We start from the raw sequence: 56,517 nt of genomic DNA, 5'->3' as shown, positions 1-56,517 counted from the left end.
AGGTGACGTACCGGATAGAGCTCGAAATGCACGGCCTGGCCAAACTGGCCACGCCGGTGATCAAAATGGAGTTCGAGAAGCTGGGCACGGCCGGCGCGAACGCGCTGACCGAAGCGCTCAACGAGCTCTCCCCCGGCGCCCGCGCCGCCGAGCTGCACTTCCCCTCCGACGTCCCGCATCCCGCCGCGCTGCCGACCCGGAGTCAGGAAGCGCAGGCCTGAGACCTTTGTGGAGCGTACGGCCCGGCCTCCCCCTCCGAGGCCGGGCGCCGTCACGTCAGGCCCGGGTGGCGACGATCCGCAGATAGGCGGACGGGATGCGGGCCGTGCCGTCGGTGGCGGTGTTGTAGCGGCCGACCAGGGCCACCAAATCGTCGTAAAGCGGCTTGCCGCCGTCGGCGCCGAGAGCCTCGAAGGCCTTGAGGGTCGGGCCGTAGTGCTGCCGGAAATAGTCGGCGAAGCGCTCCGGCGAGGTGAAGCGGAAGACGAAGTCGCGCCGTTCGACGCGCACGTCGCCGACCCGATCACCGAAGAGCTCGCGTACCCGGTCCTCGCTGCCCCACTCGACCGGGCCGCGGATGCCGGGCGGCGGCGGGACCCGCCGGCCGACGGTCCGGAACATCTCACCGATGAAGCCGTCGGGCGTCCAGTTCGCCATGGCGATGGTGCCGCCGCCGCGGCACACCCGGGTCAGCTCGGCGGCGGTGCGCTCCTGATCCGGGGCGAACATGGCACCGACCACCGACACCACCGCGTCGAAGCGGCCGTCCGGGTAGGGCAGGTTCTCGGCGTCGGCGATCTCGGTGGTGATGGGCAGGTGCTCGGCGTCGGCGCGTTCGCGGGCCCGGGCGAGCAGGCCCGGTACGTAGTCGGTGGCCGTCACCCGGCAGCCGCAGCGCGCCGCGGCGATCGAGGCGTTGCCGGTGCCGGCCGCGACGTCGAGCACCTCGGCCCCGGCTGACAGGTCGGCCGCTTGGACGGTGTCCTCGGCCATCGGATGGATCAAAGCGGCCACGGCGCCGTAGTCGCCGCTGGCCCAGGTTTTCTGTTGTTTGGCTTTCAGGCCTTCGAGTTCCAGTTCGCTCATGTCTTCGACGGTAGGGAATTCGCAGGTCGCGGCACATGGGGAGAGCTCCCTATGTTGGCCGGCTCCGTTGCCGGGCGGTCTGGGGCGGCCCGCGCGGCGGAACGGGCGTGGCTTGGGCCCGGCTGGGCCGCGCGGGACCGGCGGGCCGCTCAGTTGCCCAACCCGCGGGCGAAGCGGCGGCGTAGTGGTGGGGTGGCGGCGGTCAGGCGGAGTGCGGTGCGGAAGAGGGCGCGGCCGGCGGCGGTGGAGTGCGCTGCCTGCCGGGCGTTGCGCAACGACAGGCGTACGGCGGCGAAGCCGTAGGTGAGCATCTCGCGTTCGTACCGTTCGATCGCGGTGAGCAGCGGCGTCTCGCCCCGGAAGGCGGCGGCGAGCTCACGGTTGAGGAGGGCGGCGTCGCGGAGTGCGGTGTTCGCGCCGACGCCGGCCATGGGCGTCATGCTGTGGACGGCGTCGCCGAGCAGGGTGACGCGGCCTGTGGACAACTCGACGTTCTTGTCGGAGGCGGCGGGTAACTTGAAGCCCCACCCAGACGGGTGGGGTGGCACCACGACGGTGGCGCTCTTGACCCGGAATGCGTTGACTGTGGCGGGATCGCTGCGACTCACCAGGGTGCGGAACTCGGGCGCCCAGTCGCGCAGGCGCTCGTCCACGATCCGCGTCAGCGCCTCCGCGTCGAGCCGCTCCACACCGGCCGGGAAGGTCGCGGTCGCGTCCGAGAATCCCCAAAGGACCTGCTCACCGACGCTCGGCACCGAGTCCCCGGTTGAGGCGGCCACTCCGTCAGCAGGGGCGGCTGACCTGCTGGCCCGGGCGGCTGAGCCGCTGCTGGGGGCGACTGACCTGCCGCTGAGGACGGCTGGTCCGCCGGTCGAGACGGCTGGTCCGCCGGTCGAGTCGGCTGGTCCGCCGGTCGAGTCGGCTGGTCCGCCGGTCGAGTCGGCTGGTCCGCCGGTCGAGTCGGCTGGTCCGTCGGTCGAGTCGGCTGGTCCGCCACTCGGGGCAGCGGGTCTGCTACTCGGGGCGGCTGTCACCTCGCTCGGCCGGGCGGTGCCATCAGTGCCCCACGCCGCGGTGAACAGGGAGCCCCGCCCGCGCGGGATCACGACGTTGGCCCGGCTGGTCAGCATCGGGGGGAGTCCGTCGAGTGACCGGCAGCGGCCGGCGATCGTGAGGACTCCGGTGTCCACCCGGCCCGCGGCGGCCGGCAGCAGCTGGGCGCGGACGCGGGAGTTCGCGCCGTCGGCTCCGACCAGGGCGGCGCCGCGAGCGGTCGAGCCGTCGGCGAGGTGGGCGATCACCTGCTCGCCGTCCACCTCGTACGAAATGAGCTCGCACCCCGTCTCGAGCACGTCGCCCAGGCCGTCGAGCAGGGCCTCGCGCAGCTGGATGCGGCCGATGCCGTAGTGCCGGTCGGGCGCCCCGGCCCCCGGCGCGTTGATCTCGTCGTCGGCCAGTCCGAGCAGGTCGGTGCCGCGGTCGGTGAGGAAGCCGAACCCGCCGCCGGGCGAGGCGGCCCGGAGGAAGGCCGCCCAGCCGCTCGGTGGGAGCAGGTCGTGCAGGGCTCGGGCGCCGGCCGGGTTGATGTGGATGCGGTAGCCCTGGAGCCAGTCGGTGCGCTCGCGGGTTCGTTCGAGGACGCGGACCGGGACGCCGGCTCGCCGTAGCCCGTGGGCGAGGGCCAGACCGCCGATGCCGCCACCGATCACCAGCACTGAGGTTTCCATGCGCCGAGTGTCAGACGTACGGATGATTCTGTCAACCAAATGTTTGATTGATACGCTCGGCGACATGTCCGACCAGCCCCGGCCCCGCCGATCGCCCTCCGGCGGGGAGCGCCAGCGTGATCCCGACCGCACGAAAGAGCGGATTCTCGACGCGGCGCTGGTGGAGTTCGGCGAGCACGGCTTCGCCGGGGCCCGGATCGGGGCGATCGCCCGGCGGGCCGGGGCCAACCAGCAGCTGATCTCGTACTACTTCGACGGCAAGGCCGGGCTCTACCGGGCCCTGCTCGAGCGGTGGCGGCAGCTCAGCGCGGGCCTCAACCGGCCCGGCGCGCCGCTCGACGAGGTGGTCGCCGCGTTCACCCACGTCGGGGAGTCGCAGCGACACTGGGTCCGCCTGCTGATCTGGCAGGCACTCTCGGGCGAGCGCGAGGAGGGCGACACCGACTATCGGCAGGCGATGGTCGCCGACCTGCGGCGGCGCCAGACCCAGGGCGAGATCGCCGGGGACCTCGACCCGGCCTATCTGCAGCTCGCGCTGTTCGGCGCGGCGCTGGCGCCGACGCTGCTGGCCGGGTTCGCCGAGGACTTCACCGGGCTGCCCGCCGACTCCCCCGAGTTTCTGGACACCTACCGCGAACAGCTCAAACGCCTGATCGGCCACCTGAGCGGCGAGCCGCAGGCCACCTGAGCGGCGAGCCGCAGGCCACTGAGCGGCGAGCGGCAGCCCTCAGAGCAGGACCACCTGGCCGCGAGCGGTGAGGTCTCAGATCAGGCCGCGGTCCCGGGCCTCGGCGGCGGCCCGGCCGCGGGACGAGACGCCGAGCTTGGCCAGGACGGCCGAGACGTGGTGGTCGACGGTCTTGGCCGAGAGGGTGAGGCGGGCCGCGATGTCGGCGTTGCTCAGGCCCTCGGCGACCAGCACCAGCACCTCCTGCTGACGGCCGGTCAGGCCGGTCGGGTCGGCGGCCGTCGACGGGCGCGGGCCGCGCGGCACCCGCAGGCCGCGTTCGCGCAGGTCGGCCCGGAGCCGGCGGGCCGGGGCCAGCGCGCCCAGCCGGTCGAAGACGCGCAGCGCCTCGGCCGCCGCCGCGGCGTCGCCGTGGGACAGACAACAGGCCGCCAGGTAGGTGCAGCCCATCGCGGACCAGGCCGCCGCCGCGGCTCGCCAGTCGCCGTCGATCACCAGGCGGAACGGCTCGGCCGCGGTGGCCGGGGCCGGGGACTCGTCGCCACTGCGCCACTTCCAGAAGGCCAGCTCGCCGACGAACCACCGCTGATCGGCCCGCAGCGCCACTTGCAGACCGCGTTCGGCCTCCCGCGCGGCCCGGGCCGGATCGCCGGCCAGCCAGTACGCCTCGGCGAGGGCGACCGCCGCCGGGCAGAGGAACTGCGCCTCCTCGGTGGGGTAGCCGCGCTTCCCCGCGTCCAGCGCGTCGTCCAGGGCTCCGGGCTCGTCCCGCCGGGCCCGCAGCATGGCCAGGGCGGTCACCGCCGGCACCAGACCACCGCCGTGCATGGTCGGTCCGGCCAGGGCCTGCACCGCGTCGTCCTCGGCGGCCCGCCAGTCGCCGCGGGCCAGGAACATCCGGGCGCGGTGGCCCTGCAGGTGGCGGTAGTAACCGTCCAGGTCCCGGGCGACCAGGAACGGCATGATCCGGTCGAAGGTCACCTCGGCCTCGTCCAGGTCGTACCGGTCGACCGCGCTGCTGGCCAGGTTGGTCAGGGCGCGGCCCGCGTGGTCGTCGAACCCGCCCGCCGCCACGGCCAGGTCGTGCGCGCGCCGCAGCACGGCCGCGCCTTCCCGGTCCCCCAGGTGCAGCCGGGCCGATCCCATGTTGATCAGTGCGTGCAGCTCGGTGTCGAGGTCACCGAGGGCCCGGGCCAGCTCGCTCGCGCGCTGACCCCAGCCGATCGCCCGCTCGTCCTCGTCGCCCAGCATGAACAACTGGGACAGGTTGCTGTAGGCCGCCGCCAGCTCGGGCCCGGGCGGCTGCGTCTCGAGCACCTCGACGGCCCGGAACCCGCAGTCACGGGCCTCGTCGGGGCGGCCGTTCCACCAGCTCAGCCGGGACATCCAGCGCAGCCCGGCGCCGATCGCCAGGGGGTCACCGAGCTCGGTGCGCAGGGCGAGCGCGGCCCGGCGGGCGTCGAGCGCCTCGGCCAGCCCGCCGTGGTAGGCGGCGACGGAGTATTCCTCGAGCAGCTCGGCGCGCTCGGCGGCGGGCCGGTCGGCGGTCAGCGGCAGCGCCCGCGCGTAGTGGACGGTGGCCTGGTTGTAGGCGCCGAGCGAGGCCGCCTTGCGCGCGGCGACCGGCGTCCACCGCAGGACGGCCGCGGAGTCACCGGCGTGATGGGCGTGATGCACGAGGCGGGCGGGGTCGGCCTTCACGTCCTCGAGCGCGGTCAGGATCTCGGCGTGCAGGGCCTGACGGCGTACGGGGGAAAGGCTCTCCTCGACGGCGCGGCGCAGCAGCTCGTGGCGGAAGGCCACGCCGTCGCCGCTGGCCGTGAGGACGCCGCGGGCCAGGCACTCGTCGACCTCGGCGAGCCGGTCACCGAGCAGTTCCGGCCCGGTCCGCGACGGCACCACCGCCACCAGGTGCGCGACCTCGCGGGCGGGTGGCGTGAGCGTGGACAGACGGCTGAGGACCAGATCTCGTACGGTCGGGGGAACGCCCACCTCGGGAGCGGCCAGCACCTCGGTGACCAGCAGCGGGTTGCCGCCGGTGACCGCGTGCACGCCGGGGCCGTCGCGTCCCGCACGCCGGGCCAGCTCGGCCACCGCGGCCGGGCTGAGCGGCGGCAGGCCCACCCGGCGGATCAGCCCGCGCGGGATCCCGGCCAGGACGGTCCGCAGGCGGTGGTCGGGCCCCACCTCGTCCTCGCGATAGGTGATCAGCAGCAACGCCCGGCAGAGCGCGAGCCGCCGGCCGAGGAACGCCACCATGTCGAGCGTCGCCTCGTCGGCCCAGTGCAGATCCTCGAGCACGACAACCGGGCGCGCGGCCTGCGGCGGCCGGTCGAGCGCCTCCAGCAACAGGTCGAAGACCTCACCGCGCGGGCCGTCACCGATGCGCTCGCGCAACCGCCCGCCGAGCCGCCGGGCGATGTCGTGCAGCGGCCCGAGCGCCCGCGGCGTCAGCAGCGGATCGCAGGCGCCCCAGAGCATCTGCACGCGCGGCCCGGCCGCCTCGGCGAACGCGGCGGCCAGAGTGGACTTGCCGGCGCCCGCCTCGCCGCTGATCACGGCCACCCGTCCACCGGCCGCACTGCCGGCGAGCAGGCCGTCGAGCGCGGCGAGCTCAGCCGTGCGCTCCAGCAGCACCGTCACGCGCTCAGGCTAGGCACCCCCGTCGGCCCTGCCTAGCGACTATCGGACAGCTTTGGCACCGTAGGGGTAGAGGCCGTCGACGGTCACCGGGAGGCGGCCCGGCGCGCGGGCCTCGCCCCGCAGCACGGCGGCCAGCGCGGCCAGTGATGGCGGCTGATATCCGTAGGCCACGACGTAGGTCTTCGCCTCCGGGAAGGAGGCCAGGTCGTAGGGCGTGCCGACGGCGGCGACCACGATCGGCCGGCCGGTGGCCAGCAACGCGGTCACCAGCTTCTGCTGGGCGGTGTCGCCCCACGCGTTGAAGGTGGTCACCACCGTCACGTCGGCTTGGCGGGCGGCCTCGACGGCCTGGGCGATCAGCGCGTCGGACGGCGATCCGGTGTAGAGGCGGGTCGCGCCGAGGGCGGTCGCCAGTGTCGTCGTCGTGCCCACACCCCAGCCGGTGACCAGCACCTTCTGCTCGGGGCGCAGCGGCAGGGCGGCGGCCCGGAGCGTGGTGATCGACCGCTGGGCGATGCGGGCCATGGTCGCCACGGCGGAGGGCGTGCCGACGGTGGGCGGCTCGGAGACGTACGGATGGGTGGTCTTGGTCTCGAGGATGCGGCGCACGGACTGATCGATGCGACGCTCGCTGAGCTGCCCGGAAGCGACCGCGTCGAGGAGGATGCGGATGGCGCCGGGAACGCTGCGGGGCATCAGCAGCTGGTCGACGCCGGCTCGGACGGCACCCAGGATGACCTGTTCGTCGGTGTAGTCCTCGAGTGCCGCCGCCTCGAGCGCGTCGGTCACCACGACTCCCCGGAAGCCCAGCCGCTCGCGCAGCAGGCCGGTGATGATCGGCTTCGAGAGGCTGGCGGGCACGCCGGTCGGATCGAGCGAGGGTGCGACGATGTGGGCCGCCATGATGCTCGGCGCGCCGGCCGCGATGACCGCCCGGAACGGCGGGACGTGCGTGCGCAGGATCTCGGCGCGGCTCTCGTCGGTGACCGCGACGCCGTTGTCGGTGTTGACGGTGGTGTCGCCGAGACCCGGGAAATGCTTGGCGCTGGTGCCGATGCCGGCCGCGCGGTAACCGCGCTCGGCCGCGGCGCCGAAGGCCGCGACATGAGCCGTCCGGTCGCTGAACGCCCGCACCCCGTCGGCCGAGTTGCGGGGGTTCGTGTTCACGTCGACGACCGGCGCGTGCGTGACCGTGATGCCCAGCGCCCGCAGTTCGGTCCCGCTCACCCGGGCCGCGTCATACGCCGTACGCGGGTCGAAGGTCGCACCGATGGCCATGCTGCCCGGCGAGATCGCCAGGGGTGCCCCGATCCGGTTGACCGTGCCACCCTCCTGATCGGTGCTGATCTGCAGGGGGATGCCGGTGTCGGCCATCGCCGCGCGCTGCAGGCCGTTGGAGAGGGCGGCGATCTGCGGCGGGCTGACCAGGTTGCCGCTCCAGGTGAAGTAGATGACCCCGCCCAGGTGATATTTCGCCACCGCCTGGGCCGCCGTGGCCGTGCCGGCGCCGAACATCGCCTCGTTGGCCGCGGACGCGGTGGTCGCGGTGTCGCCGTAGGCGTACGAGACGATCATCTGCCCGACCTTCTCGGGCAGGGTCATGGCCGCGATGCGCCGGCCGAGCTCGTCGTGGGCCGTGGCCGGCGTGGCCAGGCCGGTCACGGCCATCAGCACCACCAGGGCGAGCGTGAGGATGCGGCGAGTCATGCCCTCATCGAAGCGCGACTATCCATCCGGGTCAATCCGAAGACGTCCTCGACCAGGTCCAGGGCCTTGATCCAGGGGAACGGGGCGTCGCTGCCGGGTACCCAGCCGTCGACCGGGCCGAACAGGACGCGGACGCCCTCGGCGCGCAGCTCGTCGAGGGAGCGCCGGAAGGGTCGGCGGGCGGCCAGCGGCTCGTTGACCGCGGGCACCAGGACCGTGGGCACGCCCCGGCCGATCACGTCGGCCATCGAGCTCAGCGGGTAGGTGTCGGCGATGCCGTTGGCCAGCTTGTTGATCGTGTTGAAGGTCGCCGGGGCCACGATCATCGCGTCGGCCGGGGGTGAGATGCGGGTGCCGTCGGCCGCGAACCGGTAGGTCGTGCGGATCGGCCGTCCGGTGGTGCGGGCCACCTCCGACGGGTCCATGAACTCCAGGGCGTTCTTCGTCGCCGTGACGTCGACCGTCCAGCCGCGCTCACCGGCCGTGCGGATCAGGTCGAGCACTCCCCCGGCGGCCGAGCCGCCGCAGACCACCACCCGTAAATCACCCATGGTTCAGGATTCTCCTGGATTGTCGGGGCCCGCCGCTGACTTACCGGCAGGTTCTTCGGCCGGCGACTCCGGCGGTTTCCTGATCGCCGTGTTGTAGGAGCGATAGGTGAGCCACAGCGCGACCACCGCGGCCACCGCCGCGGCCACACTGGACAGCTGGTCGGCCCGGGTCGGCCCGAGCGCGGCCACGAACACGGTCACGGTCAGCAGCACCAGCACACCGAACCCGGCGGTGCGCACCCGCTGCGACGGCGGGCCGAGACCCCGGTAGCGCAGGAACACGTTGAACCCGGCCTCGACCAGCACGATCGCGGCGGTGACGAGGATCGGGACCTGCCAGGCGTCGAGCCCCACACTGTTCATCGCAGCGCCCCCTGCAGATCCTCGATGAACCGTTGGGTCAGCTGCTCACCCTCGTACAGGTAGCGGCGCATGTGGTCGGCGAAGTACAGGGAGAAGTCCGCGTACCGCTTGTGCACCGGCCGGGGACGGGCGGCCTGCACCGCGAGCCGGATGTCGGAGAGGTGCGGGAGCGCCTCGCCCAGGCCGGCGTCGATGTAGGCGTTGAGTCCGGTCGGCGCGAAACCGTACTTGGCCAGGTGCAGTTGCGAGGACACGCTGGTGAGGAAGTGGATCGCGTCCTCGGCCGCCGCGCGATGCTCACTGCTCGCCGAGATGGCCAGGCTCTGCCCGCCGATGATCCCGTTGGGCAGGCCGCCGATCCGGATCTCCGCGGTGTCCTTCTTCAGGCGCTCGGCCCGGTCGATCGCCGGGTACGACACCGGCCAGTTGCGCATGTAGCGCAGCCCGGACCGCTGGAACGTGCGGGTGGTGTCGTCCTCGCCGGCCTCGACCCGGACCCGCCGCGCCCGGATCGCCGCGGCGAGCGGCTCGACCGCCTCGCGCCACTGGCCCAGGCTGAACGAGAGCGTGCCGTCGGCGGCGAGGATGGCCTCGTCCCGGGCGAGCGCGTGCTCCAGCACATTGACCACGAACGCCTCGTCGGTCTGCGGGCCGACCGTCCGCAACTGTCCCACGAACGAACCGGGCGAGCGGGCCAGCACGTCGGTCAGCTCGGGCTTGTCGTCGGCGGCGGCCTTGTCGGTGATCCGCCGGTAGAGCATGCCGACGTCGGTGTTGAACGGCATCGCCCAGAAGTCGTCGGTGTCCTTGCGCTCGCTGAGCCGGCGCACCATCGGCAGCAGCTGCAGCTCGCCGCGCGGGGTGATCGGGACGATGCGCTTGTCCTCGGCGAAGCGCGGGATGTGGATCACGTCGAGGTTGAAGATGTCGGCGTTGGTGCCCAGGAATGTCTCGTACTGGTCGCGGGTCGAGCTGTTGACCTCTTTGAGCTCGATCCGCGCGTCCGGGTTCAGCTCGTTCCACATCGTCACCAGCAGCCGCCGGCCGCCGGTCGGGTCCACTCCGGACGCCAGGGTGAGCTGCACCGATTCCCGGCGGGTCAGCACATACCCGGCGGCGGCCGACAAGGTGCCCGCCGTGAGCACGCCGGCCAAGAACGACCGTCGTGAGTAGAGCTCCGTCATCCACACCTCCGTTCGCGCCTACCGACGGTACCCGGTTGATCGCTGCCGCGTGATCCCGGTCACCCGTCGGAAATCTGGCCGAACGACGCCCGCCATTTATCGATGCCAATGCAAATTTGCAGAAACGGCCTCTTGATGGGCGGGAAACGGTAGCGACATCGGTCACTTCGAAACTGGCCCTACCCCATCGCACGACCAGCGAGGAGGCTTCATTGTTCAAAAACCGCGTGGCGACCGCTCTTGTTGCCCTCAGTGCCGTTACCGCCCTGACCGCCTGCGGCGCCAAGACCGCCGACACCGCGGGCTCGGCGCCCGCCGGTGGCGGAGCCGCCGTCGACACCTCCGGACCCACCGTCAAGGTCGGGCTCCTCAACTCACTCTCCGGCACCATGGCGATCAGCGAGGTCACCGTCCGCGACGCGATCCAGCTGGCGGTCGAGGAGATCAACACCGCCGGTGGCGTACTCGGCAAACAGCTCACCGCGGTCAGCGAGGACGGCGCCTCGGACTGGCCGACCTTCGCCGAGAAGGCACAGAAGCTGATCAGCCAGGACAAGGTCGCGGCGGTCTTCGGCTGCTGGACGTCGTCGAGCCGTAAAGCGGTCAAGCCGGTCTTCGAGAAGAACAAGGCGCTGCTGTTCTACCCCGTGCAGTACGAGGGGCTCGAGCAGTCGCCGTACATCTTCTACACCGGCGCCACGACCAATCAGCAGATCGTGCCCGCGCTCGACTACCTCAAATCGACCGGGAAGACGTCGGTCTACCTGGTCGGCAGCGACTACGTGTTCCCGCGTACGGCCAACAAGATCATCAAGGCGTACGCCGCCGCGAACGGGATGAAGGTGCTGGGTGAGGACTACGCACCGCTGGGCTCGACCGAGTTCTCGACGATCGTCAACAAGGTGAAGGCGTCCGGCGCGAGCGCGGTCTTCAACACCCTCAACGGCGACAGCAACGTGGCCTTCTTCAAGGAGTACAAGTCGGCCGGGCTGACCGCCGAGTCGATGCCGGTGGTCTCCGTCTCGATCGCCGAGGAGGAGGTCAAGAGCATCGGTACGCAGTACCTGGCCGGCCAGTTGACGGCGTGGAACTACTACCAGACCACCGAGGGCGCGGCCAACGAGAGGTTCGTCAAGGCGTACAAGGCCAAGTACGGCGCGGACAAGCCGACCAGTGACCCGATGGAGGCCGCGTACACCTCGGTCTACCTGTGGAAGGCGATGGCCGAGAAGGCCGGCTCCTTCGACATCGAGAAGGTGAAGGCGGCGGCCAACGCGGGCGGCATCACCTACGAGGCACCCGAAGGCCTGGTCACGGTGGACGGTGCCACGCAGCACGTCTTCAAGACGGCCCGGATCGGCAAGATCGGCTCGGACGGGCTGATCGAGGAGGTCTGGAACTCGGGTGAACCGGTGAAGCCGGACCCCTATCTGAAGAGCTACAGCTGGGCCACCGGCCTCTCCTGATGATCGCCGGGGTGGGGGCCGCGGCCCTCACCCCGTACCCAAGAAGGGGTCTGCCTGTGTCGGTGATCGTCAGTCAACTCTTCACCGGGGTGAGCATCGGAGCGGTTCTGCTGCTCATCGCCCTCGGCCTGGCCCTGACCTTCGGCCAGATGAACGTGATCAACATGGCGCACGGCGAGTTCATCATGGCCGGCGCGTACACCGTCTATGTCCTGCAGCAGAGCATCTCGAGTGCCGGGGCGTCGCTGCTGATCGCCCTGCCGGTGTCGTTCGCGGTGACCGGTCTGATGGGCGTGATCCTCGAAGTCCTGCTGATCCGCCGCCTCTACGCCCGGCCGCTGGACACTCTGCTGGTCACCTGGGGCGTCTCGCTGATCCTGCAACAGGCCGCGCGCGACATCTTCGGGGCCCCGAACGTGCAGACCAGCGCGCCCTCCTTCCTGACCGGCAGCGTGCAGATCACCGATGACATCGTGATCGCCAGCAGCCGGCTGTTCATCCTCGGTCTGGCGCTGGCCGCCGTGGCCGCGCTGATGATCGTGCTGAAGACGACGTCGCTCGGCCGCCGGATCCGCGCGGTCGTGCAGAACCGCGATCTGGCCGCCGTCTCGGGCCTGGCCACCGGCCGGGTCGACCGGCTCACCTTCTTCATCGGCTCGGGCCTGGCCGGCATCGCCGGGGTCGCGCTCACGCTGATCGGCCCGATCGGCCCCGCGATGGGCACCAACATCATCGTCAACGCGTTCCTGGTCGTCGTCGTGGGCGGCATCGGCCAGCTGAAGGGAACGGTGATCGTGGCCTTCGTTCTCGGCATCCTGCAGTCCATGGTGGAATACGCCACCACGGTCAGCGTGGCCAGCGTGATCGTCTTCGTGGCGATCGTGGCCTTCCTGCAGTGGCGTCCCCAGGGCCTGTTCACCCTGCGGACGAGGAGCCTGGCATGAGCCCGCGGCTGCGCACGTTCGCCGGCTTCGGCATCACCGCGCTGCTGCTGTTCGCGGTCGCGCCCCTGGTGCTGGGCGACTTCCGGCTGGGCCTGCTGGCCAAATACCTGTGCTTCGCCATCGTGGCGGTCGGCATCGGGCTCGCCTGGGGCCGGGGCGGCATGCTCGCGCTCGGCCAGGGCGTGTTCTTCGGGCTCGGCGGCTACGCGATGGCCATGCACCTCAAGCTGGCCGACGCGGGGCCGGGCGAGCTGCCCGACTTCATGACCCTCTACGGCCAGCTCGACGCGTTGCCGTGGTGGTGGGCGCCGTTCGCCAACCCGGTCTTCGCGCTGCTGGCCACCGTTCTGCTGCCGATGCTGGTCGCGCTGCTGCTCGGCCTGCTCATCTTCCGGCGACGGGTGCGCGGGGCGTATTTCGCGATCCTGTCGCAGGCGCTGGCCGCCGCGTTCGCCATCCTGCTGATCGGCCAGCAGGGCACCACCGGCGGCACCAACGGGCTCACCGACATCCAGGGCTTCTTCGGATACGACCTGAACGACCCGGTCAACCGCCGGATGATCTACTTCATCATCGCCACCGCCCTGCTGCTCATGCTGCTCGCGGCGTGGCAGCTGATGCGCAGCCGCTACGGCGAACTGCTCGTGGCGGTGCGCGACGCCGAGGAACGGGTGCGGTTCCTCGGCTACGACCCGGCGAACGTCAAACTCGTCGCCTACGTGGTCGCGGCCGGGATGGCCGGGCTGGCCGGCGCGCTGTTCGTGCCGGCCGTGGGCATCATCTCGCCGGCGTTGATCGGGGTGGTGCCGTCCATCGAGTTCGTCATCGGGGTCGCGGTCGGCGGGCGGGCCAGCCTGGCCGGTCCGGCGATCGGCGCGATCGCGGTGGCCTGGGCCAAGACGGCGCTGTCGGAGCGGGTGCCGTCGGCCTGGACGTACTTCGAGGGTCTGCTCTTCGTGCTGCCGATCGTCTTCCTGCCCGGCGGGATCGCTTCCCTGGTGCGGCTTCGACGCCGTCGCACCGCCGAGGCACCCGCCGCGCCGGCCCTCGAGAAGGTGCCGTCGTGACCGGCCTGAGCGTGCGCGACCTGCGGGTCGTCTTCGACGGCTTCGTCGCCCTGGACGGCGTCGACCTGGAGGTGCCCGAGGGCGACGTCCGTTTCGTCATCGGGCCCAACGGCGCCGGGAAGACGACGATGATCGACGCGATCACCGGCCTGGTCAAGGCGACCGGGCACGTCGGCTTCGACGGGCAGGACCTGCTCGGCCGGAAGGTGCACCGGATCGCCCGGCTCGGCATCGGGCGGACCTTCCAGACCGCGGCCGTCTTCGAGGAGCTGACGGTGCTGCAGAACCTCGACATCGCCGCGGGCTGGGGACGCCGTGCGGTCAGCCTGCTGCGGGCCCGCCGGGGGGTCCCGCCCGAGGTCGGGAAGGCCCTGGAGACCGTACGGCTGAGCGCCGTGCGCGACCAGCCGGCCGGGACCCTGGCCCACGGGCAGAAGCAGTGGCTCGAGATCGGGATGCTGCTCGTGCAGGACGCCCGCCTGCTGCTGCTCGACGAGCCGGTGGCCGGCATGAGCCACGACGAGCGGGACGCGACCGGCGAGCTGCTGGGCGTGCTGAGCCGCGACCGCACGGTCCTGGTGATCGAGCACGACATGGACTTCCTGCGCCGCTACGCGCGGACGGTCACCGTCATGCACGCCGGGAAGGTGCTCTCGGAAGGCTCGGTGGCCGAGGTCCAGGCCGATCCGCGGGTGCAGGAGGTCTATCTGGGACGGGGGGCGTCGTGATCGCGTTCGAGGAGGTCCACGTCGGCTACGGCCGCAGCGTGGTGCTGCACGGAGTGTCGCTGGCCGTCCCGGAGAACGGCGTGGCCGCCGTGCTGGGCCACAACGGCGCCGGCAAGAGCACCCTGCTGCGGGCGGCCGTCGGCCTGCTCAAGCCGCGCCGGGGCGCGATCTTCCTGGACGGCGAGAACATCACCCGGCTGGCCCCGCACCAGCGGGTGGCCCGCGGCATGGCCTACGTCCCGCAGGGTCAGCAGAGCTTCCAGCACCTGACCACGGCCGAGAATCTGCAACTGGTCGCCGACGGGCGCAAGGACGGCCGGACCGCGATGGCTGAGGCGCTCGATCTGTTCCCCGCGCTGAAACCGTTGCTGAGCCGGCGGGCCGGTCTGCTCTCGGGCGGCCAGCGTCAGCAACTGGCGATCGCCCGGGCGCTGATCACCCGCCCGCGCCTGCTGCTGCTCGACGAGCCGACCGAGGGCATCCAGCCCTCGGTGGTGACCGAGATCGAGCAGACCATCCTGGCCGTGGCCGGCCGGGGCGGCATGTCGGTCCTGCTGGTCGAGCAGCACGTGGGCTTCGCCCTGGAGGCGGCGCAGCGCTACTACGTGCTCGAGGCGGGCCGGGTGACGTCGTCGGGTGACGGCGGCGCGGGCGCGGAGTCGGCCGTCCGGCAGGCCCTCACGGTTTAGGCACCCTGCGAGCCCTCGGCCGGACAGTCCGGCCGGGGGCTCCGGTGCTCGAAATGGGATAGCGGCGGGACGGCCCGGTCGGCCAGGGTGTCAGCCATGACGAGTTTCAACGGGATGTGGGCGGCGCCCGGCGACGACCCGAGACAGCTGGACGTGAGCCCCGTCGGCGAGCTGGCCACGATTCGCGAATACCTCACGAACTATCGCCTCACCCTGGGCATGAAGTGCGACGGCCTGACCCCCGAGCAGCTGGCCACCCGGTCGGTACCCCCGTCGACGATGAGCCTGCTCGGCCTCATCCGGCACATGGCCCGGGTCGAGCACCACTGGTTCTACCGTGTGCTCCAGGCGCATCCCGGCGTCCCGCGCATCTATTGGTCGCCCGACGACAACGACGTGGACTTCCATGGCGCCACGGCGGATCAGGCGGTGGTCGACGACGCGTACGCGAACTGGCGCGACCAGATCGCCGCGGCCGACAAATGGCTGGACGAGGTGACCGACCTGAGCGCGATGGCCACCCTGTCGCGCAGCGACGACGAGGCGAGCGTGCGCGACATCCTCATCCACATGGTGGAGGAGTACGCCCGGCACTGCGGCCACGCCGACCTGCTGCGCGAGTGCATCGACGGCCGCACCGGTCAGTAACCACGTCCCGAAGGGCTTCTGCTACTGGCGCGACCGCCTCCAGGTGGAACCCCTCGACCAGCCGCACGATGAGCTCGACCAGTCACTCGACGCCCTCGCCCGGTCGGCGGCCGTTGCCGATTCGGTCGAGCAGATCGAGAAGTGCTTCGACCTCCATCCGGAGCTGAAGCCGCCGGCCGGCGCCGTCGCGCGATAAACGGCTGGGCGCTGTTTCGTATTGTCGCCGGTATGGAATCGTCGCTCGGGGCGCGGGCTGTGCGGGTGCTCGAGCAGGCGTACGTCACGGCCGCCCGCCGAAATGGCGAAACGGTCACCACGCTCGACGTGCTGGCGTGGGTCGCGGCCCACGACAACCGGATCTTCCCCGGCGCCACCTGGACCGATCTGAAATACCTGGCGACCAAGCCGACCGGCATTCGGGACGCCCCGGAACCGGCGCCCGGCCCGTTCCATGCCGACGTGCCGGCCATTCTCCGCGAGGTCGAGTGGCGGGCCCACCGGTTGCCCCGGATGTCATTGCCGGCCAGTCCGGATTGGACACCGGCGGTCCGGTTCGTGCTGACCGGCGCGCTGAACTCGGCCCGGGTCCCCTTCGTGGGCCTGCCGAATCTGGCGCTGGAAATGCTCCGGCTCCCAGACTGCTCCGGCACCAAGGCCCTTTTCCCGTACGAATACGCGCGCGCCGCCGCGGTCGAGCGACTGGCCACCGATCCCGCATTGCGTTACCCCGACAAGCCCCATCCCACCGTCGACGACGTACGCGTGATGGTGACGACCGGCCGCCGGCCGCTGCTCGACCGGCTGTTCCTGCGGATGTCCCGGTTCGCCCGGGTCAGCCCGCTGCTCACCGAGACGACACTCGAGGCAAGACGTCAGGCCGTACGACTCGGACATGGCGTGATCAGCCCCGAGCACCTGCTGCTGGCGTTGCTCACCCTCGACGACGTGCTCGCGGCGGCCGGCATCGCGATTCCGCCCGGCCACAACCAGGGCGCCGCCTTGCTGCGCGCTCACGGCCTGGCGGCGGCCGATCTGACGTACGGGATCTCGCTGCGCCCGGCCCCGGCCGAGCCGCCGGCCGAGGACCTGACCGCCCAGCTGGACCGCCTGCGCCCCGGCGACCCGTTCGACGCCACCGCGAGCGTCCAGGCCCAGGCGATGGAGATCTCCCTGACCCGCCACCATCCCGACACCGGCACCAGCCACCTGCTGCTGGCCCTGCTCGACACCAGCGCGGCCGGCCTCGTCACCGACCCGGACGCCCTCCGATCCCAGGCGACCCGAGACCTCGACGCCGTCCCCGCCGCCTGGCCCTGACGACGACTACACCTGCAAAGCCTGCGCAAACATCACCACAAGCTTGCCCACCGCAACCACCCCGATCACCACAGCCGCGAACGGCCACACTCCAGGCCTGCCCATCGTCGGCCCCCCCCTTCGAACACCTCCTCCCACTGAACCGCGCCACCGCCCCCACGCCAGTGGCCACAACCCACACCGTCCCGCTGCCTGAACAGGTGGAATTGCTCGACGCCGGTCAGTCCGTGACCGGCTCGACCTGACCAGGTGTCAGCGGCACTTGCGCCACCGTCCGGCCGTTCTCATCGGTGAACTCGACCTCGTACGCGAGGTCCGGTTGCTCGAACACGTGAACCACGGCGCCGATGGCCCCCGCCTGAACACCCTCGGCGGGTAGGTCGACCAGCAATCGGACAGTGTCATAGAGCTCCACGGCGCCCTCACTACGGGAAAGAAATGGTTACCAGCCTGGGGACGGTCGACCCCGCGTCGAGTATCCAGGCGGTGCGTACGACGATCGTGCCCCGAGGCCCGCTCAGCGGCACGTCGACCGCCCACCGCTGACCGTACTGGTCGGCCCGGCCCATGATCGGTTGTCCCCGGCCAACGCCGTCACGGATCTGCTGATCGATGTGCCCGGCGTCAACGGGTTCCAACCCGGTAGCGCTGTTGATGACCCGGTATTTGTGGCCGCCGACCGGATGTTCCGGATTCATCGCATACGCCGTGATCTTGTTGGGGTCGATCTCGACCTCAGCGAAGTCGGGCGCCGAGGGGCCGCTACCCCCGCTCAATTCGTGGTCGCCGGATGTTTTCGGACGCCCCGTCACTGCAGCCTGTTCAAGGTCCTCCTGGGCTTCCCGGATCGTCCCGGGGTCGCCTCGCGGCGGGGGCGACCCGTCTTCACCGTTGCGGTCACGCGGCGGCGGGTCGCCGCCGTCATCCTCTCCACCCGGTGCACGCGGCCGGCCCGTCACGGCAGCGCTCGCCCAGCGGCCCCATCCATGTGACCGAAGCTAACAACTGACGTCCATCAATATCCAGCACCCGCGGAGCAATCAGGCGTGGAGGTTGCGGCGCAGGAACTCGAAGATGAGGGTCCACATGGTGGCGGCCTGGGCGTTGTCGGCGGCGCCGCCGTGGCCGCCTTCCACGTTCTCGTAGTAGGTGGCGTTGTGGCCCTGTTCGCGCAGTAGCGCCATCATTTTCCGGGCGTGAGCGGGATGGACCCGGTCGTCGCGGGTCGAGGTCAGGAGGAAGGTCGGCGGGTACGTCCGGTCGGGGTCGACGTTCTGGTAGGGCGAGAACTCCCGCAGGTAGGCCCAATCGGCTTCCACGTCGGGATCTCCGTATTCGGCGATCCACGATTTGCCCGCGAGCAGCTTGGTGTAGCGGCGCATGTCGAGAATGGGCACCCGGGCCACCACCGCACCGAACAACTCGGGGTAGCGGGTCAGCATGGCTCCCATCAGCAGGCCGCCGTTGCTGCCGCCGATGATGCCGAGCTGGGCCGGCGTGGTGATGCCCCGCTCCACCAGATCGGTGGCGACGGCGGCGAAGTCCTCGAACGCCTTCACCCGATTCTCGCGCAGGGCGGCCCGGTGCCAGTCGGGACCGTATTCGCCGCCGCCGCGAATGTTGGCGACCACGTAGGTGCCGCCGCGGGCCAGCCAGCCCCGGCCGATCACCCCGCTGTAGCTCGGCAGCATCGGGATCTCGAAACCGCCGTACCCGTTGAGAACGGTCGGTCCGCCGGCCGCGCCACCGACGACGAAATAGGGAACGCGGGTGCCGTCGGCCGAGACGGCGAAGAATTGCCGCACGGTCATGCCGTCCGCGCGGAAGAACTCGGGCTGCCGTTTGAGGACCTCGGTGCCGAGGCTCAGCGTCGCCGGCTGCAGGAAGCCCTCGGACGAGATCAGGTAGGCGTCGCTGTGGTCGGGATCGGTGTCGACGATCCAGGTGTGGTCGAACTCCCCGGCGCCGGCCAGCGGCTCACGAGACCATTCCCCGGTGCCCGGAGTCAAGGCGTACGCCTCGGTCCTGACATCGGTCATCGTGACGAGGATCAGGCGGTCGCGGGTCCACGAATACGACCGCAGCGACGTGTGCTCATCCGGCTCGAACAGCATCGTCAGATCCCGATCGCCGCCCAGGAAGCGCTCGAAATCGGCCGCGAGCAACGCACCGGCCGGAAAGCCCAGCCACGGCGACCGCAGCCGGATCAGGAGCCAGTTCCGATGCGCGTCGGGGCTCGCATCGTCCGGGACCTCGATCCGTACGAGATCTCCGCTCGACGTCCGCAGGAACTGCTCGCTGTGATAGAAGTCGACATATCGGCCGACGAAGTCGCGCTCGAATCCCGGCGTCGGATCATGGTGGGCGCGGACCGAGACATCGTCGGCCTGCCCCTCGAAGATCAGCTCGGCCTGGCCGAGCGACGTGCCCCGCCGCCACCGCTTGACGACCCGCGGATATCCCGACGACGTCAGCGATCCGGGCCCGAAATCGGTGCCGACGAAGAGGTGATCGGCGTCGATCCAGCCGACGTCGCTCTTGGCCTCGGGCAGAACGAACCCGTCGGCGACGAACCCGCGGCCGGCCAGGTCGAACTCCCGCACGACCACGGCGTCGGCACCGCCCCGGGACAGCTGGATCAGGCAGCGGTCGTAGCCCGGCCGGAGCACCGTCACACCGGCCCAGGTCCAGTTCTCGCCTTCGGCCTGGTTGAGCGCGTCGACGTCCAGCAGCACGTCCCACTCGGGTTCGTCGTGCCGGAACTGCTCCGGGGTGGTCCGCCGCCACAACCCGCGCGGGTGATCGGCGTCCCGCCAGAAGTCGTAGTAGAAGCCGTCCCCGCGCCACCCCGGATACGGGATCCGCTCCTTGCTGTCGAGCACCTCCCGGATCGCGTCCCGCGTCCGTTCGAAGCTCTCCCCACCCAGCGCGGTCAGCGCCTCGGCGTTGCGCTCGGCCACCCACCGTACGGCGTCGGGTGCGTCCAGAGCTTCGAGCCAGAGATAAGAGTCGTCGGCGTCCAGCGTTGCCACCCCCACCATCGTCAACTTGCTCGACGATCGCACCATCGCGCCCTCGTTGCCAACCACCCGGCGTAACCTGCGTGTCCATGCAGCCTGCCTCGAAGCTGGAACGCCGGGTGGTGCACGCCGCCGAGCAGGCACTGGAACGCCACAGTCACGTGAGCCCGCTCGACGTGCTGATCGGGCTGGGCTGGGCGCCGCCCGGACTGGTCACCGACTGGAAGCAGGGCCGGGCACCACACCTGGAGGCGATCGCGGCGGTGCCGGCCGACCGGCTGACCGACGCGCTGGAGATCTTCCGGCGCTGGGTGGCCGGTCGCGGCCTGCGCCCCAGTGAGGTCGAATACCTGGCCGCCACCCGCGACCGGCACCCGCTGCGCTTCACCGCGTCGAACGACCCCGAGCGGGAACGGGCCTACCGCACCCATTGGATGCCGGCCGACCTGCCGGAGAGTCAGCGCGAGCGCCTGACCGCCCAGCAGAGCAAGCCCCCGGATCTCGTGGTGATGCAAGCGGTACGCCCGTTCACGTGCACCGGCTGCGGGCAGACGGAGGCCGAGCTGCTGACCATGGAGAGCGACGGACCGATCTGCCTCGTCTGCGCCGACCTGGACCACCTGATCTTCCTGCCGGCCGGTGACGCGGCGCTGACCCGCCGGGCCAAGAAGGCCAGCCGCCTCTCGGCCGTGGTGGTGCGGTTCAACCGTTCCCGCAAACGTCACGAGCGACAGGGCCTACTGGTCGAGCAGGCCGCGATCGAACAGGCCGAGCAGGAATGCCTGTCCGACGAGGACGCCCGCGCCCGCCGCCGGGACCGCGACCGCGAGCGGCGGGAGGCGGCGGACGAGACGTTCCAGCAAAGACTGGCCGAACAGATCACGGCGATGTACCCCGGTTGCCCACCCACCCGCGCGGCCGCGATCAGCGAGCACACCGGCACCCGCGGCAGCGGCCGGGTGGGCCGCAGCGCCGCCGGCCGAGCTCTCGACCCGGACGCCGTCCGCCGGGCGGTGGTCGCCTCGGTCCGCCACGAGGACACCCCGTACGACGAATTGCTCATGGCCGGCGTGCCCCGGGACGAGGCCCGCACCCAGATCCGCGACGACATCGACCGCGTCCTCGAGCTATGGCAGCGCCGACGTCCATGAGCGCGGTGCGGGCCTCCAGACACTCACCGCAGTGCCGTTCAACAGAGGATTCAGGAATGGCCCGACTACGGTAAGCGCATCGACGAGTTCCAACGCCGCCAGGCCAACCGTCCGGCGGGCCTCCGCACGGTAACCAAGAGTCCATAGATGATGGTCCGGGGCATCGAACACCTCCGGAAGTTTCAGTCCTCGTCGCTGAGCCTCTCCATGGAGAGCCGACAATTGGGGCTCAGCCACAATCTCCACACGCTCGACGATCGCGACGAGATCGATCAGGTCCTTGTATCTCGTGGATGGGCGTCCGCCATGCCGTTCGAGGATCGCGCATACCTTGTCGGCGACATGGTCAACCAAAGGGTAGGCACGCCAGGGGAGCTTCTCCCGATCGATGGCAGATGCTGAAGTCAGCGGTGAGACTGGTTCGGGCTCGCCACTCATCTGAATACCGTCGGCCACAATGTCGACCTGGAATCCGGACCACACCCTCGTTCCAGCACGCGCTTGGATCTTCACTCGTGATGCCTGCGCGCCGGCCGCCTGGATCCGGACCGTGGTTCCGACCTCGAATCGCATCCAATCACCGATATCGAGTTGAGCAGCCTTCCGCAGCAGTCGTTCGACGTCGCCGATTGCTCCTGCGCGATAGATGTCGATATCAACCGTGTGGCGCACAGACAGGCGTCGGGCCAGGAGAGCTGTGGCGCCTTTGATCACCCATCCGTCATCGGTGCGATAGAGCCGTTCGACGAGTTGGTCGTAGGCGTATTGACGCTGCATGTCAGCCAACGGCCACGGGCTGTTCGCCGCTTCGATCCGAAGCTTGTCGGTCACAGCCCGACGGGCGGCGTCCGGGGTCTTGTATCGGGGCCTGGGTGATGTCATGCGCGATCCGCGTCTCCCGTGTTGGTCTCTGCTGCTTCGGCTGCCCATCTCTCGCGATCGGAATCTCCGGTCAGTTCGAGCAGCCAGAGAAGGAGTCCGATTCCGTCGCCACGCGGCAATCCATGGGCGGCCGCGTAAGGTGCGATCGCCGAGGCGACCGATCCCGGGTCATCGAAGGCGGGCCGCAAGGCGTCGATGATCACCTGAGCGACGGCGCCCGGGTCCTCACGGTCTGCCAGCAGGTCTGCGGCGATGCGGCTCGGCCGAGTGACTGGGAGCCCTCGCAGGTTGACGCAGGCATCTCCCACCTCACCTCGGTGCAGCCGCACGTCCTTTCGTCGTGTCTGTCGCCTGGCCGCAAGCGTGAACTCGTGGGTGTCGGCTGGCAGGTGCCCAACTCCGTAGAGTGCCGCCGCGGACCGGTGCGACACGACTCCGGTGGCGGCGGTCCGATCCCAAGCCGGCGTACGGGGATCGAGCTGCAGCCAGGCAGCACGGAGGTCGACGTGATCGGGCTCGCCACCCCCGCGTACCCGGTAGACCCCGTGGGCTACTCGTTCCAGAGAATCCTGTGCTGTGCGGCGCGCCAGAGTGCTCCAGGCAACCCCGGTCATGTCGACCTGCTGCTTGGTAACCAGCCCCCATTGCTCGTCGGCGATCGCCAGAACCTCCGACCACCCACTCCCCATTACTGCATTCTATAGCGTTAGCGCTATAGAATGCAGCATTATTGTGGAACAATGGCACGGCACGCCAGCACGAGGGCGATCACCGACCCTGACCTCACCTGTCGCTCGTCCATGTCGCAAGACTATAGGCGTACGACGAGCCTGCGCGACGACGGCTCCCGCCCTTTTCCGGACGGGGAACTCGGTCGCCCCCCGGCTCGAATCACCTGGACCCGCCGCGTCCGTCCGAGTTGTCGTATGACTATAGTCGCGTGATGGACACTCAGGACCTCTGTCTGGTCGGTGCGCACGAGATCCGCGACCTCCTCGGCGTGAGCCGGCAACGGGTCTACCAGCTGGCCGGCCGGTCCGATTTCCCCAAGCCCGTGGCCGAGCTGACCCAGGGCAAGATCTGGTCGCTGAATGACATCGAGACCTGGATCGAGACTCATCGGAGCGCCGGACGACAGCGGTGAGCCTCAGAGCTGCCGGCCGACGATCTGCCGCGCAGCCTGCTGCCCGGCCAGCAGGCGGGACACGCCCTCGGCGGTCATCGGCTCGGCCAGGTGGAAGCCCTGACCGAGGGTGTAGCCGAGCTCGCGCAGCGCGGCCACCTGCTCGGGGCTCTCGATTCCCTCGGCCACCGTGTCCAGGCCCAGCGCGTGAGCGAGCTGGATCACCGCCCGGGCCACCGCCTTCCGGGCGTCGGCGGCAGCCGGGTGGCCGTCGTCGATCTCGATGCCGTCCACAAACGACTTGTCCAGCTTGACGATCGCGGCCGGGAAGGCTCGCAGCAGGCTCAGCGACGACTCGCCGGTGCCGAAGTCGTCCAGGGCCAGACGGATACCCATGCCGTCCAGTTCGTACAGTGCCCGGGAGACCTGCTGGCCGCGCAGGACCGCCGACTCGGTCACCTCGAGGACCAGCCGCTCACAGGGCAGCCCGGTGTCGGCGAGCACGCGGGCCACGTCGGCCACGAAGTCGGGGTCGTGCAGCTGCCGCGCGGACACGTTCAGCCCGGCCTCCTTCAGCGCGTCCGGCCCGAACTCGGCCAGCCAGGCCGCCGCCTGCCGGCACGTCTCGCGCAGCACGAACCGGCCCAGCGGCACGATCAGCCCGGTCCGCTCGGCCGCCGGGATGAACTCGCCCGGGCCGACCACGCCCCGCGTCGGGTGATGCCACCGGACCAGCGCCTCGACCCCGATCAGCTGGTGCCCGTCCAGCCGCATGATCGGCTGGTAGACCACGCGGAACTCGTCGTTGTCGAGCGCGCGGCGCAGCTCGCCACCTAGTTGCATGTGCGCCAGAACGGGCTCGCCCATGCCGTCGGTGTAGCGGACGAAACCCGCCTTGCCCTGCTGCTTGGCGGTGTACATCGCGACGTCGGCGTCCCGCAGGATCGAGTCGGCGGTGGCGCCGGGCCCGGCTACGGCGATGCCGATGCTGGCCTGCACCAGCAGGCGGTGCTCACTGATCGGCTGCGACAGCGCGGCCAGCAGCCGCCCGGACAGTTCATCGGGGTCGGTGCCGGTCCCGGTCAGCACCACCGCGAACTCGTCCCCGCCCACCCGCACCGGCAGGCCCCGGTCCCCCACCTCGGCTCGCAGCAACCGCGCCACCGAGACGAGCAGCCGGTCACCCACCCCATGTCCGAGCAGGTCGTTCACGGTCTTGAAGTCGTCCAGGTCGAGGAGCAGCACCGTCACCGGGCCGGTCGTGGCCAGCGCGGCCGTGAGCCGCTCGCGGAACAGCGCCCGGTTGGCCAGCCCGGTCAGACCGTCGTGGCTGACCTCGTACTGCAACCGTTCCTCCTGGGTGCGCGCGGTCCGCAGCAGGCGGTCGTTCTCCCGGTAGGCCAGGTATTGCCGGATCATCACCAGCGCGGTCACCACGACCGCGGCGATCAGGACCACCCGGACCGGCCACCGCAACGGTGCTCCGAAGGCAACGGCGATCAGCGGTACGTCGACCAGGACCATGGCCAGATAGGGCAGCAGCACACCTCCGCGGGCCGGTGGGCGGCGCCGCCCGTCATCGGCGCGGCTCTGCGCCAGCACCCCCAGCGTGATCAGCACCGGCGCCAGCGGCATGACGATCGCCTGCGCCGGAACGGTGGCGACATAACCGAACTGCACCACGAGCACGGCCACGCCCCCGGCCGGGACACCACCGGCCGCCGCGATGAACCGGATGGCCACGCGGTCGACCGGGCCGCCGGCGATGTACGACACCTTGGTCGCGGCGCCCACCGCGACCAGCAGGCCGAGCCCGATCAGCAGGGTCGCCTGCCGGCTCAGCGGTTCCCGGGCCGACAGCATCGGGGCCGGCCCGAGCGACCACAGGACGGCCGCGCACCCGACGAACGCGATCAGCCGGTCCAGCACCATGCGCCACCGCTCGACGCCGCCGGCCGCGACGACCGGCACCCGGGCCAGTGCCCAGATGGCGATCAGGAAGCCCAGTGCGGCGCAGGCCGCGGCCGGTGCCGGCATGTCCCGGGTGCGAATCTGGTCGGTGTGGCCGAACATGTCCACGGCCAGCCAGGCGTAACCGACGGTCAGGAAACCGAGGGCGATCAGGGCCGCCCGCCAGAACCGCCCGGCCACGGGGTCGAGGCCGGGATTCCGGCGGATCAGGTCATGGACGGACGCGGCCGCGAGCGCGGTGCCGATCGGGACGAAGACGTAGGCCACCGCCTCCGTGCCGGCGCCCGCCCCCAGGTAGGCCACACACCAGACGGCGCCGATCAGGGCGACCACGGCGGTGGCCTGCACATACCGCCGAGCGGTCACGCCGGCCGCCGCCCCGGCCACGTCGGCGCGGCGAGTCGTCCATCGAAGCGCTTCCCGCGTCACGGCCCGACCCTAACGGCCGCACTGTGAAGCTGATCTCCCCCGAACGTTCGACCTTCACCGATCATCGGAAGGCGGGCACCCGATCTGCACCCACTCGATTCCCGGCTGCGCACCCGCACCGGCCGAACCGGTGGATGTGAAGATCCGCATCGCTGCCCGCCTCGCCGGGATCGCCCTCACTGCCGCCACGGTCCTGGCCACCACGCTGTCCGGACCCGCTGTCCCGGCTGCGGCCGACCCGGCGTACACCTCGCTCAAGGTCATGCCCCTGGGCGACTCGATCACCTGGGGCAGCGGCTCGGCGGACTCGCGCATCGGCAATCGGACCGGCGCCATCACGGCCAGCGGCTACCGCATCGACCTGCGCAAGCGGCTCGAGGCCGCGGGCCTGGACGTGGACTTCGTCGGCTCCCAGCAGGCCGGCCCGCGCGGGTCGGACCGCGACAACGAAGGCCACCCCGGCTGGCGCATCGACCAGATCGCCGCGAAGGTCGACGGCTGGCTGGCCACCTATCAGCCGGACGTGATCCTGCTGCACCTCGGCACCAACGACATGGCCCAGAACAAGAACGTCGACGCCTCGGCCGCCCGGCTGTCCGCGCTGATCGACCAGATCCGCGCCGCCCGCCCGGAAGCCGACATCTTTGTGCAGCAACTCGTCCAGGGCCACGTCGAGCCCTACAAGAGCCGGATCGCGGCCTACAACCAGCGGATCCCCGGCATCCTGGCCGGCAAGGACGCGAAGGTCTACCTGGTCGATCAGTCGTCGATCGGGGGCCGGTCGGAGTTCGACAACCTGCACCCCAACGACGACGGCTACGCCAAGATGGCCTACAACCTCTACCAGGCCATGGCCTCGGTCTACAGTGGCGGCGCCAGGTGGCCTGAGGGCACCAACCCGTACGCCGCCACCAGCACCACCTTGTGCTTCCGGATCAACAAGACCGTGGCCGGCAAGCAGACCTGGCACGTCCAGTGCAACCCCTGGACCCTGCGCACCGTATGGCAGCGGCCCGGCACCATCACCAAGCCCTACGTGGTCCACGTCAAGGCGCACTACACCGCCAAGAAGGTCACCGGCACCGCCCGGGTCTGGGTCAAGGACCAGTACGTGACCAAGACCATCAAGGGCCGGACCATCCGCGTACGGGTAAAGGCTCACTACCAGACCCGGAAGATCACCAAGACGGTGAAAGTCCTGGTCAAGGCGCACTACGAGACGCGCACCCGCGCCGTGCCCACGTGGCTGTCCGACGACCCGTACGTCACCAACGTCGCCAAATAGGATCAGGCCGGCTCGATCGTCTTCACCATGACGCAGTTCTTCAGCCCTTTGGGCCGGTCGTAGGTGAAGCCGAGCCGCTCGTAGAGCCGACGGGTGCCGTTGTAGAGGAACGATGCCGACATCTTCTTGGTCTGGCCGGTCAGGTCGTGGGGATAGCTCTCGACCCGCCCGCCGCCGGCCCGCGCGATCAGGTCGAGCGCGCCGGTGATCGCCAGCTCCGTCACGCCCCGGCGCCGGTGGCGCTTGTCGACGAAGACACAGGTGATCCGGTAGTCAGGATCCGCGGTCTTGGTGGCGTCGTATTGCTTACGGTGGTGCAGCGTGGGCAACTCGGCCGGGGTGCCGTACTCAGCCCACGCGATGGCCTCGTCGCCGTCCATCACCAACGCGGCGTGCGCCTTGCCCTGCTCGACGTAGGCCTTCTTCAGCGCCCGGTTGGCCTCCGCACCCTGACCGCGCTCGGGGCCGTCCGGGTGGAACCAGATGCACCAGCAGCCGCCGAAGATGCCGTTGTGCCGTTGCACCAGCGCATCGAAGGCGGGCCAGGTATCAGTGCTGAGAGGCGCGATGGTGTACGCCATGACTCACCTCAACCGTCCTGCCTGGCCGCGGCCACGTCGACGCACACGATCCCCTTGTTGCCGTCCGGGTCGGCGATCACGGTGACCGCCGGCGCATTGCTGTCGTCGACGACAGTCCCGCCCGCGGCGAGGGCGTCAGCGATCCGTTGGCCGGCCACCTCGGGTGCCACATAGACCTCGACGTGGAACCGCTGACGCGGAGCCTCGTGCTCCTCGGCGTCCCCGAACCACAGGTTGGGAACCCGTACCGTGGCGTCCCGGATCTCGTCGCTGGGCGACCCACGACCCCGCGACGCGGCGCTCCCGGTCAGCAGGGCGGCCCACATCGGGGCGATGGCCGCGGAGTGCGCCGTGTCGAGGCCGAGCTCGAGCTCACTGACCGAGCCCGGATCAGCGACGAGCCCGTGATCGGCGGCGAGCTCGGTGATCCGTCGCGCGAGATCGACGTCCTGCTGGGTCACCCACTCGACGACGTGCTCGGTGCCGTCGTCCTCGCGGTAGACGGCGTCGTCACTGACCAGCTCGAGGTCGACACAGCCCTTGCCGATCGACACCCGAGGATGGTGGCCGAGCGCGTCCCCGGCCTCGCCCACCGCGACGACGAACCGCGCCCCCACGCCGAAGTCGTCCACCAGGTAGCGGGTATGCAGTCCCTGGGCCAGCTTGCGCCAGTCGGTCAGGCCGGCCTCGGCGATCAGCGCGCTTCGCAGCATGTCCATGGAAGCGGACCTTATCCCTGATACCTCCGCGACGTGACCCACCTCGCATCACTTGCCTCTGACGTCAACGTGAGGTTTTAAGGTGGCCGTATGCAGATCAACGGCACAAAAGCTCTCGTCACCGGCGCCAACCGCGGACTCGGCAAAGCCTTCGCCGAGGCTCTGGTCGCCCGCGGCGCCACCACCGTCTACGCCACCGCCCGGCGCCCCGACAGCATCACCGTCCCCGGCGTCGTCCCCCTCCGGTTGGACATCACCGACCAGGCGTCCATCGAGGCCGCCGCGGCCGAGGTGGGTGACCTCGACATCCTGATCAACAACGCCGGCATCTCCACCGAGGCCCCGCTGCTGGGCCCGTCCACGGACAACATCCGCCGCGAGTTCGAGACCAACTTCTGGGGCACTCTCAACGTCACCCGCGCCTTCGCCCCCCAGCTGGCCGGCGGGGCCATCCTCAACGTCATCTCGGCACTGAGCTGGTACGCCTTCGCCCCGTCGAGCAACGGCTACGCCGCCTCCAAGGCCGCCGAATGGTCACTCACCAACGGCATCCGGCTCGAGCTGGCCGACCAGAAGACCCAGGTCACCGCCCTCGCGCTGGCGATTGCCGACACCGACATGATGGCCGGCTACGACATCGAAAAACTTCCGCCCCTGGACGTGGTGACCATGGCCCTGGACGGTCTGGAAGCGGGCCAGCTCGAAGTGATCGCCGACTCCCCCACCGCCAACGTCAAGGCCTCTCTCTCCCGCGACCCCGCCCTGTTCTACGCCGACATTCCCGCCGCCCTTTTCGGCTGACACCGGTCACCGGCGAACCCCAGTCGGTTCGCCGGCCGGCCTCCCGCTGTCAGTGGGCACGGCAACGGTGCCGGCTCTCATCAGGGCGACACCGAGCGCGGCGAAGATCGCGAACCAGACGCCGATGGCGATGCGGCCCAGCACCATCGGCCCGAACACAGCCGGGAACAGCGGCACGAAGACATAGATGCCGAGCACCAGCGGTATCCACCGCCCCCACCCGGGGAACACGGGCCGGCGAACCAGGCCCACCCCAGCGAGCACCATCCCGGCGCCGATCAAAATCATCGGAGCCCCGTACGCGTTGTCGACCGCATCCGCGGCCGGCGTGCCCACCTGAGCCTTCGCCGCCGTGATGGCGAAGAGCTCGCAGACCATGAGCAGGACCATCCCCACGGCCGCGATGACCAGGCCGGCCTTCGTCGAGCGACTCGCGCGCGGCCAGGCCAGTCGCGCGAGGCCATACAGGCCCACGAGGATGCCGATGTGGTGCAGGGCGAAGAAGGACTGGGCGACGGCGTAGCCGGTGGCATCGAAGGGATAGCTGTACCAATCAGTGCCGACCTGTGGCGGCCAGGCCAGAACGGCGACCGCGCAGGCGGCGCCGATCAGACTCGCGATCACGGTGATCAGTCCCAGCGTCCGCAGCCGGACCGCCGCCGTACCCGTCCAGTTCTCAGTCATGGGTGTGACGCTACGAATCACCCGGCCGTGACCACATCCGTGGAACCACTCAACCCCTTGTCCCTAAAGTGACCTCATGAACGCGGCGGAGCTGCTGGAACGGGCCCGAGCGCTGTACCGCGCCGGCGAGGTCGCGGAGGCCTCGATCCTCTGTGTCAGCCTGGCCGACCTCAGTCGCGCGGCCGGCGACGTAGCCACCCTCGCCGATGCCGCGGTGCTGATCCGGCGTCCGCTCGACCCGGCCGTCCGCGCGCGGGTGCATGCCCTCGCGGCCGAGGCGCTGGCCGCGCTGGGTGACGCGGACCCGGTCCGATCCTCCCGGGTACGCGCCCAGCTCGACGCGACCCGCGACTCCTTCCAGGCCGATCAGCCCCCGGCCGCCCACTCCGGTGAGGACGATCCGGAAACCGTCTTCCTCGGCCTGCAGGCCCGCGTCGGTGCCCTGCTGAACGCCGCGCACGCCGAGGAGCGTCTCGCCCTGGCTCAGCGGGCGATCGATCTGGGGCGCCGCACAGCCGAACTGGAGTACGAGGCGTGGGGCCGCCGCTGGCGGATGGATGCCTGGGCGACGCTGGGCCGGTTCGCCGAACTGCACGACGAGATCGCGTTGGCCGGAGCCCTCGCGGAACGGCTCGGCCCGGACTGGCGCTCGCTGCTCCTGCTGACCCGCGCTTCGGAAGACCTCCGGCGGGGCCGCTACGCCGAGGCGTCACTCCTGGCCGACGAGGCCCGCGCGGTCGGCCGGCCCGGCGGCGAGGCGAGCTACCTGCATCTGGTCTTCGAGTTCGACGCCGCCAGGGAAACCGGTGCGCGCATCGAGGAGGTGACCCTTGCCGTACGCGAAGTGGTCGGCCACCTTCCCTTCCAGGCCCGCGGCTGGCTCTGTGCCGCACTGGTCGCCGCCGGTCGTTCCGAGGAGGCGGCCGAACTGTGGCACGCGCTCGCGCCGTACGTGACGCGGATGCCGGCCCACACACCGGAGTTCCTGATCGCCGCGGTCGGCAATGCCGATGTCTGCCTGTCGTTGCGAGACACCACGACCGCGCAGAAGCTCTACGAGATCCTCCTGCCCTACGACGGCCTCCATGCGATTGCCCACGCCTACGGCCCGTACGGAGGCCCGGTCGCCCTCGCCCTGGGCAAGCTGGCCCGGCTGCTGGGTCGCGCAGACGCCGCGAAGCAGCACCTCACTGACGCTCTCGAAGCGGCGCAACGGGCCGAGTCACCCCCGAAGGCCGCAGCCGCCCGCGCCGAGCTGGCCCAGCTGCTCGGACCCCGCACCCGAGCCGGCCGCGACCACGCCGACCTGGCGATGGGCCTGGCGCGACGGCTCGGCATGACGCCGCTGGCCCGCGACATCGAAACGTGGCTGAGCCCGGCAAACCGAAACCCAGCCCTGACTTCCCGCGAGAACGAGATCGCCGCCCTGGTAGCCGAGGGCCTGACGAACGCGACCATAGCCGCACGACTGACCCTCTCCGAGCGAACAGTCGAAAATCATGTCAGCCGCATCCTGCACAAACTCCTGCTGACCTCACGCACCGCACTCGCCGTCTGGTATCGCGACCCCGATGACAGAACCGAGGGCCGCTGAGGTGCGGGCGCCGGTATGTCGAAAACTGGCCGCCTCCTTCGACCTGGGTGTGAATCCGACACGAGGAGGCAGTCTTGTCCACACCACCGATCACCGATCGCGAAACCTGGCAGAAGCAGCTCGACGAACTCCGGGTGCGGGAGAAGGCACACACCCGTGACGGCGATGCCATTGCCGCGGCGCGGCGGCGGCTGCCGATGGTCGAGGTCGACCCGTCGACGCCGCTGACCGGGGTGGACGGGCCGGTTCCACTGATCGACGTCTTCGAGGGCCGGACGCAGCTGTTCGCGTCGTACCACATGTGGCACACCGGCCGGTCCGCCGCCGATCAGTGCGAGGGCTGCACCTTCTTCAACGGCCAGGTTCTCGAGTTGTCCTACCTGCACTCGCGGGACGTCACGTTCGCCGTTCTCGGCCAGGGGCCGATCGAGGAGAGCAGGCGCTACCGGGACTTCATGGGCTGGCCGGCGCCCTGGTACTCGGTGCCCACGGAATCGGTCGGTCCGCTGCTGGCCGGCCGGGAGTTCGGCATGAAGGCGTGCTACCTGCGCGACGGCGACCAGGTCTTCGAGACCTACTGGACCACCGGCCGCGGCGTCGAGCCGATGGCACCCACGTACGGGATGCTCGACATGACTGTGCACGGCCGCCAGGAGCAGTGGGAGGACTCGCCGGAAGGCTGGCCCCGACGCTTCCGTGTTGACGGCGACCAGTTCCGCCTCGACGGGCGACCCACGTCGCAGTGGGCGCGCCTGGCCGCCGGCCGGGACGACGATCTCGGCACGACCGAGGCCGGCGGCGGCGAGCACCACTGCCACTGAGCCTGCGGGCACCACAAGGGCGACAGCTCTAATACTGGCCTCAGGTTGATCAGGGAGAGTGAGCGGCAAAGTATCGACGGGAAGGGGGCGGGCCGGCGTGCGGATCATGATCGCGGATGACGAGGCGGCCATCCGGGAGTCGCTGGAGCGGGTGCTGCAGGTCGAGGGTTATGACACCAGCAGCGTCGCCAGCGGTCTCGCTGTGCTCGACGGGGTCGAGGGGGCCGGCGGTGACGCGCTCGATCTGTTGATCCTCGACGTGATGATGCCCCGCCTCGGCGGGTTGGAGACCTGCCGGCGGTTGCGGGCCGCGGGCCGGGATCTGCCGGTGCTGATGCTGACCGCGCGTGACCAGGTCTCCGACCGGGTCGCGGGGCTGGACGCGGGCGCCGACGACTACCTGCCCAAGCCGTTCGCCACCGAGGAGTTGCTGGCCCGGGTGCGGGCCCTGCTGCGCCGGCGCGCGCCGGGCGACGCGGAGTCGCCGATCCTGTCGTTCGCCGACGTCCGGCTCGATCCCGACCGGTTCGAGGCGTGGCGGGGCGGGCGGCCGCTGCGCCTGACCCGGACCGAGTTCTCCCTGCTGCAGGTCCTCGTGCGCAACGCGACCCGGGTGTTGACCCGCGACGCGCTGTTCGAGGCGATCTGGGGATTCGACATGAGCGCCACCGCCAACAACCTCCAGGTGTACGTGAGCTACCTGCGCCGCAAGATGGAGGCCGAGGGTGAGCCGCGATTGATCTACACGCTGCGCGGCCTGGGATACACGTTGCGGGAGACTCCTCCGTGAGCCGGGGCGCTGCCGGCCGGGGTTCGCGCCGGCTGACCCGTTGGTGGCGCCGGCGGTCCCTGCGGACCAGGCTGACGGTGATCGCGGCGACGGCCATCGCGGTCAGCGTGTTCGTGGCCTTCCAGGTGGCCAGTGAACTGATGGACCGGAAGCTGCGGGAGACCGCCGACAATCAGCTGCGCGCCGACTCCCATGTCCTGGCGACGAACGCGGAGCGCGCCGGTCCGGCGCAGGTCGAGCTACCGCCGTATCCCGGATCCGGTCGGCTGGTGCGGGTCATCCTGTCGGATGGCTCGATCCGCACGCCGGCCGGCCAACCCGCGCTGCCCCGTGTCAGCGAGCACGCCGGGCGCGTGGCACAGGGCGCGTCGACCGACCTGCTGGAGTCGACCGACTGGGACGACGGCTACATCATCTACACGCTCCGGGCGGGCGACGGCGCGGTCCAAGTGGCCCGCCTCGCCGACGACAGCCCGATCAACCAGTTCGGGTTCGGCATGCTGCTGATCGGGTTGTTCTGCGTGGTCGGCGGCGCCTTTGTCGGGCGAACCGTGGCGCGGACCGCGCTGGCACCGATCGACCGGCTGACCGCCGCCGCGGTCCGGGTCGCGCGCACCCGGGATCTCGACGCCGACATCCCGAACGAGGGCGGCGGCGAGATCCGGCGGCTGATCCAATCGATCAACGACATGCTCGCCGCGCTCCGGGACTCCCGGCGGGCCCAGCGGCTGCTCGCCGAGGACGCCGCCCATGAGCTCAAGACGCCCCTCACCAGCCTGCGCCTCAACGTGGAGCTGCTGATCCGGCTCGATCGGCGCGGCACCCTGGACAGCGCACTGCCGGCGGAGAGCCGGACCCGGCTGCTCAACGATCTCGGTGCCCAGGTGGCTGAGTTGAGCACCCTGGCCGCCGAGCTGACCGACCTGGCGCGCGGTGACGTCAGCGACGAGAACACCGAGGTGCTCGACCTCGCCGACGTGGTGGTGACGGCCGCGATCCAGGCGCGTTCCCGCGTGCCCGACATCGAGGTCGCGCTCGACGTGACCTCCGTGTGGGTGAGCGGGCGTCCCGCCGCGCTCCAACGGGCGGTGCTCAACCTCATCGACAACGCCGGCAAGTGGTCCCCCGCGGACCAGCCGGTCCAGGTCCGGCTCCGTGCCGAGGACGCGTCGGCGGTGCTCGAGGTCGACGACGCCGGGCCGGGCATCGACGCCGCGGACGTACCGCGGGTGTTCGACCGGTTCTACCGTGCCGACAGCGCCCGGGCGTTGCCGGGATCCGGTCTGGGGCTGTCGATCGTACGGCGGGTCGTCGACGCCCACGGCGGCCAGGCCACCGTCGCCCGTTCCGCACGCGGTGGCGCGCTGCTTCGGCTCGACCTTCCGGCCGCGGCCCCGCCCACCCCGAGCGCCCGGCTCACCGCCGGGGAGGACACCGCGGTGAGCTGATCCCGCCCCGGTGGGGCGGCGGCCTTCGGCCATGGAGAAAATCCGGGACGGGTCTGGCCCCGTCCCGGATCTCGTACGTGCCGCCGCGCTCACCGTTGCAGCGCGGGCTCCTTATCGTCCACGAGCGGCCGTCGACGGTCCGGCAGTTCCTCCGGTCGGGACAGCCGGCTCGGCCACCAGATCCGCCGGCCGATCAGCAGGGTGAGGGCGGGCACCAGGACCGATCGCACCAGCAGGGCGTCGAGCAGCACGCCGAAGGCGACCAGGAACCCGACCTCGATCAGCATCACCAGCGGAAGCGTGGCTAGGACCGCGAACGTGGCCGCCAGGACCAGGCCGGCCGAGGTGATGACGCCACCGGTGGCGGAGAGGGCTTTGAGCATGCCGTCTCTGGTGCCGAGACGCACGGTTTCCTCGCGGGCCCGGCTGGCCAGGAAAATGTTGTAGTCGACGCCGAGCGCCACCAGGAACAGGAAGGCCAGCAGCGGCACCGAATAGTCGACACCCTTGAACCCGAGGATCGTGTCGAAGACGAACACGCTGCCGCCGAAGGCCGCGGCGAACGAGACGATCACGGTGGCCATCAGGACCAGCGGGGCCACGATCGCGCGCAGCAACAACCCGAGGATGATCAGGACGACGGCGAGCACCAGCGGGATCACCAGCTTCTCGTCACGGCTGGTGGTCACCTCGGTGTCGAGGTTCTCCGCACTCGGCCCGCCGACGATCGCCTCCGCCCCGTTCACCGCGTGCACGGCGGTGCGCACCCGCTTGATGGTGTCGTACTCAGCAGCGGTGTCCGGCGCGTCCGTCGGGAAGACGGAGAGGTCGGCCCAGCCTCCGCTGGTCTGGCCCGGAACGGCCACTGCCACGCCGGGAGTGCCCTTGACGATGTCGAGCACCCGCTCCTGGTACGCCGGTCGCGTGAAGATCGTCATCGGCTGGCCGCCGAGCTCCGGGAAGTGCTGGCGCAGAACGGTGAAGCCGGTGACCGACTCCGGCGCGTCCAGGAACTGGTCCTGCGCCCGCAGGGCGCCGGTGTTGCCCGCCAGCCCGACGGCGAGCACGCCGAGGATTCCGAGCGAGCCGAGCGTCGCCACCCACCGGCGGCGGCTGATGGCGGTGCCGAGCCGTCCCCACAGCCCCGGCTTCTCCTCCACGACCGTGCTGAACCGCGGGATGGCCGGCCAGAAGATCCGCCGGCCGAGCACCACGAGCATCGCCGGGAACAGCGTCAGCATGGCCACCAGCGCGCACAGGATGCCGGCCGCCCCGATCGGGCCCAAACCGCTGGTGCTGTTCAGGTCCGCGACGAGCAGGCAGAGCAGGCCGGCGACCACGGTGGCCGCGGACGCGACGATGGCCGGCGCCGCGCCACGTAGCGCGTGGACCATCGCGACCCGGACGTTCTCGTGGTGGTGCAGTGCCTCCCGATATCGAGCGATGAGCAACAGCGCGTAATCCGTGCCGACGCCGAACACCAGGATCGTCAGCAGCGCCGAGTTCTGGTCGTTGACCACGATGCCGAAAGCCTTGACGAGCAGGTAGACGGTCGCCATCGCGGTCAGTGCGGCCGCGCCCACGGCCATGAGCGGGATGAACCACAACACCGGGCTGCGGTAGGTGAGGATGAGCAGGAGCGTGACGACGATGACGGTGGTGAGGAAGACCTGCAGGTCGATGCCGTCGAAGACGGCGTCCAGGTCGCCGTCGATCGCGGCGGGGCCGGTCACCTCGAGTTCCAGCCCGGCGGGGCGGTCCTTGGCGGCGTCACGCAACGGACCGACGATGTCCTCCGGGCCGCCGTAGGTCATGCTCACCTCGAGGGTGAACATCATCGCCTTGCCGTCGGTGGACCGACTCGTCGGTGAGCCGTCGTCGTCCTCGCCGGCCGTCTTCGGCGGGTACCGCTTGGCCAAGGTGTTGTAGTGGCGCTCGACCGTCGCGCGGTCGGCGTCGGTCAAAGCGCCGGCGCGGTGGTACACGAAGACGAACGTGTTGTCCTCGCCGCCGGGGCGACTGTCCTCCAACACCGCCACCTTGGTGGACTCGGCACTGGCCGGGAGGGTGTCCACGGCTTTGTCGGTGGTGACCGAGCTCAGCTTTCCGCTCAACGGCACCATGACCGCCGCCAGCACCAGCCACAAGCCGATCACCAGCCACGGCACCCACCGGCCGGGTGGCGCTTCCCTGGACGGCGCTGCGTTCACTGACATCAATAGCCTCCTGACGCGTTGCATCACTTGTCTGAGGCCGAATTCGTACCGAGCGAATCTGAGACGACTGTTAATCCGGTGATCAGGAAGTAGTACCGCGGTGCCGCCTCCTCCCGACGACGCCGACAGTGCGGCGCGGGCGGGTCGTCAGCTCCACCGCAGCCGCTGCGCGCCGGCGAGCGGTTCCTGGACCTGAAGATGGCCGAGGCCTACACGCCCATGCCGCCGGAGCGCTCGCCGAGTTCCCGGCCAGCGCCTCCCGGAACCGTGGCCGGCAGACGCCGAGCAGCTCGCTGGTGCGGTGCGCGAGGGGCTCGCGATACTCCTCAGCGCCGGGGGTCGGTCAGCGTGCCGAAGTAGCCGAAGATCACCGCGCGCATGGCCCACACACGGACGCGCCGGAGACCCCCCGTGGTGCGAGGGCCTCCGGCGAGGCGGTTCCGTGCGGTGGATCAGGATCCGCGAAGGATCAGGTTGCCATTGTCCGCGGCGCCGCTCTGCGAGCCGCTTGTTTCGCTGGCGCGTTTTACGGCGCCGCATTCCCTGCGGCTTTATCCCGCTGGCGTCTCGTTCACACCCAGACCACGCAGGACGTCATCGCGGTTCGCGTTCGCGCGCAGCGCGGTCAACGAATTCAAGCGGCCCAGCAAAGTCGTGGAAGATGCGGGGCATTTCAAGTCTTGAATCGCCGACAAGGTCTTTTCAAAACGCTGGATGCGACTTTCCAGGTCCGTCCCACTCGGAAGGTTCGCATTCTTGAGCGCTACCTGCGCGTTCACTTGGGCTTGAGTGGGCGGGCAGCGACCGGGAACATTTACCCCGGTGGGGCCCACGCGGTCGGCCGTCGCATTCGGATTGCCCGGGCTGAAACCCAGCGCCGGCACCAAAGCGTCGATGTTACCGGAGCCGGCTCCGGCGTTCCCCGTCGCTCCACCCGCGGCCGCGTCACCGGATCCTGTGGCGGCGGCTTTATCCGCTGGCGTCTCGTTCACACCCAAGCCACGCAGGACGTCATCGCGGTTCGCGTTCGCGCGCAGCGCGGTCAACGAATTCAAGCGGCCCAGCAAAGTCGTGGAAGATGCGGGGCATTTCAAGTCTTGAATCGCCGACAAGGTCTTTTCAAAGCGCTGGATGCGGCTTTCCAGGTCCGTCCCACTCGGAAGGTTCGCATTCTTGAGCGCTACCTGCGCGTTCACTTGGGCTTGAGTGGGTGGGCAGCGACCGGGAACATTTACCCCGGTGGGGCCCACGCGGTCGGCCGTCGCATTCGGATTGCCCGGGCTGAAACCGAGCGCCGGCACCAAAGCGTTGATGTTACCGGAGCCGGCTCCGGCGTTGCCCTGCTCGGCGGCCTGGCTCATCCCCGTGCCGACCGCGAGAGCCGAGCCGAGCAGCGCTGCGGCGGCACCTCCAATCACCAGCTTGCGCGTCCGGCTACTGACTCGGCGTCGATAGCTGCTGACTCCGCCTCGATACATGCACCGCTCCCTCTTCGTCCCGTACTGCTTGTGCCGAGAGATACGAGCAACGATGTGCAGCAGTTCATGACGCTGAGCGAGCCTTCCTTAAAGTTTCTTTAACGCTACGCCCGGGGCGGGCGACCGCCGGCATCGTCGCGCCCACGTCCGCGGGTCAGCAGCGAGCCCGCCGCCATCACCGTGAACGCGAGCGGCCCCGTCCACCCGGCCGGCTGCGCGAGCGGCTCGATCTGCCAGCCGATCCGCGAGGGCCCGACCACCGCGGCCTGGCATGGCGGGCGGGACTCGAACCCGCGACCGAGGGATTATGAGAGCGCCCATGCGAGTGGTCCGCAGCCTCTACCTGCAGCTCCTCTTACGAGACGGTCACCTAAGCCCGCATATTTCCAGGACATGCCTACGGTTCGCGTCACAAGTCGTGTCACGCCGACATCGGCCCGATAGCTGCGTCTACCCGATGCGCGACCCAGAAGGGGGCCCGACGATGGCTGTATCTGGCCGTCTTCCAGTACCTTCATGACCATATTGGGCCGACTCGCTCGGGAGAGTGGTGAATCTATGAATGAAAGCTTTAGTGAAGTGGCACAGCGCCATCTCGGAAACCCAGTTCGCCGTTCAGTCGTTATCAGGAAGCGGGCGGGGGTTCAGGGTTTGCCCTACCGACAGCACTTCGTCCCACATCGCCACGGCCGGGCTCGTTCTACTGCCTGGATCAGGTCGGTGTCGTTTTAACAGAATCGGCGTTCCGCCCAACGCACTCAACTCGGACGGACGAATGTGCCTCGCTGCAGGACGGTGTAGACCAAGTCCCGTTCGCGTAGAAGGTTGACCGGCCGGTCTTGATGTTGCCTTCGATGTAGTCGGCGATCTGAACGTAGACAGGTACGCGGCCGTCGGGGTGTACCCGGTCGCCTGCTTACGTGCGCCAAGTTACGAAGCGTGCCCCACCGCTGACCACCCTGTGGACTAGTCGTGCGGCGGAGGACCGGAGGAGGCCGCGACCTTGCGATGGCGCGACCATCTCACCCAGAGCGACCACCGCACCGTGGGGTCTGGGGGTCGCCCCCAGGCAAGATGAGTGGGGCGGGCGGGACTCGAACCCGCGACCGAGGGATTATGAGTCCCCTGCTCTAACCCACTGAGCTACCGCCCCTTACCGGCGGCGATCCTAACCCGTGCCGCATACCCACAGCCAGCGATCTCCCCGGCTCAGACGCCGACCCGCGCGCCCAGCCAGGAAAGCACGGCCCCGGCCGTCCGCCATCCGCCGGCCAGCGCGCCCTGGATCGACGGGCTGTCGCGGTGGTCGCCGGCCACGAACAGGCCGTCGCCCAGGTCGACCGGCTTGCGCAGCTGGGCCTGGGGGACGCGGGCCGCGGGCAGCGCCTCCGGGATGCTGATCATCTCGAGCATCTCCCAGTCGTCGGTCGGCACGCCGTACAGGCGGGACAGCTCGACCCGGATGACCGTCTCGGACGCTGAGGACGGGGCTGAGACACCGACCACCGACGCCGCGATCAGGGACTTTCCGTTCGGGGCGTACTCGGGGGCGGCGTTGCTGACCACCGCGGTGTTGGCGATGATCTCGCGGCGGTCGCCGTCCAGGAGCAGGGTGGGCTCGTCGATGGGGGCCTGGTCGGCGCCGAAGTAGAACGTCGTCAGGCCGTGCATGTCGGGGCGGGGCACCTGCGGCAGCAGCTCGGAGGCCGCGCTCGGACCGGTTGCCACGATCACCGCCCGGCAGTTGATCTGGCCGCCGTCGGTGACCACCACGCCGGGGCTGACCTCGAGGGTGCGGGCGCCGATCAGCAGCTGGGGGTAGGGCAGCGGGCCGGCGATCGCGGCCGGCAGGGCCTGCATACCGGCCGCCGGTACGCCGATCTTGCCGCGGGCGAAGGACCGGAGCACCATCGCGAAGACGTGGCTGGAGGTCTCGAGCGAGCGGTCGGCGAACACCCCGGAGAAGAAGGGACGCAGCACTTCCTCGATCATGCGGTGCGACAAGCCGGCCTTGCGCAGCATCTCCTGGGCGGTCGTCTCGCGGGCTTCGAGCAGCCGGGACGCGGGCAGCGTCGCGCAGCGGGCGGCCAGCGCCGCGAACTTCAGCCGGTCGCTGAGCGTGCCGACGTGCGCGTTCAGGGTCTGCGCGGCCGACAGCGGCTCGCGCAGCGGGTTTTCCAGCCGGTGCAACTCGCCACCGCGGCGCACCAGGGCCCCGGACTTGAAGTAGCGCATGTCGAGCGCGTCGATGTCGACCAGCGCGGGCACCCGTGGGTAGGCCGTGTTGAGCACCTGGAACCCGCGGTCGAAGTGCCAGCCGTCCACGACGTCGGTGGCGACGCGGCCACCGATCCGGTCGGAGCCCTCGACCAGCAGCCACTCCACCCCGGCGCGGTCAAGACGGCGGGCAGCGGACAGTCCGGCGAGACCGCCGCCGACGATGACGACGTCCACCTCAACAGGTTGCGACACGTGCACCTCACAAGGGGACGAACCAGGCAGCCCCAAGACTAACCGCGCTCGCTGGTCACGGCAGCGGAAAGACCAAGACGTACGGACGTACGCCCCCGCCTGCCCCTCGGGAAAGCCCGGCCGGCGCTGACGAACGTCAGTGCCGGCCGGGTGAAGGAGGTTCAGCAGGACAGGTTGCCGCCCGGGTCCACGCCGAGGATCTGCGCGAACCGCTGGTAGGCGTCGACGCGGCTCTGCACCTGCGCCGGGTTGCCGCCGTCGCACTCCAGCGCACCGTTGATGCTGCGGATGGTCTGGCCGAAGCCCGCGCCACCGGCCATCGCGGCGTGCGGCGTCATCGAGCCCGGCCCGGTCTGCGTCATCCAGTACCAAAGGCCGGTCTGCCAGGCCACCGACGCGTCGTTCTTGACCAGGTCCGGGTTGGTGAGCAGGTCGATGCCGAGGGCGTCGCCCGCCGCCTTGTAGTTGAAGCTCCAGCTCAGCTGAATCGGCCCGCGCCCGTGATAGGCGTCCTGACCAGCCGGGCATCCGTACGGCTGGGTGCCGTCACAGTAGTGCGGCCAGTTCGCCTGGTTCAGCTCCTCGACGTACACCAGACCGCCGGACTCGTGGTTGATGTTCGCGAGGAACGCGGCGGCTTCCCGCTTCTGCACGTCCTCACCACCGGTCCCGGTGAACTCCGGGAACCTCTGCATGGCGTCCACCAGTCCGGCGTACGAGTAGAAGTCGATCCTGTTCGGGAACATCTGCTGGAATTGGGACTCGGACACCGGCAGGGTCGCCGCCGAGGCGCCCGTGCCCGGGAGCAGGGCGGCCAGACCGGCCACCGCGGCGACTGCCACGGACGCGGCCGCGGCCAGCAATTTCCTCTTAGCCATGATCAGCCTCCGGGCTCAGTTGAAGGGCGACAGCGTGATGCCGATGGACGTGGGGTCGCCACTGTGGACCAGCGACTCCTGGTTGGCGACGTCGTCGAAGGCGAACGCGTACGCCTTGCCGTCGACCATGTTGGCGTGGATCAGTTTCGCGTACTCGTTGGTCGGCTCGTTCCGATAGAAGGTCGCCGGGTCGGTGCTGGGCTCGACCGGCTGCGACCCGAGGGTGCCGCGGGTCAGCGCCGCGCACAGGCTGCGGGCGATCGGCCCGACCACCAGGTCGTTCGGCGCGCCGAGGTTGCCGTCGCAGCCCCAGACGTTCGCCGTGGTGGGCTTGGTGAAAGTGGCGACCTGGGCCCCGGTGCGGTCGGTGAAGGTCATGACATCGCCCGCGGTGCGGCCGGTGAAGACCTTGTCGGGCTGGTCGAGGAACGGCTTCACGGTGAGGTCGGCATTTGCGTACGCGGACCAGGCTCGATCGATGTAGCCGGCCAGATAGTCCGGGTCGAAGCCGCCGGCGTCGGCTCCCTTGCCGGGTGACAGGACCCGCAGCACGGTGCCGTCGGCCCGGGTCTGCACCAGCTTGGCGAAATCGGCGTCCGCCTCGAGCCCGTCGACGACGGCGTTGTGACCGCCCGGCTTGAGCTCGCCGGTCTCCAGCGTGTTGCCGTCCGAGCCGGTCACGCTGACCTTGTGCGGTACGGCGAACATGTCGACCTGGGAGCTGTTGAGGAACACCCCGGAGTCGTTGTAGGTGAACTCGCTCCAGTCGAACAGGATGTCGCTGTTCGGGTCGCCGGCCGCCCACGGCGCGGGCTGCACGAGACCGCCGTCCTGGGCCAGCTTGAAGCTCAGCTTGTCGCCGAACGACATGTACATGCGCCCGGACAGTCCCTTGGGCACCTGGATCGTCTTGCTGGCCCCGTTGCCCGGCCCGTCGATCGCCACGTCGGGCGCCGGCACCGGCGGGTTCCCACCGGCCGGCCACGGCGTGAACGTGCCGCCTTCGGTCACGTAGCCGAGCCGTCCACCGGATTCGCCCAGGACATACAGGTGAACGCCCTCACCACGCCCCGAGTCGTTGGTGACGGTCAGCGGCAGCAGGTCGGGTCCGGCCGCGCTCGCGTTGGGGACAACCGCGACGGCGGCGGACACGGCAACCGCCGCGACGGCCGCCACGAGCAGGGATTTGCGCTTGCGACGCATAGGCACTCCACAGTCCGGCCCCCGGGTTGGCGCAGGCCCGGCGCACCGGAGGGGATCCCGCACCGACCGGAGCGCTTCGGGGGCGGACAAGGAAGGGGGTCGCACCCCGGCCGTAACGCTCCGTCATCCACGAGAGCGCTCTCACACCCTGACCCCGCCACCCCACCATGTCAATCGATGCCCACCCCCCGTACCACACGGCACCACACCACCCCGACGAAGGCCCATCTCCGCAGGTCAGACGACATCTCGAACCACAAAGGGGCAAATGTTCCCCAACATCAGGGCACCCACCAGCAACCCGCCCCGAGCGCCAACCAACACGAAGCGCAACCCAGCCGTGAGCCACAACTGAGCCCCAAGCGCAACGGCGGCCGAGCGCACAGCGCGAAGACCAACCCACCGCAGCCGAGCGCACAGCGCGAAGCCCAACCCACCGCGGCCGAGCGCACAGCGCGAAGCCCAACCCACCGCGGCCGAGCGCACAGCGCGAAGGCAACCCGAGCGCGCAGCGCGAGCCCAACGCACCCAGCGCAAGCAGAAGCCGGAGCGCAGCCACCGCACCGTGGGGTTTCAGGGGGCTCGGCCCCCTGAGCAGACATGCGACAAAGGCCCCCGGTTCGCGCATTCCGCGAACAGAGGGCCCCGCCGACTCGCTCCCCCGATTGGACTCGAACCAATAACCTGCCGGTTAACAGCCGGCTGCTCTGCCAATTGAGCTACAGGGGATCGCACCAGCACCGCGGCTTTCTCGGTGCCGGAGAACAGAGTACATGACCGGACCGTCTGGTGGCCAAGGGGTTCCCTGGCGCGCCGAACCAGGGTGAAACGCTGCGTGCAGGAGTACGAAACCGGCAGCATGGGTATGCACCGAGCAACGACGCACGCGCGTCACGAACGGAAGGAGCCGCCATCATGCGCGGAAAGCTGATGTTCATCACCGGTCTCGCGGCGGGCTTCGTCCTGGGCAGCCGTGCCGGCCGGGAGAAGTACGAGGAGATCGCGACCAACGCCAAGAAGGTGTGGGAGCACCCGACGGTCCAGGAGGCCGCCGGTGTGGCCCAGGCGCAGGCCAACAAGCTCTACAGCGAGAGCAAGGACAAGATCCAGTCGTCCAAGCTGGGTGAGAAGCTGTCCACGACCTCGTCGACGTCGAGCACGAGCAGCGACTCGAGCCTGAGCAGCGACTCGGACCTGACCCAGCCGCTCGCCTCCTCGAACAGCAAGCCCTCCAGCTCCACCCTCTGATCGCCTGCCGATCAAGGCTCTGAGGCCGCCCTCAACGTCGAGGGCGGCCTCAGCCATGTCCGTTACGACCGCGAGAACGCCGCGTCGAAGGCCGCCGTCGGGGCGTCGAAGGCAAGCCGCCGCACGAACTGCAGCGCCTCGGGCGCGCCGAGCAGGCGGTCCATGCCCGCGTCCTCCCATTCGATGGAGATCGGGCCGTCGTAGCCGATCGCGTTCAGCGCGCGGAAGCAGTCTTCCCACGGCACGTCGCCGTGGCCGGTGGAGACGAAGTCCCAGCCGCGCCGCAGGTCGGCCCAGGGCAGGTGGGAGCTCATCCGGCCGCGCCGCCCGTCGCCGGTGCGCACCTTGGCGTCCTTGCAGTCGACGTGGTAGATCCGGTCCTTGAACTCGAGGATGAAGTTGACCGGGTCGAGGTCCTGCCACACGAAGTGCGACGGGTCCCAGTTGAGCCCGAAGGCCGGCCGGTTGCCGATGGCTTCCAGGGCGCGCCGGGTGGTCCAGTAGTCGTACGCGATCTCGCTGGGGTGGACCTCGTGCGCGAACCGCACGCCGACCTCGTCGAACACGTCGAGGATCGGGTTCCACCGGTCGGCGAAGTCCTGGTAGCCGCGCTCGATCATGGCCGGCGGCACGGGCGGGAACATGGCCACGGTGTGCCAGATCGACGAGCCGGTGAAGCCGACGACCGTCTTCACACCCAGGCGAGCCGCCGCCCGGGCGGTGTCCTTCATCCGCTCGGCGGACCGCTGCCGTACGCCCTCGGGGTCGCCGTCGCCCCAGATGTCAGCAGGCAGGATGTCCTGGTGCCGCTCGTCGATCGGGTGGTCGCAGACCGCCTGGCCGACCAGGTGGTTGCTGATCGCGTAGACCTTGAGGTTGTACTTGGCGAGTTGCTCGCGCTTGCGGTCGATGTAGTCGGGCTCGGCGAGCGCCCGGTCGACCTCGAAGTGATCACCCCAGCAGGCGATCTCGAGCCCGTCGTAGCCCCACTCGGAAGCCAACCGGCAGACCTCGTCGAAGGGCAGGTCGGCCCACTGGCCGGTGAAGAGCGTGATGGGTCGCGCCATGGTCTTTCTCCCTCGGAAAAGAGCAGGTAAAGGTGGGCGGCGAGGGAAGACCGCCCGGCGGCGCGACCGGGCCGGACGTCGCGACCGGCGGGAGTTGCGCCTCCCGGCCCGGTCCGCCCGTCACGGCAGCGCCAGCACCGACTCTAGACGGATTTCACCGTGCGGGGCAGGGCTCATTTTCCGGCGCGAGGCCGAGGGCGGCGAGCTCGGCCAACAGGTACGCGACGTCGCCGGCGATCTGCTCGACCGGCTGATCCGGCGCGCGGCTCACGAGCGTGAGGTTCTCGGTGAGCGGGCCCTGCCGGCCGAACAGCCGGTCGAGGCCCTCGCGCCAGGCGCCCGTCGTGGAGCCGGCCACGGCGCTGAGCCGCACCTCGACGATGGCCAGGCCGGCGTCGGTCAGGGTCTCGATGCCGGCGGCCGGGTCGGACCAGTGCTCGGCGGCGTGGCCGAGGTCGAGGCAGACGCCGAGCCGGTCCTTGTCGATGCGGCTGAGCGCGGCCACCGTCTGCTCGGGGGTGTCGAGCACCCGGCCGGCGGCGGGCTGGAAGCCGACCCGTACGGCTCGGCCGTTCTGCCAGGCGAGGTCGGCCAGCCCGTGCGAGAGGCGGCGCAGGATGCCCGCGGTGGCCTTCTCCTCCGGCTCGCCCCAGCCCTCGGACGGGCCGATGCCGATGGTGCTGACGTTGCCCCGGACCGCGTCCTCGTCGAGCAGGTCGAGCAGGATGCGGGCGAGGTCGAGGGTGTATTCCCGGCGGGCCGGCTCGTTCCAGGCGGGGGTCTCGCCGCCGCCCTCGTCGAAGGGCGCGCCGCTCATCGTGACGACGTCGAGCCGACGGGCGTCGAGTTCGGCACGAAGCCGGGTGCGGGCGCGGCTCTCGACGGCGAGGGCGGCGGCGAGCGCGGGGGGAAGCCAGAGGCTCACACCGAGGGACTCGGCGCCGAGCCGGGCGCGAACCGCGCCGTACGTGTCGAGTTGCGCCACGACAGCCGGTAGATTGCCGGTCGTCGCCGCGGTGAGCCCACAGGAAAGATGCACGATGCGGCCGGATGGATGTCTCAGCCGCATCAGAGTCCTCCCCGGACAAGAGCACCGGCGCATCTGCACGTGCATCCGCACGTGCTCACTGATCCAGTATGGACCATGTGGCGACCTGCGCTCGACGCGCGCGTGGCGGGCTTGCGCGTTGTCATGTCGTCTCCATCCGTGGAATCACCTGCCCACGGATACGAGAGTCATGCGTTCTCAGGATCAGCGGCGTACGGACCGTGCGACGCCGTGACCGGCCACAACATGATCGACGACCCCCCGTTTAATTGGCAGGGGTCGATCCTCACGCCCATAGTGACCTGCCAGTAGAACCGGAAAGGGTGCCGCCGAATCGGTTCCACGGAGCTCGATGGATGTGCACGATGTGAATATTCGGGCATGCACCGAACGATCACGCGTGCGAATGCCATTGGATCTTTGTCCCGTGCGTCAGCGAGGTGCTCACTAGCTGGGTAGCCAGGCCCCGCCTGGTCAACCGAGAGGCACCCTGCACGAGCAATCGGCAGCGGCGAACGCTAGTCCCGCGTTGACACTGCGCCGCGGCGCGCGGACCGCGGTGCTGAACACGGGTAACCGGCCGAGCAACGCTCTCGCACCTCGCGGGGCTTCGGACGCCCGGGTTACGGCGACTGCCGAACCAATAGACACCGCTTGTTATTTTCGCGGTTGTGGACAGCTTTGCCGACCGGACGAAGCCTTGACTGAACGCCCCAGAAACCCACACAGCGACGCGCCTCAGGCGGGCGGAGCGCCGCCAAAGAGTCATGGACGCGATAGCCGTTCGACGCCTGCCAGGGCGGCCGGCACCGTGACACAGGCACACAGCGCCGTCACTGAAGTCGCAAGAGCAGGACGTTCAAGTGTTGACGGCGAACCGGCACGTCGTAAACCGACATCACCGGAGGTAGGGCTGCACCGAGAGGGCGATGGCATCGTCCGCAACGGTCAAAAGGTCCTCATGAGCCGGGAGAATGTGCTGGCGGTCGCAGCGAAGTATGGGATCGACATGGACAGCGTCAGGTTCTCCCTGGACAAGATCCGCCGAGGATCCGGCCCGGGCCGGGAGTTCTTCGGTGTGACCATGCCCGACGGCGAGATCAAGCTGGCCCGCGACGCATTCATGAACGAGGAGCAACTGGCTCGCACCCTCGCTCATGAGCGATTCCATCTCGACGAACTCCGCGAAGGCAAGGACTTCCCGTGGGATGAGGCGGCTCGCGCCGCCTCCGAAAGCCGGGCATACGCCCATGAGGAACGATGGTGGCAGGCGCACAGACACCTGCTGGAAGCGGAGTAGATCGCATGGCCGAGATGACTGAGTCTCAGCGCACCTGGGAAGCGTGGTTCGAAGCGTTCACCAAAATCCGGGACGCCTGGCCCGAGCAGGCCGACGTGCCCTGCCCGGACGGCGACGCCGGCCAGTTGCACATCACCTACACGGGCAGTCCGACGAACAGAATCGGCTTTGCCACGCTGTGGTGCGACGTCGGTCGCAACGGCATCTTTCTCTCCCGGGTCGGCATTCCTGAAGGCGCCGAGATGCTCTCCTTCGACGCGACGCCAGAGCAACGAGCCGCCGCCATCCCCGACATCAGGCTGATTCCTACCGATCCCTACACCGCGGAGGACGAGTAAAGGCACCAGAGCCGACGCCGCAGATGCGAACTACACCGTCAAACCGCGACATCGGCACAGCGCTGGAGGGAGTCGGCGTCTCGAACGATCACCTGCCGATAACCCGTTGCCACGACGCCTGAGTTTCTCAGCTCTCGCAGCGCTTTCTGAAGGGTGATCTCGGCTGCCCCGCACATGGTGGCGAGTTCGCTCTGAGTCAGGTGGATGTCGACGACGATGCCCTCCCGTTCCCGGTGGCCGTACGCCATCGCAATCTCCCACAGGATGCGGGCGAGGCGCACCCTCACCGGATACGAAGCGAAGTCGACACGGCGACGGTTCGCCATGCGAAGCCGATCAGCCACGATGCCGGCGATCGCCATCGCGGCGTCGGGGTGCGTACGCAAGAAAGCACGGAACTCATTGCGGTGGATGACGCGAAGAGTCGAGGCGCGGCATGTCGTCACGGTCGCCGATCGCGGAGTTCCGTTCAGGGCGGAGATCTCCCCCACGAGGTCGCCCGACACACGCACATCGAGCAGAGCATGGCGACCATCCATCATGGCCGCCGTCACCTTGGTCAATCCATCACTAAGAAGGATCACATGCGACTCCCGCATCCCTTCCTGGAGGATCGCGCTCGAAGCGGCCGCGGTTCGCAACATCCCGAGCTGGAGAAACTCCTGACGGCTGGTCTCATCGAGCCTGCCGAGCAACGTTCCTGGCAACCACGGCGACTTGGTCAAGCACGCCTCCACACATTGAGGTAACGCCGAGTGTGCAGTTGACTACAGCACGTTCAGAGCTTCTTTGCTACATCGCGACGGTCATGGTGATGACTGCCGCGACGAGCACGCCGGCCGCCGCGGCGCCGACGATCAAGTACCTGCGCCTGCTGCACGACGATCATCGTCATACCGCCCAGCGAGCCGAGCAGGACCCGGGCCTTTCGAGTCGGCCTGACGGATCGTGACTTGCAGGGACCCCCTACACCTTCACACCGAGGAGCAGAATCCGGACAACCCATAGATGTACGTAATCGTCCGTCGTGCCGAGCCGGTAGAGAGGAAGGACACATCAACCCGCTCCCCGAGGGGTGAATCCACGTGCCCGACATACAGGATCCGCATCGTCGTGTGGTCGTCGCTGCAGATATGGAGAGCTACAGCAAGCGCAACAACCTCTTGCAACATCAGGCGCAAACTGCGTTTCGGCGGATCATGGACGGAGCCGCCGCGGATGCGGGCCTGGATCGCATCGATTGGCTCATCCAGCAGGCCGGCGACGGTGAGCTCGCCATCCTGCCCACTGGTACCAGCGAGCGGACCGTCGCCGCCAAGCTCGCTCCTGCGGCCGATCGGCGGCTTCGTGAGCACAACCAAGGTCTCCGTAAGGAAGCCAAGGTCCGGCTCCGCCTGGCGGTTCACCAAGGCTTGGTGCACCTGGACGGCGCCAACGGGTTTCCCAGCGACGCCGTCATCCATGTCTGCCGGCTCGTGGATTCGCCTGAGTTGAAACGCGCACTTCGGCGCTTCTCAGGCGCCGACGTAGCACTCATCGTCTCCGACTCGATGTATCACGAGGTGATCGAGCACTATCGCGATCTGCGTCCAGAGCAGTTCAAGGCGGTCCGCGCCGAGATTCCTGACAAACGTTTCAGCGCTGCCGCCTGGATCTACGTCCCAGGCGAGAACGCCGCGGGTGATGCGACGGATGAGGCCGCTTATGGCATGCCGGCCACTTCACCGGCCGAGGCAACCGCAGCTCCGAGGCCGACGGATCCGATCGGTCAGGTTTTCAGCGGGATCACCACGCACGGCCCGGCACAGTTCGGGAATCAGAACACGATGCGGAACTCCAATGAGTGACGACGAGTCCGAGAAGTTGCTCCCCGAGCCGGATCCGGCGGCGGGATCCCAGTCGGAAGCCACGGAAGTGCCAACCCGAGACTTGCCTCTCGTCGCCGAAAGTGCCGCGGTGAGCTCACCGCCTCTTGCCGACGCAGACGTGGACGTGGACGTGGACGTGGACGGTGAGGAGACCACACCCATCGACTCGGACTCTGTGCGGGTCGACCCACGGGTGGCGGACGAAATGTTCGGGGACCTCTACACCGATACGACGGCGCACGGACCGACCCAGTTGGGCAGCAACAACACCATGTACAACTTCCACGGGAAGCGACCGCTGGATCCGATCATCGGCGAGGTTCCCGGCCTCAAAAGCTTGGCGGAAGTTTACGTGCCGACCAAGTCGGACGTGCAGCTCGACGAGTTCCTGTCGCAGCGCGCAGCAGTGTGCCTGGTGGGGCTCAGAAACTCAGGCCGCTACAGTTCAGCGCGGGCGGCGCTGTATCGCCGATACAAACCCGGCCATATCTACGAGGTCGCGTTGCCGAACGAAGTCCCGCCCGAAGCCCTTACCGCGAAACCGGACAGGTTGCCCGAGGAGAGTGGCTTTATTCTGCGACTCTCCGGTGATGGCGCTACTGACACGATGCGCATGCTGGCGCCCCTGTTCCGCAAGCGACGCTCGACCCTACTGCTGATCAGGGATGAGGGAGCTCGACGGGGCGACCTTCAGCAGGGGGCCGAAGTCCGTCATGAGGCGCCCGACCAAACCGAGGTTTTTCGCAGACACCTGCAGGCATCGCTTCCACCGGCAAATCGCGGCAACGCCGAGCGTTACCTGACCGAAGACGTGGCAGTCGAGCTCAAAGCGGCGTCCGGCCCCAAGGAATGCGTGGCGATCGCCCGGGCGATCGCCAAGGTTGATCCGGACGACGAGGGGGCTCTGCGCTTGGTCCTCAACCGCTCGCAACCTCGACGGCGGGAACGAGCTACCGCCATCCTTCTTCCCGGTAAGGAGACATCCACTACCCGAGGCCGCCGGGCGGGCCAACATGAACGAGCTTTTCGCCTGTCCTACGCGGTGTTCTACCGAAGGCCACTGCATTACGTGTTCGAGGCTGCCGACTGGCTCCTCAGAGAAATCGACAGTGCGGCGCTGCGCCCGGAATGGGGCAGCATGGCTTTGCAACATCCGGTCCAAGACCTGCTCGGCGACGAGTTGCGGCAGGATTGGGAAGCTGGACGTCAGGCGGGCGATGCAGAAGGGGGCACCACCCGGACGGCATGGATCAGAGACCCGGGACTGCGCGGATCTATCATCGACGTGGCCTGGCACGACTTCGACGGCACTCGTAGATCACTCCTGCACTGGCTGGATCGCCTGGTTGAAGAGGGCGACAACGTCATGAGGCGGGCAGCCGCGGAAACCGCCGGTGTCCTCGTTCACCATGATTTCGATCGGGTCCATCACGACCTCGTCGACCGCTGGGCGGGATCACGAAGGCCAGCTGTGCGACAGGCTGCGGCCTGGACCATGACCCTCTCCGACATGGCCGGCGACGTTCGGCCCCAGGTCCGGGCCAAGTTGAGCGAATGGTGTTCCGGTTCGCGCAATCTTCAACGGGACACTGCCGCGCGGGTATACGTAAGCGGACTCGAACAAACCGTTTTGGCCTGGAGCATGCTCGACCTGGCCCGCATTGCCAAGGACCCTGGTCAACGCGGAAGCCGGGTGGTGGCTGCCGCGGTGAATCAACTGTATAGACCTGACCGGGCATCCTTCATTCTTGCCGAGCTCGCTGAATGGGCCGCGCTTCGGCCGCCACCGGCCACCGCAAGAACCGCGCCCCGAGACCCGCTGTTACAGGCGCACGCTGTACGGGCGCTTCTGAAGCTCACCACAAGGGTCGATCCCGAATCGCTCGATTCGCGGTACGAACTCCTCAGCCGTTTGGTCGATGGGCACATCGAAGCTGACCTCCTCGGTCCTCTCTGGCTGATCGCGTTCTACGAGTCCAGCACGGCACCGGCCGCCGCCGACGCGCTGGCTCGGTGGATTCGTCAAGCCGACGCCAACCGCGAGTTGCGGCCCTATGTCATACAGCTTCTCGACGCGATCTTCGCAAGATCGACAGCACGTCGGCGCATCAACTTCTACATGACGAAGACGTCTGGATTCCGTGGCGAACTTCCGGACTGGACACATCAGCAAAGGAGGTGGGACTCATGAACGCGGAAACCGAGTCGGTGTCCCCATCGGTCAGTAGGTGGCTGCGCTTCAGCGCCTGGCTGGGCCGCATGTGGCGGACCCTTGTGGCCTGGTTCAGCCCACCCGCTCAGGAGGCGGAGCCGTCCCCGGTCATCCCGGTCTCTCCGGCACCGCCACCACCACCACCAGGAAAGCTGACCGGTCGACGCCGGCTCGGGTCGCCGATGGTCGTCCCAGCCAGCGGCTACATCTTCACCTTTCGGGTTCACGGAACCTTCGTCTGGGGCTCCGACGGGCTTTATCAGGCCGAGCTCTCCAGTTCCATCGAGTCCCTCATGCCCTTTGCGACACGGCGCCTCAAAGCACTTGCCGCGCAGCGGGCACGACAACACCCGGCACACCACGCCGAGCAGCTGGAAAGAGAACTGCAGCAGCAGCTCGCCGAGGAGGCGCCCTGGCGGTTCAGTTGGCGAGGGACCTCGTTGACTTGCCGCCCCTATGTCTGGATCGAACTGGATGAGCAGGTCAAGCTGGCCGTTCAGCCCTATTGGGAACAGCTGATAAAGATCGACTGCGAACACGACGTGCAGACACGGCGCGCTGAGTATGCCGAGAAGCTGAGCCACCAATGGGCGACCATCCTCGCCGACCTTCTGGGCAGCCCCGTTGCCGACGGCGCCGCTGAGCTGACCGAGAAGGAGCTGGCCGACGTCGTCCGCAAGATCGTGGCAGAGAGAAAGGCCGCGGCCGACAAGCTCGAGACCCTGATGACTCAGAAGGTGACCGACGGCGACGCTTTCGAACGGGACGACCATTTCAACGCCCTCAAGGAACGGCTGGAGCGCCGCGCGGACCGCATGTTCGAGCAGCCCACCACATCGGTCAACGGGCAACGACCATAGACGCAGCTGCCGGGAACCGGGCGGACGTCGCCTGGGCCCGGCGGTTGTCCGGTCGGGACCTGTTACGCCTCACCCAATTTGATCGGGCGTCACATCAGGAAGCCGTTGTTGTCGCAGGTGCGGCGCTGGCGGATGCAGTTCTTGGTCTGCTTGTTCATGAAGTCGGCGTCCCACATGACGAAGGCGTCACCGTGCATTGAGGAGGCGCTCTTGCCGGTCTTGTCGGACGACAGGTAGTAGCCGGCCTTGGTGCCCGTCACGCCGTACTGGATGTCGAACGTGATGGCGGGGATGCGGACCGGATGGCTTGCCGGGCAGCCCTGGTTGTCGCCGAAGGCCACGTGCGCCTTGTGGGTCGGGCTGTCCAGGTGCTTTCCGTCCCAGCAGTCGGGGAACTGCATCATGAAGTGGAACGTGGCGCCCTTGCCGCAGATCGGCCAGTTGCCGTTGTCGCTGCGGGCCACGCCGTCCAGGTCGCCGGGACCGTAGAAGGCGCAGTAGAACTGGCCCTGCGCGCCACGCGGCGTGGGCACCTTCTTCTTGGCGTCGCCGGCGATCAGGCGCAGGCCGTTGGGCATCGGCATCACGTCGCCCGAACTGTTGCGCAGCGAGCGGTAATAAACCCGGAAGCCGGTCGTCTCGACGGGTTTGCCGGTCGCGTTGTCGTACAGGGTCGGCACCCAGTAGGCGGAATGGTCCTGCGCCGGCTTGCAGGTGCTGGCCGTGAACTTCATCAGGTCGCCGGCCGTCGTGTCCGCGTCGAGGCCCTTGTTGCCGACGAACGAATGCATGTGCGAGGCACCCGGCAGACCGGGCAGCACGATGGGGTCGTCGGCCCGCCGGTGGCTGTATTCGCAGTCGGCCCGGAATTCGGGCAGGTTGCCGACGCTGCCGGGCGCGGAGTCGGTCTTCCGGCTCTTGTAGGCCGCGGTCTGCTTCTTCCACGCCGCCTGGTCGACGGGGATCCAGCCGGGCTTAGCCGCCGCACGGGCGGGCGTCGTTGCCGGCACGGCCTTGGCGGGCGCCTTGGCCGATGCCGTGGTCGAGGGCTTCACCGTACGGGGGGAAGCCGCCCCGGCCAGGGGCCGAGTAACCGGCGGGGTGGTGACCGCGGCGCGCGCGACGGCCTCCGCCGGTCCGGGGTCATCACCCGTACCGGCCAGCGCGACCGCGCCCGCGGTCACCGCAACAGCAGCCACCGCGATCCCGGCGCAGAGAACCGCCAGGGCCCGCCGCGGTCGCCGGCGGTGACGAGGCAACGGCACGTCGTCGTCGGGCCGGCCGTTCGTCGCATACGACACAGGTCACTCCTCACCGGGGACGACACGGCGGGAGGGGCCGCCGAGCGTTTGATCACCAGCCAAGGAGACGTCGCCGGAGAACGGCGATAACAAAAAGACAAGCGTTACGCGGGGCGCAGGACCGCGACCAGGAAGTCGGCCTCCGGGGTGAACGGGCGCAGGTCCCACGTCGCCAGCAGAAGGTCGCTGGTCAGACCGGCCGACGCCGCGTCGGCCAGGAAGTCGTCGAAGGGGTAGCCGCGCCCCGCTCCGAACCCGATGACCAGCCGGCCGCCCTCGGCCAGGTGCCGCCCGCACCGGCGGAGGATCTCGACGCGGGTGCTGGGCGCCACGAAGGTCATCACGTTGCCGGCGCTGACGATCAGGTCGAAGCGCTCGGGCCGATCGAGCTCGCTCAGGTCACCGGCCAGCCAGCGGGCGCCGGGGTGGTTGCGCTGCGCCTCGGCGATCAGAGCGGGATCGAGGTCGACACCGACGACGTCGTGCCCGGCGTCGGCGAGGTAACCGCCCAGGCGGCCGGTGCCACAGCCGGCGTCGAGCACCCGAGCCCCGCGCGGCAACATCGCGTCGACCATCCGCGCCTCGCCGGCCAGGTCGGCCCCGGCCTCGGCCATCGACCGGAAACGGTCGATGTACCACTGCGAGTGGTTCGGGTTCGCGTCGAGAAGCTTGAGCCAGCCGTTCTGATCACTCATTGCCCAGATGCTAACCGGCCGCGCGTTTCAGCAGGTCGGCGATGCGGGCTTCGACCTCGGGGGTGAGTTCGGTCAGCGCGAACGCGGTCGGCCACATCGCGCCGTCGTCGAGTTGGGCCTCCTCGTTGAAGCCGAGGGTGGCGTAGCGGGCCTTGAACTTCGCGGCGGACTGGAAGAAGACGGTCGCTTTACCGCCTTTTCCGTACGCGGGCATGCCGTACCAGAGGCGCGGCAGCATCTCCGGGGCCGCCTCCTTGACGAGGGCGTGAATGCGCTCGGCCAGGACACGGTCCTCCGCCGGAAACTCCGCGATCTTTTCGAGCACGGCCGGCTCCTCATCTTTTTTCTTGGCGCCGCGGCTCTTCCTGACCTCCTGGGCCCGCTCCTTCATCGCGGCCCGCTCCTCGGCGGTGAAGTTCTCGGCCATCTCCGGCTCCTTCGACGCTTGCGCTGGTGATGAGCCTGACTGTACGAGCCTCGCCGGGGAGGTCGCTTCTTGAAAGCTGATCGGTTGGCCGGGCGCGCTCGAGGACCTCCTCGGCGGTCAGGGGGCTGCGCGGGTGGTGGGTGAGGGAGAGCGGCGTACGGATCTTGCGTGGAGGTGCGCCCTCGGCGGCCAGGTAGAACTCGCCGACGGTCAGGCGGGAGATGTCGGGGACGTCGCCGCCCTTGGCTTTGGCCATGTCGCGGGCGGCCTCGATCTGGATGGGACTGTTCATCAGGCCGTACATCTGGGTGGCGGCGTTGCCGGGGATGCGGTTGTGCAGGCCCTTGGGCGCCTGGGTGGCGAAGATCAGGCCGAGGCCGTACTTGCGGGCCTGGGCGGCCAGCGCCAGCGTGCTCTGGGTGCAGGCGGTCATCGCGCCGGACGGGGCGAACGTCTGGGCCTCGTCCATGACCAGCAGGCCGAGCAGCGGGCGGTCGCCGGCCGGGTTCTTCTTGATCCAGGCGAAGAGGGCCATCTGCAACTGGTTGACAAAGCTTTGCCGTACGTCGTCGGAGGGCAGCCCGACCAGGCTGACCACCGAGATGCGGGCGCGCTTGCCGGGCGCCGGGGTCAGCAGCAGACCGGGATCCATCGGGGTGCCGTGGCCGCCGAAGAGCGGGTCGTTGACCATCGCCGCGGTCAGCGTCTGGGCCAGGCCGAGCGCGATCTTGTCGGCGTCGTCCAGGTCGATCGTGCCGTCGGGCAGGGCGGCCAAGGTGTCGATCAGACCCTTGAGCCGGGTGCCGCCGCGACGGCCGTAGTGCTCGACCGCCTTGCGCAGCACGGCCAGGCCGAGGGCGGCCTTGGTGGTGCGGCCGGTGACACCGGCCCGGGGGGCCAGCGAGGCGACCGCGGCCTCGACCGCCTCGTTGAACTCGTCCTCGTCGTCGCGCACGCCGCGGAAGTCGGGCAGCGGCTGGAAGCTGAGCGGACGGCCGGACGCCCGCCGCGGGGTCCAGACGACGACGTCGGTGTTCGCCAAGTAGTCGGCGGCTTTGGCGGCGTCGTCGGGGCGCCACTGCGCGGGCGGCTCGGGCCAGGCCTCGCCGAGCCGGGCCAGGTCGTTGTTGGGGTCGAGCACGATCGCCGACACACCCTGCAGCGCACACTCCTCGACGATGCGCCGGATCAGCACCGTCTTGCCCGAACCAGAGCCCGCGAAGATGGTGGTGTGCTTACGCAGTGCCTCCAACGGCAGACGGGCCGCCGAGCCGTCGTGGTAGTCGTGGCCGACAACCAGCGAGGGCCCGGATTCGCCGGCCGCTACCGACGGCGAGACCGGCAAGACCGGTGGCGAGACCGGCAAGACCGGCAAGACCGGCGAGACCGGCAAGACCCGTGGCGAGACCGACGCGGCCGATGGCGAGACCGGCAAGACCGGCGAGATCGGCGAGACCGGTGGTGAAGCTACCGGCGTGGCCGGCGGCGAAACTAGCGGCGAGACCGGCGAGACTGGCGAGGCGGCCGGCAGCGAGACCGGCGCGGCCGCCGGCGAAACCGGCGGCGAAACCGGTGGTGCGATCGCCGGCGGGGCAGCCGCCCAGCTGTCCACATCGGCCAGTGCCTGCTGGAGGAACGCCGAGCCGTGAGCCGGGCGCCGCTCGATGAGCCAGCTCCGCAAGTCCATTGTGGTCTCGTCGAGCAGAATCCGCAGTGCCGACAACGTCCGCAGGTCGTCGTCGCTCAGGGCGAGCGTCTGCCCGCCCGCCTTCTCCAGCGCCTCCACTGCCGCCCGGGTG

General features: G+C 69.5%; 52 protein-coding genes, 2 tRNA genes and 1 pseudogene (2 of these 55 running past the window's edge). 25 read left to right on the top strand and 30 right to left on the bottom strand.

Features of this window, described 5'->3' with window-relative positions; genetic code table 11:
* A protein-coding gene (locus tag NAG42_RS34215) for an SRPBCC family protein (protein ID WP_250036159.1) crosses the window boundary here: on the top strand, positions 1–221 show its end. Its footprint begins 301 nt before the window's first position; the window shows 221 of its 522 coding nt (coding positions 302–522); its start codon lies off the left edge, out of view; the stop codon is at positions 219–221.
* A 55-nt stretch (positions 222–276) separates the two neighbouring features.
* On the opposite strand, the gene NAG42_RS34210 is transcribed toward NAG42_RS34215, so the two are convergent.
* Both NAG42_RS34210 and NAG42_RS44555 read right to left on the bottom strand, forming a co-directional pair.
* Positions 277–1,086, bottom strand: coding sequence for a class I SAM-dependent methyltransferase (locus NAG42_RS34210; protein WP_250036158.1), 810 nt, complete (start codon positions 1,084–1,086; stop codon positions 277–279).
* A 149-nt stretch (positions 1,087–1,235) separates the two neighbouring features.
* On the bottom strand, positions 1,236–2,813 hold the full coding sequence (locus NAG42_RS44555; protein ID WP_284046262.1) for an FAD-dependent monooxygenase: 1,578 nt from the start codon (positions 2,811–2,813) through the stop codon (positions 1,236–1,238).
* 64 nt (positions 2,814–2,877) lie between these two features.
* Here NAG42_RS44555 and NAG42_RS34195 point away from each other — a divergent pair, with 64 nt between their 5' ends.
* On the top strand, positions 2,878–3,501 hold the full coding sequence (locus tag NAG42_RS34195) for a TetR/AcrR family transcriptional regulator (protein WP_250036156.1): 624 nt from the start codon (positions 2,878–2,880) through the stop codon (positions 3,499–3,501).
* A 75-nt stretch (positions 3,502–3,576) separates the two neighbouring features.
* Here the strand turns inward: NAG42_RS34195 and NAG42_RS34190 are convergent, their stop codons facing one another.
* Genes NAG42_RS34190 through NAG42_RS34170 form a run of 5 tightly spaced genes read right to left on the bottom strand, consistent with a single transcriptional unit; the run spans position 3,577 to position 9,949 of the window.
* Positions 3,577–6,144: an ATP-binding protein gene (locus NAG42_RS34190; RefSeq protein ID WP_250036154.1), complete on the bottom strand. Its 2,568-nt coding sequence runs from the start codon at positions 6,142–6,144 to the stop codon at positions 3,577–3,579.
* Between the two features lie 39 nt (positions 6,145–6,183).
* Entirely contained in the window at positions 6,184–7,851 is a 1,668-nt protein-coding gene (locus NAG42_RS34185; protein WP_250036153.1) for a glycoside hydrolase family 3 protein, read from the bottom strand.
* Entirely contained in the window at positions 7,848–8,402 is a 555-nt protein-coding gene (locus tag NAG42_RS34180) for a flavoprotein (RefSeq protein WP_250036152.1), read from the bottom strand. Before NAG42_RS34180 ends, NAG42_RS34185 begins: the two co-directional genes overlap by 4 nt.
* 3 nt (positions 8,403–8,405) lie before the next feature.
* Positions 8,406–8,765 (bottom strand): hypothetical protein, encoded by a 360-nt coding sequence (locus NAG42_RS34175; protein ID WP_250036151.1) that lies wholly within the window; start codon positions 8,763–8,765, stop codon positions 8,406–8,408.
* Positions 8,762–9,949, bottom strand: a complete 1,188-nt coding sequence (locus NAG42_RS34170; RefSeq protein ID WP_250036148.1) for an extracellular solute-binding protein — start codon at positions 9,947–9,949, stop codon at positions 8,762–8,764. Before NAG42_RS34170 ends, NAG42_RS34175 begins: the two co-directional genes overlap by 4 nt.
* Before the next feature lie 227 nt (positions 9,950–10,176).
* Here NAG42_RS34170 and urtA point away from each other — a divergent pair, with 227 nt between their 5' ends.
* The 8 genes from urtA (at position 10,177) to NAG42_RS34130 (ending at position 16,808) form a co-directional block, all read left to right on the top strand.
* On the top strand, positions 10,177–11,415 hold the full coding sequence (gene urtA / locus NAG42_RS34165) for an urea ABC transporter substrate-binding protein (protein WP_250036146.1): 1,239 nt from the start codon (positions 10,177–10,179) through the stop codon (positions 11,413–11,415).
* Positions 11,416–11,471: 56 nt separating this feature from the next.
* Positions 11,472–12,359, top strand: coding sequence for an urea ABC transporter permease subunit UrtB (urtB, locus tag NAG42_RS34160; protein ID WP_250036144.1), 888 nt, complete (start codon positions 11,472–11,474; stop codon positions 12,357–12,359).
* Complete coding sequence (gene urtC / locus NAG42_RS34155) at positions 12,356–13,426, top strand: urea ABC transporter permease subunit UrtC (protein WP_250036142.1); 1,071 nt, start codon at positions 12,356–12,358, stop codon at positions 13,424–13,426. Before urtB ends, urtC begins: the two co-directional genes overlap by 4 nt.
* Positions 13,423–14,154, top strand: a complete 732-nt coding sequence (urtD, locus tag NAG42_RS34150) for an urea ABC transporter ATP-binding protein UrtD (protein ID WP_250036140.1) — start codon at positions 13,423–13,425, stop codon at positions 14,152–14,154. Before urtC ends, urtD begins: the two co-directional genes overlap by 4 nt.
* Complete coding sequence (gene urtE, locus NAG42_RS34145; protein ID WP_250036138.1) at positions 14,151–14,843, top strand: urea ABC transporter ATP-binding subunit UrtE; 693 nt, start codon at positions 14,151–14,153, stop codon at positions 14,841–14,843. The genes urtD and urtE overlap by 4 nt, the downstream gene beginning before the upstream one ends.
* 96 nt (positions 14,844–14,939) lie before the next feature.
* Positions 14,940–15,491: a DinB family protein gene (locus NAG42_RS34140; protein WP_250036136.1), complete on the top strand. Its 552-nt coding sequence runs from the start codon at positions 14,940–14,942 to the stop codon at positions 15,489–15,491.
* Between the two features lie 43 nt (positions 15,492–15,534).
* Positions 15,535–15,687 carry a hypothetical protein gene (locus NAG42_RS34135; protein ID WP_250036134.1) on the top strand — a complete coding sequence of 51 codons (153 nt, stop codon included), beginning with the start codon at positions 15,535–15,537 and terminating at the stop codon, positions 15,685–15,687.
* Between the two features lie 32 nt (positions 15,688–15,719).
* A complete protein-coding gene (locus NAG42_RS34130) occupies positions 15,720–16,808 on the top strand; it encodes a Clp protease N-terminal domain-containing protein (protein WP_250036132.1) in 1,089 nt (362 codons plus the stop codon).
* Positions 16,809–17,028: 220 nt separating this feature from the next.
* Here the strand turns inward: NAG42_RS34130 and NAG42_RS34125 are convergent, their stop codons facing one another.
* From NAG42_RS34125 to NAG42_RS34115, 3 genes are all read right to left on the bottom strand, one after another.
* Positions 17,029–17,223 (bottom strand): DUF4926 domain-containing protein, encoded by a 195-nt coding sequence (locus NAG42_RS34125; protein WP_250036130.1) that lies wholly within the window; start codon positions 17,221–17,223, stop codon positions 17,029–17,031.
* Positions 17,224–17,233: 10 nt separating this feature from the next.
* Entirely contained in the window at positions 17,234–17,767 is a 534-nt protein-coding gene (locus NAG42_RS34120; protein ID WP_250036128.1) for a DUF6883 domain-containing protein, read from the bottom strand.
* Between the two features lie 81 nt (positions 17,768–17,848).
* A complete protein-coding gene (locus tag NAG42_RS34115) occupies positions 17,849–19,840 on the bottom strand; it encodes a prolyl oligopeptidase family serine peptidase (protein WP_250036125.1) in 1,992 nt (663 codons plus the stop codon).
* A gap of 77 nt (positions 19,841–19,917) precedes the next feature.
* Between NAG42_RS34115 and NAG42_RS34110 the strand changes: the two genes are divergently transcribed.
* Complete coding sequence (locus NAG42_RS34110) at positions 19,918–20,979, top strand: DUF2293 domain-containing protein (RefSeq protein WP_250036123.1); 1,062 nt, start codon at positions 19,918–19,920, stop codon at positions 20,977–20,979.
* Here NAG42_RS34110 and NAG42_RS34105 read toward each other — a convergent pair.
* On the bottom strand, positions 20,956–21,810 hold the full coding sequence (locus tag NAG42_RS34105; RefSeq protein WP_250036120.1) for a nucleotidyl transferase AbiEii/AbiGii toxin family protein: 855 nt from the start codon (positions 21,808–21,810) through the stop codon (positions 20,956–20,958). The two genes, NAG42_RS34110 and NAG42_RS34105, sit on opposite strands and share 24 nt — an antisense overlap.
* Before the next feature lie 47 nt (positions 21,811–21,857).
* Positions 21,858–22,550: a type IV toxin-antitoxin system AbiEi family antitoxin domain-containing protein gene (locus NAG42_RS34100; RefSeq protein ID WP_250036118.1), complete on the bottom strand. Its 693-nt coding sequence runs from the start codon at positions 22,548–22,550 to the stop codon at positions 21,858–21,860.
* A gap of 254 nt (positions 22,551–22,804) precedes the next feature.
* Here NAG42_RS34100 and NAG42_RS34095 point away from each other — a divergent pair, with 254 nt between their 5' ends.
* Positions 22,805–23,005 carry a helix-turn-helix transcriptional regulator gene (locus NAG42_RS34095; protein ID WP_250036116.1) on the top strand — a complete coding sequence of 67 codons (201 nt, stop codon included), beginning with the start codon at positions 22,805–22,807 and terminating at the stop codon, positions 23,003–23,005.
* A 3-nt stretch (positions 23,006–23,008) separates the two neighbouring features.
* On the opposite strand, the gene NAG42_RS34090 is transcribed toward NAG42_RS34095, so the two are convergent.
* The gene (locus NAG42_RS34090; protein ID WP_250036114.1) at positions 23,009–25,384 is read right to left on the bottom strand and encodes a putative bifunctional diguanylate cyclase/phosphodiesterase; all 2,376 of its coding nucleotides are present in this window, start codon (positions 25,382–25,384) and stop codon (positions 23,009–23,011) included.
* 136 nt (positions 25,385–25,520) lie between these two features.
* Between NAG42_RS34090 and NAG42_RS34085 the strand changes: the two genes are divergently transcribed.
* On the top strand, positions 25,521–26,669 hold the full coding sequence (locus tag NAG42_RS34085; RefSeq protein ID WP_250036112.1) for an SGNH/GDSL hydrolase family protein: 1,149 nt from the start codon (positions 25,521–25,523) through the stop codon (positions 26,667–26,669).
* A 2-nt stretch (positions 26,670–26,671) separates the two neighbouring features.
* Here NAG42_RS34085 and NAG42_RS34080 read toward each other — a convergent pair whose 3' ends face one another.
* Positions 26,672–27,250 (bottom strand): GNAT family N-acetyltransferase, encoded by a 579-nt coding sequence (locus NAG42_RS34080; protein WP_250036110.1) that lies wholly within the window; start codon positions 27,248–27,250, stop codon positions 26,672–26,674.
* A gap of 8 nt (positions 27,251–27,258) precedes the next feature.
* Entirely contained in the window at positions 27,259–27,969 is a 711-nt protein-coding gene (locus NAG42_RS34075; RefSeq protein ID WP_250036108.1) for a 4a-hydroxytetrahydrobiopterin dehydratase, read from the bottom strand.
* A gap of 90 nt (positions 27,970–28,059) precedes the next feature.
* Here NAG42_RS34075 and NAG42_RS34070 point away from each other — a divergent pair, with 90 nt between their 5' ends.
* Positions 28,060–28,770, top strand: a complete 711-nt coding sequence (locus NAG42_RS34070; protein ID WP_250036106.1) for an SDR family oxidoreductase — start codon at positions 28,060–28,062, stop codon at positions 28,768–28,770.
* Between the two features lie 6 nt (positions 28,771–28,776).
* On the opposite strand, the gene NAG42_RS34065 is transcribed toward NAG42_RS34070, so the two are convergent.
* Complete coding sequence (locus NAG42_RS34065; protein ID WP_250036104.1) at positions 28,777–29,454, bottom strand: hypothetical protein; 678 nt, start codon at positions 29,452–29,454, stop codon at positions 28,777–28,779.
* Positions 29,455–29,530: 76 nt separating this feature from the next.
* On the opposite strand from NAG42_RS34065, the gene NAG42_RS34060 reads away from it, so the two are divergent.
* From NAG42_RS34060 to NAG42_RS34045, 4 genes are all read left to right on the top strand, one after another.
* The gene (locus tag NAG42_RS34060; RefSeq protein ID WP_250036102.1) at positions 29,531–31,048 is read left to right on the top strand and encodes a LuxR C-terminal-related transcriptional regulator; all 1,518 of its coding nucleotides are present in this window, start codon (positions 29,531–29,533) and stop codon (positions 31,046–31,048) included.
* A 74-nt stretch (positions 31,049–31,122) separates the two neighbouring features.
* The gene (locus tag NAG42_RS34055) at positions 31,123–31,869 is read left to right on the top strand and encodes a DUF899 family protein (RefSeq protein WP_250036099.1); all 747 of its coding nucleotides are present in this window, start codon (positions 31,123–31,125) and stop codon (positions 31,867–31,869) included.
* 106 nt (positions 31,870–31,975) lie between these two features.
* Positions 31,976–32,659 carry a response regulator transcription factor gene (locus NAG42_RS34050; protein ID WP_250036097.1) on the top strand — a complete coding sequence of 228 codons (684 nt, stop codon included), beginning with the start codon at positions 31,976–31,978 and terminating at the stop codon, positions 32,657–32,659.
* Entirely contained in the window at positions 32,656–34,107 is a 1,452-nt protein-coding gene (locus tag NAG42_RS34045; RefSeq protein WP_250036095.1) for a HAMP domain-containing sensor histidine kinase, read from the top strand. The genes NAG42_RS34050 and NAG42_RS34045 overlap by 4 nt, the downstream gene beginning before the upstream one ends.
* A gap of 89 nt (positions 34,108–34,196) precedes the next feature.
* Here NAG42_RS34045 and NAG42_RS34040 read toward each other — a convergent pair whose 3' ends face one another.
* The 7 genes and pseudogenes from NAG42_RS34040 to NAG42_RS34010 form a co-directional block, all read right to left on the bottom strand.
* On the bottom strand, positions 34,197–36,323 hold the full coding sequence (locus NAG42_RS34040; RefSeq protein WP_250036093.1) for an MMPL family transporter: 2,127 nt from the start codon (positions 36,321–36,323) through the stop codon (positions 34,197–34,199).
* Between the two features lie 551 nt (positions 36,324–36,874).
* Complete coding sequence (locus NAG42_RS34035; protein ID WP_250036091.1) at positions 36,875–37,801, bottom strand: hypothetical protein; 927 nt, start codon at positions 37,799–37,801, stop codon at positions 36,875–36,877.
* Positions 37,802–38,880: 1,079 nt separating this feature from the next.
* Positions 38,881–38,954: transfer RNA gene (locus NAG42_RS34030), tRNA-Ile, on the bottom strand.
* Between the two features lie 56 nt (positions 38,955–39,010).
* On the bottom strand, positions 39,011–40,273 hold the full coding sequence (locus tag NAG42_RS34025) for an NAD(P)/FAD-dependent oxidoreductase (RefSeq protein ID WP_250036090.1): 1,263 nt from the start codon (positions 40,271–40,273) through the stop codon (positions 39,011–39,013).
* Positions 40,274–40,434: 161 nt separating this feature from the next.
* Positions 40,435–41,043, bottom strand: a pseudogene (locus tag NAG42_RS34020) (chitinase); the annotation flags it as partial.
* Positions 41,044–41,166: 123 nt separating this feature from the next.
* Complete coding sequence (locus NAG42_RS34015; protein ID WP_250036089.1) at positions 41,167–42,354, bottom strand: glycoside hydrolase family 64 protein; 1,188 nt, start codon at positions 42,352–42,354, stop codon at positions 41,167–41,169.
* Positions 42,355–43,010: 656 nt separating this feature from the next.
* Positions 43,011–43,083, bottom strand: a tRNA-Asn gene (locus NAG42_RS34010).
* A gap of 186 nt (positions 43,084–43,269) precedes the next feature.
* On the opposite strand from NAG42_RS34010, the gene NAG42_RS34005 reads away from it, so the two are divergent.
* The gene (locus NAG42_RS34005; RefSeq protein ID WP_250036088.1) at positions 43,270–43,602 is read left to right on the top strand and encodes a hypothetical protein; all 333 of its coding nucleotides are present in this window, start codon (positions 43,270–43,272) and stop codon (positions 43,600–43,602) included.
* A 62-nt stretch (positions 43,603–43,664) separates the two neighbouring features.
* Here the strand turns inward: NAG42_RS34005 and NAG42_RS34000 are convergent, their stop codons facing one another.
* Both NAG42_RS34000 and NAG42_RS33995 read right to left on the bottom strand, forming a co-directional pair.
* Positions 43,665–44,669: a sugar phosphate isomerase/epimerase family protein gene (locus NAG42_RS34000; RefSeq protein ID WP_250036087.1), complete on the bottom strand. Its 1,005-nt coding sequence runs from the start codon at positions 44,667–44,669 to the stop codon at positions 43,665–43,667.
* 154 nt (positions 44,670–44,823) lie between these two features.
* Entirely contained in the window at positions 44,824–45,738 is a 915-nt protein-coding gene (locus tag NAG42_RS33995; RefSeq protein ID WP_250036086.1) for a sugar phosphate isomerase/epimerase family protein, read from the bottom strand.
* A 940-nt stretch (positions 45,739–46,678) separates the two neighbouring features.
* Here NAG42_RS33995 and NAG42_RS33990 point away from each other — a divergent pair.
* Both NAG42_RS33990 and NAG42_RS33985 read left to right on the top strand, forming a co-directional pair.
* The gene (locus NAG42_RS33990) at positions 46,679–47,017 is read left to right on the top strand and encodes a hypothetical protein (RefSeq protein WP_250036085.1); all 339 of its coding nucleotides are present in this window, start codon (positions 46,679–46,681) and stop codon (positions 47,015–47,017) included.
* Positions 47,018–47,022: 5 nt separating this feature from the next.
* Entirely contained in the window at positions 47,023–47,355 is a 333-nt protein-coding gene (locus NAG42_RS33985) for a hypothetical protein (RefSeq protein ID WP_250036084.1), read from the top strand.
* 38 nt (positions 47,356–47,393) lie between these two features.
* Here the strand turns inward: NAG42_RS33985 and NAG42_RS33980 are convergent, their stop codons facing one another.
* Complete coding sequence (locus NAG42_RS33980; RefSeq protein WP_250036083.1) at positions 47,394–48,080, bottom strand: Crp/Fnr family transcriptional regulator; 687 nt, start codon at positions 48,078–48,080, stop codon at positions 47,394–47,396.
* Between the two features lie 89 nt (positions 48,081–48,169).
* Here NAG42_RS33980 and NAG42_RS33975 point away from each other — a divergent pair, with 89 nt between their 5' ends.
* The 4 genes from NAG42_RS33975 (at position 48,170) to NAG42_RS33960 (ending at position 52,295) form a co-directional block, all read left to right on the top strand.
* A complete protein-coding gene (locus NAG42_RS33975; protein WP_250036082.1) occupies positions 48,170–48,307 on the top strand; it encodes a hypothetical protein in 138 nt (45 codons plus the stop codon).
* Positions 48,308–48,449: 142 nt separating this feature from the next.
* Complete coding sequence (locus tag NAG42_RS33970; RefSeq protein WP_308201227.1) at positions 48,450–49,202, top strand: hypothetical protein; 753 nt, start codon at positions 48,450–48,452, stop codon at positions 49,200–49,202.
* Entirely contained in the window at positions 49,195–51,414 is a 2,220-nt protein-coding gene (locus NAG42_RS33965) for a hypothetical protein (RefSeq protein ID WP_250036080.1), read from the top strand. The genes NAG42_RS33970 and NAG42_RS33965 overlap by 8 nt, the downstream gene beginning before the upstream one ends.
* Positions 51,411–52,295 (top strand): hypothetical protein, encoded by an 885-nt coding sequence (locus tag NAG42_RS33960; RefSeq protein ID WP_250036079.1) that lies wholly within the window; start codon positions 51,411–51,413, stop codon positions 52,293–52,295. The genes NAG42_RS33965 and NAG42_RS33960 overlap by 4 nt, the downstream gene beginning before the upstream one ends.
* 89 nt (positions 52,296–52,384) lie before the next feature.
* Here NAG42_RS33960 and NAG42_RS33955 read toward each other — a convergent pair whose 3' ends face one another.
* The 4 genes from NAG42_RS33955 to NAG42_RS33940 form a co-directional block, all read right to left on the bottom strand.
* Entirely contained in the window at positions 52,385–53,596 is a 1,212-nt protein-coding gene (locus NAG42_RS33955; protein ID WP_250036078.1) for a DUF1996 domain-containing protein, read from the bottom strand.
* 104 nt (positions 53,597–53,700) lie between these two features.
* On the bottom strand, positions 53,701–54,291 hold the full coding sequence (locus NAG42_RS33950) for a class I SAM-dependent methyltransferase (protein WP_250036077.1): 591 nt from the start codon (positions 54,289–54,291) through the stop codon (positions 53,701–53,703).
* A gap of 10 nt (positions 54,292–54,301) precedes the next feature.
* Positions 54,302–54,718: an iron chaperone gene (locus NAG42_RS33945; protein ID WP_250036075.1), complete on the bottom strand. Its 417-nt coding sequence runs from the start codon at positions 54,716–54,718 to the stop codon at positions 54,302–54,304.
* Positions 54,627–56,517, bottom strand: partial view of a helicase HerA domain-containing protein gene (locus NAG42_RS33940; RefSeq protein WP_250036072.1) — the 3' portion only. The gene runs 1,637 nt beyond the window's last position; 1,891 of the gene's 3,528 nt are visible here — the last part of the coding sequence; the start codon falls outside the window, past its right edge — the gene reads right to left on this strand; the stop codon is at positions 54,627–54,629. The genes NAG42_RS33945 and NAG42_RS33940 overlap by 92 nt, the downstream gene beginning before the upstream one ends.

The organism is Paractinoplanes maris (assembly GCF_023544465.1).
Classification (GTDB): Bacteria; Actinomycetota; Actinomycetes; order Mycobacteriales; family Micromonosporaceae; genus Actinoplanes; species Actinoplanes maris.
This window is presented reverse-complemented; position numbering and strand designations above follow the sequence as displayed.

Bases quoted from the DNA above. Each gene is read 5' to 3' on its own strand.
- NAG42_RS34210 (WP_250036158.1), bottom strand. From the start codon at position 1,086: ATGAGCGAACTGGAACTCGAAGGCCTGAAAGCCAAACAACAGAAAACC.
- NAG42_RS44555 (WP_284046262.1), bottom strand. From the start codon at position 2,813: ATGGAAACCTCAGTGCTGGTGATCGGTGGCGGCATCGGCGGTCTGGCC.
- NAG42_RS34195 (WP_250036156.1), top strand. From the start codon at position 2,878: ATGTCCGACCAGCCCCGGCCCCGCCGATCGCCCTCCGGCGGGGAGCGC.
- NAG42_RS34185 (WP_250036153.1), bottom strand. From the start codon at position 7,851: ATGACTCGCCGCATCCTCACGCTCGCCCTGGTGGTGCTGATGGCCGTG.
- NAG42_RS34180 (WP_250036152.1), bottom strand. From the start codon at position 8,402: ATGGGTGATTTACGGGTGGTGGTCTGCGGCGGCTCGGCCGCCGGGGGA.
- NAG42_RS34175 (WP_250036151.1), bottom strand. From the start codon at position 8,765: ATGAACAGTGTGGGGCTCGACGCCTGGCAGGTCCCGATCCTCGTCACC.
- NAG42_RS34170 (WP_250036148.1), bottom strand. From the start codon at position 9,949: ATGACGGAGCTCTACTCACGACGGTCGTTCTTGGCCGGCGTGCTCACG.
- urtC (WP_250036142.1), top strand. From the start codon at position 12,356: ATGAGCCCGCGGCTGCGCACGTTCGCCGGCTTCGGCATCACCGCGCTG.
- NAG42_RS34140 (WP_250036136.1), top strand. From the start codon at position 14,940: ATGACGAGTTTCAACGGGATGTGGGCGGCGCCCGGCGACGACCCGAGA.
- NAG42_RS34130 (WP_250036132.1), top strand. From the start codon at position 15,720: ATGGAATCGTCGCTCGGGGCGCGGGCTGTGCGGGTGCTCGAGCAGGCG.
- NAG42_RS34110 (WP_250036123.1), top strand. From the start codon at position 19,918: ATGCAGCCTGCCTCGAAGCTGGAACGCCGGGTGGTGCACGCCGCCGAG.
- NAG42_RS34100 (WP_250036118.1), bottom strand. From the start codon at position 22,550: ATGGGGAGTGGGTGGTCGGAGGTTCTGGCGATCGCCGACGAGCAATGG.
- NAG42_RS34095 (WP_250036116.1), top strand. From the start codon at position 22,805: ATGGACACTCAGGACCTCTGTCTGGTCGGTGCGCACGAGATCCGCGAC.
- NAG42_RS34080 (WP_250036110.1), bottom strand. From the start codon at position 27,250: ATGGCGTACACCATCGCGCCTCTCAGCACTGATACCTGGCCCGCCTTC.
- NAG42_RS34075 (WP_250036108.1), bottom strand. From the start codon at position 27,969: ATGGACATGCTGCGAAGCGCGCTGATCGCCGAGGCCGGCCTGACCGAC.
- NAG42_RS34070 (WP_250036106.1), top strand. From the start codon at position 28,060: ATGCAGATCAACGGCACAAAAGCTCTCGTCACCGGCGCCAACCGCGGA.
- NAG42_RS34065 (WP_250036104.1), bottom strand. From the start codon at position 29,454: ATGACTGAGAACTGGACGGGTACGGCGGCGGTCCGGCTGCGGACGCTG.
- NAG42_RS34060 (WP_250036102.1), top strand. From the start codon at position 29,531: ATGAACGCGGCGGAGCTGCTGGAACGGGCCCGAGCGCTGTACCGCGCC.
- NAG42_RS34050 (WP_250036097.1), top strand. From the start codon at position 31,976: ATGATCGCGGATGACGAGGCGGCCATCCGGGAGTCGCTGGAGCGGGTG.
- NAG42_RS34040 (WP_250036093.1), bottom strand. From the start codon at position 36,323: ATGTCAGTGAACGCAGCGCCGTCCAGGGAAGCGCCACCCGGCCGGTGG.
- NAG42_RS34035 (WP_250036091.1), bottom strand. From the start codon at position 37,801: ATGTATCGAGGCGGAGTCAGCAGCTATCGACGCCGAGTCAGTAGCCGG.
- NAG42_RS34015 (WP_250036089.1), bottom strand. From the start codon at position 42,354: ATGCGTCGCAAGCGCAAATCCCTGCTCGTGGCGGCCGTCGCGGCGGTT.
- NAG42_RS34005 (WP_250036088.1), top strand. From the start codon at position 43,270: ATGCGCGGAAAGCTGATGTTCATCACCGGTCTCGCGGCGGGCTTCGTC.
- NAG42_RS34000 (WP_250036087.1), bottom strand. From the start codon at position 44,669: ATGGCGCGACCCATCACGCTCTTCACCGGCCAGTGGGCCGACCTGCCC.
- NAG42_RS33995 (WP_250036086.1), bottom strand. From the start codon at position 45,738: ATGCGGCTGAGACATCCATCCGGCCGCATCGTGCATCTTTCCTGTGGG.
- NAG42_RS33990 (WP_250036085.1), top strand. From the start codon at position 46,679: ATGAGCCGGGAGAATGTGCTGGCGGTCGCAGCGAAGTATGGGATCGAC.
- NAG42_RS33985 (WP_250036084.1), top strand. From the start codon at position 47,023: ATGGCCGAGATGACTGAGTCTCAGCGCACCTGGGAAGCGTGGTTCGAA.
- NAG42_RS33975 (WP_250036082.1), top strand. From the start codon at position 48,170: ATGACTGCCGCGACGAGCACGCCGGCCGCCGCGGCGCCGACGATCAAG.
- NAG42_RS33965 (WP_250036080.1), top strand. From the start codon at position 49,195: ATGAGTGACGACGAGTCCGAGAAGTTGCTCCCCGAGCCGGATCCGGCG.
- NAG42_RS33960 (WP_250036079.1), top strand. From the start codon at position 51,411: ATGAACGCGGAAACCGAGTCGGTGTCCCCATCGGTCAGTAGGTGGCTG.
- NAG42_RS33950 (WP_250036077.1), bottom strand. From the start codon at position 54,291: ATGAGTGATCAGAACGGCTGGCTCAAGCTTCTCGACGCGAACCCGAAC.
- NAG42_RS33945 (WP_250036075.1), bottom strand. From the start codon at position 54,718: ATGGCCGAGAACTTCACCGCCGAGGAGCGGGCCGCGATGAAGGAGCGG.